65 protein-coding genes and 2 pseudogenes are annotated in these 54421 nt (G+C 64.0%); 52 read left to right on the top strand and 15 right to left on the bottom strand.

From position 1 onward, the window contains the following. Positions 1-321: 321 nt before the first annotated feature. Positions 322-606, bottom strand: a complete 285-nt coding sequence (locus tag H7C86_RS26935) for a hypothetical protein (protein WP_051055642.1) — start codon at positions 604-606, stop codon at positions 322-324. A gap of 150 nt (positions 607-756) precedes the next feature. Between H7C86_RS26935 and H7C86_RS37965 the strand changes: the two genes are divergently transcribed. The 3 genes from H7C86_RS37965 (at position 757) to H7C86_RS26920 (ending at position 2307) form a co-directional block, all read left to right on the top strand. Further along, entirely contained in the window at positions 757-894 is a 138-nt protein-coding gene (locus tag H7C86_RS37965; protein ID WP_005265125.1) for an alpha/beta fold hydrolase, read from the top strand. A 361-nt stretch (positions 895-1255) separates the two neighbouring features. Beyond that, complete coding sequence (locus H7C86_RS26925; RefSeq protein ID WP_310649165.1) at positions 1256-2017, top strand: NAD(P)-binding domain-containing protein; 762 nt, start codon at positions 1256-1258, stop codon at positions 2015-2017. A gap of 152 nt (positions 2018-2169) precedes the next feature. Continuing rightward, a complete protein-coding gene (locus H7C86_RS26920) occupies positions 2170-2307 on the top strand; it encodes a hypothetical protein (protein WP_182262572.1) in 138 nt (45 codons plus the stop codon). Positions 2308-2320: 13 nt separating this feature from the next. On the opposite strand, the gene H7C86_RS26915 is transcribed toward H7C86_RS26920, so the two are convergent. Beyond that, positions 2321-3076 carry a nucleotidyl transferase AbiEii/AbiGii toxin family protein gene (locus H7C86_RS26915; RefSeq protein WP_259349305.1) on the bottom strand — a complete coding sequence of 252 codons (756 nt, stop codon included), beginning with the start codon at positions 3074-3076 and terminating at the stop codon, positions 2321-2323. Then, positions 3066-4130 carry a hypothetical protein gene (locus H7C86_RS26910; RefSeq protein ID WP_005265122.1) on the bottom strand — a complete coding sequence of 355 codons (1065 nt, stop codon included), beginning with the start codon at positions 4128-4130 and terminating at the stop codon, positions 3066-3068. The genes H7C86_RS26915 and H7C86_RS26910 overlap by 11 nt, the downstream gene beginning before the upstream one ends. A gap of 473 nt (positions 4131-4603) precedes the next feature. Between H7C86_RS26910 and H7C86_RS26905 the strand changes: the two genes are divergently transcribed. The 3 genes from H7C86_RS26905 to H7C86_RS26895 all read left to right on the top strand — a co-directional run bounded on the left by H7C86_RS26905 (position 4604) and on the right by H7C86_RS26895 (position 6266). Continuing rightward, a complete protein-coding gene (locus tag H7C86_RS26905; protein WP_182262571.1) occupies positions 4604-4921 on the top strand; it encodes a hypothetical protein in 318 nt (105 codons plus the stop codon). Between the two features lie 762 nt (positions 4922-5683). Then, positions 5684-5974 carry a MerR family transcriptional regulator gene (locus H7C86_RS26900; RefSeq protein WP_182262570.1) on the top strand — a complete coding sequence of 97 codons (291 nt, stop codon included), beginning with the start codon at positions 5684-5686 and terminating at the stop codon, positions 5972-5974. A 34-nt stretch (positions 5975-6008) separates the two neighbouring features. Next, positions 6009-6266, top strand: coding sequence for a hypothetical protein (locus tag H7C86_RS26895; RefSeq protein WP_246860076.1), 258 nt, complete (start codon positions 6009-6011; stop codon positions 6264-6266). 44 nt (positions 6267-6310) lie between these two features. On the opposite strand, the gene H7C86_RS26890 is transcribed toward H7C86_RS26895, so the two are convergent. The 4 genes from H7C86_RS26890 to H7C86_RS26875 all read right to left on the bottom strand — a co-directional run bounded on the left by H7C86_RS26890 (position 6311) and on the right by H7C86_RS26875 (position 10035). Beyond that, entirely contained in the window at positions 6311-6838 is a 528-nt protein-coding gene (locus H7C86_RS26890; RefSeq protein ID WP_246860075.1) for a hypothetical protein, read from the bottom strand. A gap of 205 nt (positions 6839-7043) precedes the next feature. Beyond that, positions 7044-7994 carry a phospholipase D family protein gene (locus H7C86_RS26885; RefSeq protein WP_182262567.1) on the bottom strand — a complete coding sequence of 317 codons (951 nt, stop codon included), beginning with the start codon at positions 7992-7994 and terminating at the stop codon, positions 7044-7046. 170 nt (positions 7995-8164) lie between these two features. Beyond that, the gene (locus H7C86_RS37410) at positions 8165-9001 is read right to left on the bottom strand and encodes a hypothetical protein (RefSeq protein ID WP_246860074.1); all 837 of its coding nucleotides are present in this window, start codon (positions 8999-9001) and stop codon (positions 8165-8167) included. A gap of 533 nt (positions 9002-9534) precedes the next feature. Beyond that, the gene (locus H7C86_RS26875; RefSeq protein WP_182262566.1) at positions 9535-10035 is read right to left on the bottom strand and encodes an N-formylglutamate amidohydrolase; all 501 of its coding nucleotides are present in this window, start codon (positions 10033-10035) and stop codon (positions 9535-9537) included. A 129-nt stretch (positions 10036-10164) separates the two neighbouring features. On the opposite strand from H7C86_RS26875, the gene H7C86_RS26870 reads away from it, so the two are divergent. The 3 genes from H7C86_RS26870 (at position 10165) to H7C86_RS26860 (ending at position 11273) form a co-directional block, all read left to right on the top strand. Next, positions 10165-10329 (top strand): hypothetical protein, encoded by a 165-nt coding sequence (locus H7C86_RS26870; RefSeq protein WP_005254559.1) that lies wholly within the window; start codon positions 10165-10167, stop codon positions 10327-10329. A gap of 312 nt (positions 10330-10641) precedes the next feature. Next, positions 10642-10956, top strand: coding sequence for a hypothetical protein (locus tag H7C86_RS26865; protein WP_169695590.1), 315 nt, complete (start codon positions 10642-10644; stop codon positions 10954-10956). Beyond that, positions 10953-11273: a type II toxin-antitoxin system PemK/MazF family toxin gene (locus tag H7C86_RS26860; protein ID WP_005254557.1), complete on the top strand. Its 321-nt coding sequence runs from the start codon at positions 10953-10955 to the stop codon at positions 11271-11273. The genes H7C86_RS26865 and H7C86_RS26860 overlap by 4 nt, the downstream gene beginning before the upstream one ends. Before the next feature lie 211 nt (positions 11274-11484). On the opposite strand, the gene H7C86_RS26855 is transcribed toward H7C86_RS26860, so the two are convergent. From H7C86_RS26855 to H7C86_RS26845, 3 genes are all read right to left on the bottom strand, one after another. After that, on the bottom strand, positions 11485-12936 hold the full coding sequence (locus tag H7C86_RS26855) for an NF041680 family putative transposase (protein WP_241769500.1): 1452 nt from the start codon (positions 12934-12936) through the stop codon (positions 11485-11487). A gap of 162 nt (positions 12937-13098) precedes the next feature. Next, positions 13099-13953: an IS5 family transposase gene (locus H7C86_RS26850; protein ID WP_012687208.1), complete on the bottom strand. Its 855-nt coding sequence runs from the start codon at positions 13951-13953 to the stop codon at positions 13099-13101. Between the two features lie 225 nt (positions 13954-14178). Further along, entirely contained in the window at positions 14179-14397 is a 219-nt protein-coding gene (locus tag H7C86_RS26845) for a hypothetical protein (protein ID WP_005254554.1), read from the bottom strand. A gap of 26 nt (positions 14398-14423) precedes the next feature. On the opposite strand from H7C86_RS26845, the pseudogene H7C86_RS26840 reads away from it, so the two are divergent. The 8 genes and pseudogenes from H7C86_RS26840 to hcaB all read left to right on the top strand — a co-directional run. Beyond that, positions 14424-14528: pseudogene (locus tag H7C86_RS26840) on the top strand (tetratricopeptide repeat protein); the annotation flags it as partial. A 565-nt stretch (positions 14529-15093) separates the two neighbouring features. After that, positions 15094-16476 (top strand): biphenyl 2,3-dioxygenase subunit alpha, encoded by a 1383-nt coding sequence (gene bphA1 / locus H7C86_RS26835; protein ID WP_182262565.1) that lies wholly within the window; start codon positions 15094-15096, stop codon positions 16474-16476. 81 nt (positions 16477-16557) lie between these two features. Next, positions 16558-17121, top strand: coding sequence for a biphenyl 2,3-dioxygenase subunit beta (gene bphA2, locus H7C86_RS26830; RefSeq protein WP_005254552.1), 564 nt, complete (start codon positions 16558-16560; stop codon positions 17119-17121). Positions 17122-17129: 8 nt separating this feature from the next. Then, the gene (gene bphA3 / locus H7C86_RS26825) at positions 17130-17453 is read left to right on the top strand and encodes a biphenyl 2,3-dioxygenase ferredoxin component (RefSeq protein ID WP_005254551.1); all 324 of its coding nucleotides are present in this window, start codon (positions 17130-17132) and stop codon (positions 17451-17453) included. Next, positions 17450-18688: an NAD(P)/FAD-dependent oxidoreductase gene (locus H7C86_RS26820; RefSeq protein ID WP_005254550.1), complete on the top strand. Its 1239-nt coding sequence runs from the start codon at positions 17450-17452 to the stop codon at positions 18686-18688. The genes bphA3 and H7C86_RS26820 overlap by 4 nt, the downstream gene beginning before the upstream one ends. Before the next feature lie 325 nt (positions 18689-19013). Continuing rightward, positions 19014-19166 (top strand): hypothetical protein, encoded by a 153-nt coding sequence (locus tag H7C86_RS37960; protein ID WP_397517273.1) that lies wholly within the window; start codon positions 19014-19016, stop codon positions 19164-19166. Then, complete coding sequence (locus tag H7C86_RS26815) at positions 19166-19969, top strand: VOC family protein (protein ID WP_259349304.1); 804 nt, start codon at positions 19166-19168, stop codon at positions 19967-19969. The genes H7C86_RS37960 and H7C86_RS26815 overlap by 1 nt, the downstream gene beginning before the upstream one ends. A 37-nt stretch (positions 19970-20006) precedes the next feature. Then, positions 20007-20819 (top strand): 3-(cis-5,6-dihydroxycyclohexa-1,3-dien-1-yl)propanoate dehydrogenase, encoded by an 813-nt coding sequence (hcaB, locus tag H7C86_RS26810; protein ID WP_005254548.1) that lies wholly within the window; start codon positions 20007-20009, stop codon positions 20817-20819. 154 nt (positions 20820-20973) lie between these two features. Here the strand turns inward: hcaB and H7C86_RS37405 are convergent, their stop codons facing one another. Beyond that, complete coding sequence (locus tag H7C86_RS37405; RefSeq protein ID WP_257233726.1) at positions 20974-21102, bottom strand: hypothetical protein; 129 nt, start codon at positions 21100-21102, stop codon at positions 20974-20976. Here H7C86_RS37405 and H7C86_RS26805 point away from each other — a divergent pair. From H7C86_RS26805 to H7C86_RS26780, 6 genes are all read left to right on the top strand, one after another. Continuing rightward, positions 21101-21265: a hypothetical protein gene (locus tag H7C86_RS26805; protein WP_005254547.1), complete on the top strand. Its 165-nt coding sequence runs from the start codon at positions 21101-21103 to the stop codon at positions 21263-21265. The genes H7C86_RS37405 and H7C86_RS26805 overlap by 2 nt on opposite strands. Positions 21266-21445: 180 nt before the next feature. Beyond that, positions 21446-26224 carry an AAA family ATPase gene (locus H7C86_RS26800; protein ID WP_182262564.1) on the top strand — a complete coding sequence of 1593 codons (4779 nt, stop codon included), beginning with the start codon at positions 21446-21448 and terminating at the stop codon, positions 26222-26224. Then, positions 26221-26850: a response regulator gene (locus tag H7C86_RS26795; protein ID WP_005254545.1), complete on the top strand. Its 630-nt coding sequence runs from the start codon at positions 26221-26223 to the stop codon at positions 26848-26850. Before H7C86_RS26800 ends, H7C86_RS26795 begins: the two co-directional genes overlap by 4 nt. Positions 26851-26878: 28 nt before the next feature. Next, on the top strand, positions 26879-27274 hold the full coding sequence (locus H7C86_RS26790) for an IS5 family transposase (protein ID WP_182262563.1): 396 nt from the start codon (positions 26879-26881) through the stop codon (positions 27272-27274). Between the two features lie 51 nt (positions 27275-27325). Then, on the top strand, positions 27326-28000 hold the full coding sequence (locus H7C86_RS26785) for an alpha/beta fold hydrolase (protein ID WP_345890977.1): 675 nt from the start codon (positions 27326-27328) through the stop codon (positions 27998-28000). Positions 28001-28056: 56 nt separating this feature from the next. Beyond that, the gene (locus tag H7C86_RS26780) at positions 28057-28377 is read left to right on the top strand and encodes a hypothetical protein (protein ID WP_005573824.1); all 321 of its coding nucleotides are present in this window, start codon (positions 28057-28059) and stop codon (positions 28375-28377) included. Between the two features lie 459 nt (positions 28378-28836). Here the strand turns inward: H7C86_RS26780 and H7C86_RS26775 are convergent, their stop codons facing one another. After that, positions 28837-29190, bottom strand: a complete 354-nt coding sequence (locus H7C86_RS26775; protein WP_005573825.1) for a zinc ribbon domain-containing protein YjdM — start codon at positions 29188-29190, stop codon at positions 28837-28839. Positions 29191-29822: 632 nt separating this feature from the next. On the opposite strand from H7C86_RS26775, the gene H7C86_RS37400 reads away from it, so the two are divergent. The 4 genes and pseudogenes from H7C86_RS37400 (at position 29823) to H7C86_RS26760 (ending at position 31785) form a co-directional block, all read left to right on the top strand. After that, positions 29823-29957: a hypothetical protein gene (locus H7C86_RS37400; protein WP_259349303.1), complete on the top strand. Its 135-nt coding sequence runs from the start codon at positions 29823-29825 to the stop codon at positions 29955-29957. Continuing rightward, a pseudogene (locus H7C86_RS37880) lies at positions 29954-30313 on the top strand (hypothetical protein); the annotation flags it as partial. The gene H7C86_RS37400 and the pseudogene H7C86_RS37880, both read left to right, overlap by 4 nt. Positions 30314-30606: 293 nt before the next feature. Beyond that, positions 30607-31029, top strand: a complete 423-nt coding sequence (locus H7C86_RS26765) for a hypothetical protein (protein ID WP_182262561.1) — start codon at positions 30607-30609, stop codon at positions 31027-31029. Between the two features lie 72 nt (positions 31030-31101). Further along, complete coding sequence (locus tag H7C86_RS26760; RefSeq protein WP_397517272.1) at positions 31102-31785, top strand: MerR family transcriptional regulator; 684 nt, start codon at positions 31102-31104, stop codon at positions 31783-31785. A 33-nt stretch (positions 31786-31818) separates the two neighbouring features. Here H7C86_RS26760 and H7C86_RS26755 read toward each other — a convergent pair whose 3' ends face one another. Next, positions 31819-32094 carry a hypothetical protein gene (locus H7C86_RS26755; protein ID WP_182262560.1) on the bottom strand — a complete coding sequence of 92 codons (276 nt, stop codon included), beginning with the start codon at positions 32092-32094 and terminating at the stop codon, positions 31819-31821. A gap of 95 nt (positions 32095-32189) precedes the next feature. After that, positions 32190-32378, bottom strand: a complete 189-nt coding sequence (locus H7C86_RS26750) for an antitoxin VbhA family protein (RefSeq protein ID WP_182262559.1) — start codon at positions 32376-32378, stop codon at positions 32190-32192. Between the two features lie 96 nt (positions 32379-32474). Here H7C86_RS26750 and H7C86_RS26745 point away from each other — a divergent pair, with 96 nt between their 5' ends. The 23 genes from H7C86_RS26745 (at position 32475) to H7C86_RS26635 (ending at position 52207) form a co-directional block, all read left to right on the top strand. Continuing rightward, entirely contained in the window at positions 32475-33290 is an 816-nt protein-coding gene (locus H7C86_RS26745) for a CPBP family intramembrane glutamic endopeptidase (RefSeq protein ID WP_182262558.1), read from the top strand. Between the two features lie 492 nt (positions 33291-33782). After that, complete coding sequence (locus tag H7C86_RS26740; protein WP_182262557.1) at positions 33783-34373, top strand: TetR family transcriptional regulator; 591 nt, start codon at positions 33783-33785, stop codon at positions 34371-34373. A 93-nt stretch (positions 34374-34466) separates the two neighbouring features. Beyond that, positions 34467-34991 carry a hypothetical protein gene (locus H7C86_RS26735; RefSeq protein ID WP_182262556.1) on the top strand — a complete coding sequence of 175 codons (525 nt, stop codon included), beginning with the start codon at positions 34467-34469 and terminating at the stop codon, positions 34989-34991. Beyond that, positions 34988-35623: an RES domain-containing protein gene (locus tag H7C86_RS26730; RefSeq protein WP_182262555.1), complete on the top strand. Its 636-nt coding sequence runs from the start codon at positions 34988-34990 to the stop codon at positions 35621-35623. Before H7C86_RS26735 ends, H7C86_RS26730 begins: the two co-directional genes overlap by 4 nt. Positions 35624-35766: 143 nt before the next feature. After that, positions 35767-36057 carry a hypothetical protein gene (locus tag H7C86_RS26725; protein ID WP_182262554.1) on the top strand — a complete coding sequence of 97 codons (291 nt, stop codon included), beginning with the start codon at positions 35767-35769 and terminating at the stop codon, positions 36055-36057. Positions 36058-36101: 44 nt separating this feature from the next. Then, the gene (locus tag H7C86_RS26720) at positions 36102-36500 is read left to right on the top strand and encodes a hypothetical protein (RefSeq protein ID WP_182262553.1); all 399 of its coding nucleotides are present in this window, start codon (positions 36102-36104) and stop codon (positions 36498-36500) included. Next, positions 36493-36813, top strand: a complete 321-nt coding sequence (locus H7C86_RS26715) for a hypothetical protein (RefSeq protein WP_182262552.1) — start codon at positions 36493-36495, stop codon at positions 36811-36813. The genes H7C86_RS26720 and H7C86_RS26715 overlap by 8 nt, the downstream gene beginning before the upstream one ends. A gap of 132 nt (positions 36814-36945) precedes the next feature. Continuing rightward, on the top strand, positions 36946-37221 hold the full coding sequence (locus tag H7C86_RS26710; protein WP_182262551.1) for a hypothetical protein: 276 nt from the start codon (positions 36946-36948) through the stop codon (positions 37219-37221). Positions 37222-37392: 171 nt separating this feature from the next. Beyond that, the gene (locus H7C86_RS26705; protein WP_182262550.1) at positions 37393-37614 is read left to right on the top strand and encodes a hypothetical protein; all 222 of its coding nucleotides are present in this window, start codon (positions 37393-37395) and stop codon (positions 37612-37614) included. Between the two features lie 322 nt (positions 37615-37936). Beyond that, on the top strand, positions 37937-38923 hold the full coding sequence (locus tag H7C86_RS26700) for a DUF1524 domain-containing protein (protein ID WP_182262549.1): 987 nt from the start codon (positions 37937-37939) through the stop codon (positions 38921-38923). A 53-nt stretch (positions 38924-38976) separates the two neighbouring features. Continuing rightward, positions 38977-39687, top strand: coding sequence for a DUF2510 domain-containing protein (locus H7C86_RS26695; RefSeq protein WP_182262548.1), 711 nt, complete (start codon positions 38977-38979; stop codon positions 39685-39687). A gap of 210 nt (positions 39688-39897) precedes the next feature. Then, a complete protein-coding gene (locus H7C86_RS26690; RefSeq protein ID WP_182262547.1) occupies positions 39898-40263 on the top strand; it encodes a hypothetical protein in 366 nt (121 codons plus the stop codon). An 85-nt stretch (positions 40264-40348) separates the two neighbouring features. Next, positions 40349-40546, top strand: a complete 198-nt coding sequence (locus tag H7C86_RS26685; RefSeq protein ID WP_182262546.1) for a hypothetical protein — start codon at positions 40349-40351, stop codon at positions 40544-40546. Positions 40547-40548: 2 nt separating this feature from the next. Next, the gene (locus tag H7C86_RS26680) at positions 40549-40941 is read left to right on the top strand and encodes a type II toxin-antitoxin system death-on-curing family toxin (protein WP_220463476.1); all 393 of its coding nucleotides are present in this window, start codon (positions 40549-40551) and stop codon (positions 40939-40941) included. A gap of 3286 nt (positions 40942-44227) precedes the next feature. Further along, the gene (locus H7C86_RS26675; protein ID WP_182262544.1) at positions 44228-45268 is read left to right on the top strand and encodes a DUF3560 domain-containing protein; all 1041 of its coding nucleotides are present in this window, start codon (positions 44228-44230) and stop codon (positions 45266-45268) included. A 47-nt stretch (positions 45269-45315) separates the two neighbouring features. Then, positions 45316-45567 carry a hypothetical protein gene (locus H7C86_RS26670; RefSeq protein ID WP_182262543.1) on the top strand — a complete coding sequence of 84 codons (252 nt, stop codon included), beginning with the start codon at positions 45316-45318 and terminating at the stop codon, positions 45565-45567. Positions 45568-45650: 83 nt separating this feature from the next. Further along, positions 45651-45932, top strand: coding sequence for a hypothetical protein (locus H7C86_RS26665; RefSeq protein WP_182262542.1), 282 nt, complete (start codon positions 45651-45653; stop codon positions 45930-45932). After that, positions 45929-47233 (top strand): WGR domain-containing protein, encoded by a 1305-nt coding sequence (locus tag H7C86_RS26660; RefSeq protein WP_182262541.1) that lies wholly within the window; start codon positions 45929-45931, stop codon positions 47231-47233. Before H7C86_RS26665 ends, H7C86_RS26660 begins: the two co-directional genes overlap by 4 nt. Before the next feature lie 213 nt (positions 47234-47446). Continuing rightward, positions 47447-49483, top strand: coding sequence for a DHH family phosphoesterase (locus H7C86_RS26655; RefSeq protein ID WP_182262540.1), 2037 nt, complete (start codon positions 47447-47449; stop codon positions 49481-49483). A 68-nt stretch (positions 49484-49551) separates the two neighbouring features. Beyond that, complete coding sequence (locus tag H7C86_RS26650) at positions 49552-50259, top strand: CPBP family intramembrane glutamic endopeptidase (RefSeq protein WP_182262539.1); 708 nt, start codon at positions 49552-49554, stop codon at positions 50257-50259. Positions 50260-50370: 111 nt separating this feature from the next. Continuing rightward, a complete protein-coding gene (locus H7C86_RS26645; RefSeq protein ID WP_182262538.1) occupies positions 50371-50988 on the top strand; it encodes a hypothetical protein in 618 nt (205 codons plus the stop codon). Positions 50989-51106: 118 nt separating this feature from the next. Next, the gene (locus H7C86_RS26640) at positions 51107-51373 is read left to right on the top strand and encodes a hypothetical protein (protein ID WP_156394490.1); all 267 of its coding nucleotides are present in this window, start codon (positions 51107-51109) and stop codon (positions 51371-51373) included. Between the two features lie 228 nt (positions 51374-51601). Further along, on the top strand, positions 51602-52207 hold the full coding sequence (locus H7C86_RS26635) for a hypothetical protein (protein WP_182262537.1): 606 nt from the start codon (positions 51602-51604) through the stop codon (positions 52205-52207). A gap of 129 nt (positions 52208-52336) precedes the next feature. On the opposite strand, the gene H7C86_RS26630 is transcribed toward H7C86_RS26635, so the two are convergent. After that, positions 52337-52846, bottom strand: coding sequence for a hypothetical protein (locus tag H7C86_RS26630; RefSeq protein ID WP_182262536.1), 510 nt, complete (start codon positions 52844-52846; stop codon positions 52337-52339). 299 nt (positions 52847-53145) lie between these two features. Here H7C86_RS26630 and H7C86_RS26625 point away from each other — a divergent pair, with 299 nt between their 5' ends. After that, positions 53146-53658: a hypothetical protein gene (locus H7C86_RS26625; protein ID WP_182262535.1), complete on the top strand. Its 513-nt coding sequence runs from the start codon at positions 53146-53148 to the stop codon at positions 53656-53658. An 85-nt stretch (positions 53659-53743) separates the two neighbouring features. After that, complete coding sequence (locus H7C86_RS26620) at positions 53744-54160, top strand: hypothetical protein (RefSeq protein ID WP_182262534.1); 417 nt, start codon at positions 53744-53746, stop codon at positions 54158-54160. Positions 54161-54421 lie beyond the last annotated feature (261 nt).

Raw genomic sequence — 54421 nt, 5'->3', positions numbered from 1 at the left:
CTGCTGTTTGATCTCGTGCGGAAAGCTGACCTCGTCGGTAGTCTCAACACCCCACGTCGGCCCCCACAGGCGTGGATCGTCGTCACCGGGCTCGGCGACGGCGAACATGTCGTCGTCCTCGCGCCAGGACGCCTGAAAACCGGACCGCGGGAGCAGCAGAGAGTAAGTTGCCATGCCCGAAGCTCCTCTCGTTCCCCGACCGGACCGATCGTCTATCCAGTGTGGGGGTGTGCAGCTCGAGAAGTCACCTCCGGCGCGGCGGCAAGCTCGGAGATGGCTGACGCAGCTCGCCGATGCGCGCATGCACGGCCGCGCAGTCTCTCACCCACTGGCGACAGCCGCGCGGGCGGATTCGTGCCCGACGATACTTACCCGGTGGGTTACCGCACCCGCGTCTCGGTGCAGTCCGGGTGCGTGCGAGCCCAGCCAGTGATGGACAGGCTCGACGACTACCTCACGCGGCCCCCGTCCAGGAGGACCGACCGTCCGCTGCCGATCGACCGGCTCACCGGGTTGCAGGGTCTGCTGGAGACGGCGCACCGCCTCGTCGTCGAGGTCGAGATCGATGGCACCGGCCGCCCAGTCCCAGTCCGGTGTCGACCACACGTAATGCAACGGCCCCCACCGCGGTGTCCACCCGTCCTCGTGCTGCGGTCACCTTGGCGCGAGAAGCCGGCCGTTGTCGTCGTCATGAGTGACGGACGCAGGATTCCTTGCCCATCCCAGCCTCGGTTAAACGATCTCTCACCGAAAGACATGGCAGATGATCTCGCGGTCGTGCTCGACCGGCTCGGCGTCGCTAAGGTTTCCGTGGTCGCGCATGACTGGGGTGGTCCGATCGCGGCGTATCTGACGCTGCGACATCCGAAGAAGGTGGCCGGATTTTCGGACTGAACACCGTCGGGCCGTGGCTCAAGTTCGATCTGACGGCGGTTCGCCATCTGTGGCGGTTCTGGTATCAGATCCCGATTTCCTATCATCTCAGCTACACCATCACCGGACGCTGGGACACACGCGTGGGCGAACCGGTTGGGCCCGCGGCACATGGCGTCCGGCGCCGGGGTCCGCGATGCTGACGCTCGTTGCGCGGCGAGTAGGGCTCCCACCGCCAAAACGCGAGTTCCAAGAGCAGTTCACGATGTACAGCACGGTCCGTGCAGCAATCGGGGTACTCCACTCACCGCCACAGGACCGAGAACGCGGGACACTGTCCGGCTGAGTCGAACTGTCAAGCATTTGAATCAGGTCGAGCTGAATGTGCCCACGCGGAACTATCCGACGGTGCCCGTTGTTGACGCATGCAGCAGTCGCGAGGTATCGCGGCACTCGACGAAGGGGCCCAAGAGATATGCGCATCGGAATCATCGGAGCTGGTCAGATCGGTGGCACGCTGACACGCAGGCTGACTGCGCTCGGTCACGATGTGTGCGTGTCGAACTCTCGGACACCCGACACCCTCGCAGCCCTTGAGGCGGAGACCGGCGCAAAGGCGGTACTGAACACCGAAGCCGCCGAGGGTGCGGACCTGGTGATCGTGAGCATCCCGCAGAAGAACGTCGTGGACCTTCCCGCCGGTATTCTCGCAGGCGCTGCCGATGGTGCTCCGGTGATCGAGACCAACAACTACTATCCGCAGCAGCGAGACGGATTGATCGCCGCCATCGAAGACGGTCAGGTAGAAAGTGAATGGGTGCAAGAGCACCTCGGAGTGCCGGTGTTCAAGGCATTCAACGGAATCTGGTGGAAGCATCTTCTCGAGAAGGGCCTACCGGAGGGGTCGAGCGGCCGGATCGCGCTCCCCGTCGCCGGCGACGATGAACTGAAGAAGCAGGTGGTATTCGATCTGATCAATCAGCTCGGCTTTGACCCTGTCGACGCGGGCACAGTCGAAGATTCCTGGCGTCAGCAGCCGGGAACCCCGGTCTACGGCAAGAATTTTGATCGGGAATCTACGTTGAAGGCACTGGCGCAGGCAACGCCTGAGCGCACAGCCGAGTGGCGTGCTGTGGCGCAGTGAGCGATCGGTGTCGAACGGCGGTTCCCGAATACGAAGACGCCGCTCGGCCGGTGGGTTAGTCCTGGTGCGACGCGCGCGCCCAGGACGGCATCGGTATCGAGACGGCGGGCGCGCGGGCGCCCGATCCGGTGCACGGCCATCCGCTGGGCCGCGTGCGGGCGGTACTCATTTCGGTGGCGTTGTTGCGGGCGGTGGACCCGCATCGGGACCTGGTGGACGATTCGGTTCCGCTGGCGGCGGGGTGGCCTGCACAACACCACGGTGCGACCGGCGCCGACTTCGGAAACTGATGACATGGTTGCGCTAGCGTTGTGCTGCGTCGGTCAATAGTTCGGCGACGAGGTCGAGGTCGTCGGTGGTGATGTCGCGGCCGCCTACTGTATGGATCCGTTGAAGTGACTGCGGGCGTTTGCGGTTGAACCACAGATCGACGTGGATGGCGATGTCCTCCGCGGTGGCGGCTTCGACGGAGCGAATCTGGGCCAGCGCCGCTGGGCGTGTGGTCTCGTCGAGCACGAGGTGCACGATGTCGAGCAGGTCGGTGCCTTGTTTGTCCGCCGAGCGGTTCATCACCGCCTGGAGTTTCATCGCGATCAGCGGCCCGGGCTCGGCGACCGGCGTGGTGACTGCGACGCGCTCACCGCTGGTGCGGATCACCTCGATGGTCATCTCGGTTGCGGTGTCGTTGGCCCAGGCGTGCGCCGAGGCGTGGAGGCGGTCCCCGGGATCGTCGCTGGGTTGGTCGAGTTCGACCTGCCGGACTTCGAGCACGTCGACCTTGACTGATCCGTACCGGGTGGGCAGTAGGACGGCCGCCGGCTCGACCGGTTCGGCGCCGTCGGCGGCGCGAAGGACCTCGAGCTGGGGGAGGCGGCCGTGAAGTCGGTCGACGAGGTCGAGGTCGACGGTGGCGCGGTAGGGGTTCGACAACCGTGACAGCACGGCGAGGCCACCGACGATGACGGGCGCCTGGCCGATGAGTGCTCGAACTTCGATGACACCTTGGACGACGGCGGCCATGGCATCGCCGACGAACATGACGTGGCGGCTACCAGACACGGGTCCACCGATCGCCGGGTGTCCAGGCGTCGAGGATTTCCCGGCCTCGCCCGAGGTCTTGGGCGAGATCGAGCGCAACGAACACCGGATGCGCGAGCGGCCATTCGAGCGGATTGGTATCCAGGTCGATCCGGGCTTGGACGACCGCGGGAACCGGGGCGACCCGGACGGTGGCGTGCGCGTGCCGGGCGGACTCCGCGGTACCGAGCAGGGTGCTCGCGCGCCGGAGGATCGATGGGTCGGGAACGAAGAAGTCGACGGTTTGACCTTCCCGGAATGCGAGGGGTGCGCCGTACGCGGCGGCGGCAGCGGAGTCGGTCAGTGCCCACCCGGGCCCGTCGAGCGCGTCGAGACCGAGCCGGAGCGTTCGTTGCAGGCTGGTATCGCCGGGCGTCGGTGGCTGCGCCAGATGAACACGCGGGCTCGTCCAGCGGCCGGCGACCTGCCAGAACAGGTCGGTGCCGATCAGAGTGTTGTTCGCGTCGAGGAGGCCGTCTCGTCGTAGGGCGGCGAGAATCTCCGAGACAGTGCTGGGGGAGCGACCGAGTTCGCGCGCCAACCCGCGCACCGCGCCAGCTCGTTCGGGATGAAGCAGTATGGCGGTGGCGACCTCGAGGCCGGCCTTGCCGCCGAGTGCCTCGGACCGTGCGGCGCGTTCCTTGACCGGCTGCACGTCGGCGTCGATCACCAGGCGATCCGTGCGCAGCGCGAGTCGACCACGCAGGTCGAGGTAACCGCCATGGTGGCGGATGAGCACTGTGCGCGCATCCTCGGTCACCCGGTCCGCCACGACGAGCAACGGTGTGGACGCGGCCGAGGTCATCGAGGGCGGGACTTCGGTGAGCAGCCGCTCGGCGACGTCGCCGGTGACCAACGTGCGGAACTCCAGCCGGATCGGCACTCCCACGCCGTCCGGATCCACGACCACGTCGGCGCTGGCCCCTAAGGCGGTCACGGGCGGGCGGGCCTCAATGTCCAACTGCGCGAAGGCATCGACCACGAAGGCCTCGATGCCAGCACCCGCGCGCCCCTGCTGGATCCGCCGTCCGTTCACCGTTCCTATCCTTACAGATGTTCGGTGTTCGGTCAATACCGAACACCGAACAAAGCGCACGGAGTGGTGTCGGGGAGTGCAGGGGCGGTCACTGCTGGTGCCGCGGCCGCGGTGTCGGCGCCCGGTGGTGTGGAGTCATGAGCGCAGCGCCTGGGAGACCGCAGAGCACGAGATCGCCCGCGCAGAAGAAATCGATGAAACCGTGCTCGCATGACTGCGAGTGACGAGAGTCCAGCAAGGAGAGGGCAGTTCACGGCAATGGCTAGCGCAGGGAGGGGGTGATGTTGCACTGTTTCTGTCGCGCCACTGAGTGTGGGTTGCTCCACCTGGGTGGCCGCCGATGGCACCATGACGGCCGACCGCGTCGGCGGCGTTCCGATCGCCGATGGTGTCCGTCCAGGTCGGGTCGCGCACCGGGACGGGTGTTGCTTATGCTCGATTCCGTAATTTCGCCGAGTGGAAGGTGGCGCTGGATGGCTCGAAACAGCGGCAACCGGCCGATAAGTGGCCCGGAGTTGACGGTCGGTGTCCGGGTGCTGGTCCGCAGGAGCGCCGGGGCCGATCTCACCGGTGAGGTTGTCGAGGATTATGCGGCGGTGACCGATCCCGGCGGTGGTGGGCACGAGTGGGCGCCGGTGCATCGGTGGGCGGTCGCGCTCGACGACGGGCGGCTGGTCTTTGCTGGCACCGAAGACCTGACCATCGATCCGGGCGTCCACCGCTCCGCCCCGGACCGAAACCCGGAACCGGATTCGGCCGTGCGGACGCCCGGCCGACACCGGGGAGAGTGATCGGCGGCAGCCGCTTCGTGGACGGTTCTGGGCAGTATCAAACATCGTGCACCGAATTGCGCTAGCACCCGCCCCGCGCGTCTCGCCCGCACGCTCCGCCGGCTCGGCATCGACGGCAACACCGAGCACATGGCCACTGCCATCACCGCACTCGCGAACGACCCGGACTGGCCGCACCGCGCCCGCGAGATCACGTCCAGCGCATCGGACTGGTAAGCCGGATCGGCTCATTCACCTGGGGAGACGACACGTCCCCATCGCTACGGGCTGAGGAGGTGTTGTACCGATCCGCCTCCTCCTGGCGAGCCGATCCGCCGAGCGACCGCCCGGTGACGTCGACGGAACCCACTTGCCCCTGCCGCGGATGAAATCCCTGGTCAACCGACTCCAGAATTTCTGCAGTGGCGAGTGTAGACATTGAGGTATCGCCGTTGTAGAGTTCCTTTCGTCGCAAGGAAAGAGTTCACGAAGTGCGGGAGAGGATGAACTGCCCGCAGAGAAGTACCGCAAGAGACGGATGTGCCGGGCAAGGGTTGATGTGAGTGTGTAAGGCCCCGGCATTTCCGACCGGCGACCGGGCAGCAAGACGAGCCCGGCAGCCGGCAAAAGTGCAGTGAATAAGGAAGTGAAACCCGCTCCGGCCCCCGGTGCCTCACGGCGCCGGGGGCCCTGTCCGTTGAAAGGTGTCACCCGATTCAGCAAGACTCGCCCGATCACAACCCGGCCGGGAAGTTCGACGACGAGGGCTACCCGGCCTACAGCATGGGCCACGCCGCTGAGATCCTCGGCGTGACACAGGCATTCCTTCGCAGCCTCGACGCCGCGGAGCTGCTCACCCCCGGACGCTCGGAGGGCGGCCACCGCCGCTACTCCCGATACCAGCTCCGGCTCGCCGCCCGGGCCCGCGAACTGATCGACCAGGGCACCGCGCTCGATTCCGCGTGCCGCATCATCATCCTCGAAGACCAACTCGCCGAGGCCCGACGCATCAACACCGAACTCCAGCACACCCACCGCCCAAAGCCGGACAGGCCCGGCCCCGTATCCGGCTGAAACATCGCCGCCTGTTGCCGAACGGGAGATGAAGATGTCCAAGGACCAACCCGAGGGAGCGTTCGACAGCACGGTGTCGCATGCGGTCCCCGATGGTGATTCAGATTCGCGCATACCGCAGACTCCGGCCGAGTCCGCTACGCCGGCCGCGGGCGCTGCGAAACACCTGCAGTTCTCCGCGCGGGTGGACCCCGAACTGCTGCGGCAGGTGAAAATCGAAGTAGCCACCCGTGGAACGACTATGCAGGCAGCGACGGCCGAAGCGTTCCGGCTGTGGCTGTCCTCGAAGTAGGCCGTATACGGGCATGGGACACATCCAAGGTGAGTGCGAGTGTCTCACTTCATTTTGTTCGTCACTTCGCTCACTGCACTCTTGAGCCACCACCGGAGATTCCGACTTCCGACCAATCGCGCGCCATCTCCGAACCGGTTTGATGCCTGCGACGTGAACGGCACCGGATTGCCCTCGACCACAGGCTCTTGCGTCCAACGGTGCGGCGACCCGTAGATCGCCTTGAGGGCGTCGCGGTCATTTCCCAGCTCTACCAGCTCATCTTCGGAGATTTCATGATGATGGAGCGGATCGGGAGCACCCGCAGTTCCTGCTCCACGATTCAGCTCCTCGTAGAGCCTGACCAGCTCGCCAGCAGCCTCTCCCACCTCGGAATGTCCCCGCAGACGTTCGATAAGGAAGGGCAGTACAGGGATGAGGGCCCTTCCTTCTGCGCGGTCGATCCAATCATCTTCCCAACCGAGGGTTCCGTCGGGGCTTGTCTTTGGCTCCCCGAAGAGCTGACGTGCTCCATCGACCGTATATCCCTGGTCGTACAGATCTTGGGCAGCGATCCACGACTGCTCGGGCATTTCACTCCTGTTCACTCTTGTTACGAGCTTCTCAGTCGGACAGTTGTGCGGTGTGCTTGGCGCGAAGACAGTGAATCCGCTAGGTGACGGTTTCTCCAAGGACCCCCGCACGCGCTCGGGCGTGTCGCTCAGCCGGACAGTAGTCGCGCCAGCTGAAAGTCAGGTCCTCAATGGTCCGATCCGCCGCTGGGTCAGCGGATCCAGGTCAGAGGTTCCAGAGTCGGAGTAGCGCGGCACGCAGGCTGGCAGAGATGATCCGGTGATCTGTGGTCAGCCGGGGATTGGGGTGCCCGAGGTCGGCGAGCTGTTGTTCGGCGTCCGCCACTGACAGCGGTTGCAGGTTTGCACGGGTGCGCACGAGGTGGCCGAAGGCGCTGTGGGTGTGTGGGATCGCGATGGCGTCTGAGTCCACGACCGCCGGCGGGTAAATCCGGTCGTTGTCGTCGGTGACGAAGATGAGGACATCGCCACGTTTGAGTCGGGCACGTCGGTCGTCGAGGCGGAACCATTCGAGCTGATACGTCGTCGCTGGCCCGCCGGTGGTGACCGATGATCGGCCCGCTTGAGTGGCCCATGTTTGTTGCTCGGTTGCGCTGGGTTCGTATTCGACGATGTGCCGCAGGAACATCCGGGTAACCCGTACGGGCAGGAAGTCGCGGTTGGTGCGCATCCGGCCACCGACCCCGGGGATCGGCACCGCCCGACCGATCTGCCATGCGGTGGTGGCGTTGTCGAGGAATGCCTGGTCGACCTCGGTGATCTCCTCGATGTCGTCGATGAACCTGCGCACGGAGGTGACGATGTCGGGGTCGTCGGTGATGACCGCGGCTTCCTCGGCGAGGGTGGAGCTGTGGGAGGCGTTGGCGGAGCCGATGACCGCCCGCCGGTCGGTGGCGATGACGTTGGCGTGCAGGTTCGGCGACGACAGGACCCGGACACCGGCCTCGACGTAGTACGCAAGCGCAATCGGCGAGGTCACATGCGCGCGCACCGCCGCCCGGGAGGCGTTCACGACGAGGAGATCACCGGCCCGCAGCGGCAGCAGAGCGGGCGCGTCCTCGCCCAGGTACGCGACCGCCGCGTGGCGCGGCCCCCTCACTCGAATGGCGCGGGTGATGTGCGGCCAGGGACTCGGCCCGTGAAATGTCGTCCCCATACGTCGAACGGTAGCGCGGGCGTGATGCGCTGTACCCCGATTGGCTCGGGGCAGGGTCGCACGGGGCAGCCCGTGAGGTAAATTGCACCGCCGGTCTCTGCGAAAAGCGGTGATGAACTGCGAAGATGACACGTCCCCATCTCTTCTGGGCGACGATGCCGCGTGCCGCCCTACAGCGGTGGCGGCGGTTCCTCCCCGTGGACGAGCTTCCACCACAGGGTCGCGCGCTGACGAGGGATCGGGTCGACGATGATCACGTCGGCCCGATCGGCGGCGGCGAGCATGTAGGGTCGGCGGCGCTCGCGCCATTGCGAGGCGACATCCTCGAGGCCGTCGATGCTCATGGGACTGTCGAGGGTCTCGCACGCCAGTTTCAGCCACGGGACGAGGTGGCGTTCGGCTTCCCGGGTGATTCCGTTGCCCGCTATGGCGTTCTCGACGAGGAGACTTGTCAGATCGCGGCGGATCCGCCACCGCAGTTCAGCTTGATCGACAATGCAGGACCGCTCGGTGGCCCGATCGTGGTCGGCGTCGGCCGAGTCGGCGGGGGCGGTGCGAAGCCGTCGGGTGGCCCTGCGCGGTATGGCCCCGAACATCTCGGGCCGTTGGTGCTGATCGAGGGCGCGGGCATGGGTACAGACGTCACACAGTTCGGTGAGCGCGGGCAACGACGGCCGCCGGTGGGTGGCGAGTTGGGCGAGCATGTCGGCGCCGAGGTCTTCGGCGCGCGCAAAGACCTCCAGCCCGTACCGGTAGCGCATGACCGCGGCGTTCTCCCAGTGGCCGGCGAGTGTGCGCTCGCGGCGGGGGAGCCCGGCGACAGCTGCGAAGAATCGTTGCTCAGCTACGAGTGCTTTGTCCCGTAACTCGGTGGCTGCGGCATCGCAGCGGTCGGGGGTGATGCCCTGCAGCGGAATCAGCGCTTCCCGGAACTCGTACACAGCGTAGGCGAGGTTTTCGAGATCGACGGGGTGGGCGCGCGTGCGTAGCGTGAGTCCAAGCGCCATGCCGGGAAGCTTAACCGGACCGGTAGGGCGACGATTGTGACGCCAGGCCGGCCGCGACCGAGTTTGCCGGCCGGGTGAGAACTCGCACCGGCGGCACCGGCTCGACATCAGCGCTGGTGGTGTCGTATCGCCCCTTGATTGTTCTTTGACCAGCAGAAATGACACGTCCCCTGACCTGGGCATCGGTGCGCTGGTAGTCTTGTCGCCGCGCTCCCACCCGGGAGATTCCTGAGGTCTGTCGTGGTCGGCTTCAGAAGTGGCAATGAGCTTGTGGCACACGTGTATCCAAGTGCCGCGGCCCTCCCCGGGTGGATCAACTGTCTCGATTCCGCCCCAGGGCGTCGTCCTCGCGTGTGGGGCAGCGGCGACCAGGTGTCTTTGGCAGGGGATCGGATCGAGACGGATGGAGAAATTGCATGAGTGAGCAGCGTGGACGTGACTTCAAGGTCGCACCCTTCGGAGGGCGTGCAGATCGGACACCCAAGGAAGCGGCGCCCGCAGACCGTGGTCCAGCTTCCGGCCGGCCAGCCGGGTCAGGCCGTCGTGGGAATGGTGATCTCGGCTCTGCCGTCGATGGCCGATAGTTGGTAATGCGGGCAGGTGACCACCTGCCGAGGAACGGGAATCGCCTGACGGTCGGTGTCGAGGTAGAGGCGGTATGCGAGCTGCCCGCGTCGATGGCTGCCGGTGCCTGGGTCGACGGCGCCGAGGAAGTACCCGTGCGCGGAGTCGATGGTCGAGAAGATCGTCCGCGCCCACTCGGCGGGCTCGGCGGGCGGCAGATACCGCGGCACGCCCGTCTGCGCGTCGACGGTGTGCACGATGACCGTGACGGCGAACCCGGTCGCCGCGGGAAACCACTCCTCGGCCGCAACGTCGAACGGTGCGACGGACGTGTGAATCTGCAGCTCGATGTCCGTTCCGGTGCGCGCCGCCGCTGTGATGATGTGGGGATCCGCCGAAGCATCCTGTGCGGCCAGGTTCGGCAGCGCCTGGTGGCCGTCGGCGCGGATGCTGCCTGGATCAGCGGACATGGGGCAAGGGTACGGGCCCGCCGATACACCGCCCGCGGGGTGACGGCGATTAGTCCGACCGGCGCCCGATCCTGAATAATGGGGTTTGACCTGCAGTGATGACAGGTCCCTGACGGAAGGACTGGGCCGGTGAATGTGGGTGACCGCGTCAAGGTGCATGCCGACGCCACCTCGGAGTTCGTCATCGTGAGCATCGACGGCGAGGGCGCGGTCATCGAGTCGGTACGCGACGACGTCCCCGGTCAGTTCCCCTTCCACGCCCGCGTCGAGCGGTTGGTCCCGGTCGAGTCCTGATCTCGAAGAATGCCACCTGAACTGGCGGAGGTGGCACGCACCCAGGAGATTAGCGCGCCGACCCGGCGGGTCCCTGGCGGTCATCTGTCCGCTGCAGGGCAAGCCTTCTGCCATGGCCTCGTGGTGGCCTACATACTGGGCCTCTCCACGGTCTGCTTCTGTGCTTGCAGGTAGGACAATGACGGTCTCGGTGGCCTATTTGGCTGGAGCGACGGTTGAGATGTCGAACTGCAGCGCGTCATCACCGCAGGTCATAGCGTATTGAGTGACCCATTGTTGTAGTGATTCATATTATGAGTCATAATGTGAAACATGGATGTGAAGCGGCTACCAGTCACTTTGGATAGCGAGGATCAAGCGGAACTCGCTGTATTCGGCGATCCGGAACGCCTTGAATCCGACATCCTCAGGCAGTGGGCGCAGCAGCATCACATCACTGTCCGGGACAACTCCGAATCCGGCATCGCCCGTGCGTTGCTTCGAGCTGGGGCTGAATCCCTGAGAGAAAAGGCTCTCGAAGCCGGTTACGCGCGGCTTGCGGAGGAGCAGCGGTCTGAAAGCCGCGAAGAGCGGCTTGCCCATCGTGCGCGCTACGCGAATCGTGTCGACCGCTCTTACGCCGAATGACCACGGCGCTCCGTGGGCAGATCTACTGGTTCGATATGGGGCATGGAGAGAAGCCGTGGGTAGTCGTCTCGAATAACCTTCGAAACCGGAACCTGCATACGGTGCTGGCCGCTCGAATCACTACCACTCCGAAGCCGGGTATCCCGACTGCAGTCCCGCTCGGTCCCAACGATCCGCTGGTCGGATCCATCCTCGCCGATGACATCGTTCAACTTTTCGACGACGAGCTGGAAGCAAGCAGGTCGGGCGGCGCATTGTCGCCGTCGACGATTGTCGAGTTGAACAAAGCCCTGGCTATCGCGCTTGCCCTGCCGTGAGCTGCACGGCCCGAAATGGTGTGCCCTCGTAGGTGGTGCGGGCACAGTGTTGTGAATGGCGATCGGGCGACGTGAAAAGTTGCTGGAGGCTATCAGGTTAGAATGGCGTACTGGGTGAGCGGGACAACGATGGCCAGGTACCGGTCGTCGGCACACAGATCACGGTAGACGGTGAATTGGTCGTCGTGATCGTTGGCACTAAGCTTGATTTTTAACCTGGGCAGGCGGCCCCGACGGGGTTTCTAGCTTTGGTTTCGGCGCGTTTGCCCACGTGGTGATGCGGTGCGCGGTGGGTGTTTTTCGATCCGGGTGGGCGTCCGGGTCCGGGTCGACTGGGTTTCGGTGCACTGGCCGGAACAGGCATCGTCGCACGGGTGCGCGAAAACCCTCGACGAACCCGTGCCGGCGTCAATCGTGTTGGTGGGACAGGCCGTTCCCACGGGCGGCGTAGGTCCTCGGCCAGAGGACGGGCGAGCCGGAGTTGGGCGTAGGCCACCAGCACGATCCAGGTCCAGCGGTCGGCCGCCTCGGGACTGCGGAGCCGAGGTGCGTTCCACCCCAACGTCTGCTTGAAGAATCGGAAGGTGTGCTCGAGATCGAAGCGCCGCAGAAACAGCTGCCACAACCGGTCGAGATGGTCGGCACTGACGCCCGGGTCCGAGCACCACAGCCACACCGGGGTGGGATGCCGGTCCCCAGGAAGGTGGTCTACGGTCAACCGGATCACCGTGCCTTCCACGATCGGTGGCGGCCCCGGGTGCTGAGCCCACGAGCCACGATGAACGAGTCGCGGGTGCAACCGATTCCACGCCGAAGCGGAGGCTGTGCCGTATCGGTCCGTCTCGGTGCTCGAGGTGGTCTCGGGTGCAGGCCACGTAATCGGGTCGGCGAATCGAAACTCGGGGCCGTGCCGGGGTGGGCGCCCAGTACGGCCCGGTGGCGGCGCCGGGAAGCACAGCACCCGGTCCGAACGCATCCGACCCAACACCTGCACCGGGAGATCGGCGAGCACGAACGCCAACCGCGCCAACTCGTATCCGGCGTCGAACACCAGTAGAATGTCCGGGTCGCCGTCGCGGTGGTGCCCGGCCTCGCGCAACCGCGTGATCACTTCACGCACCTGGGTCGCCGTCACAGCGGTTTCGTCATCGTCGGGGCGCAAGCGGACCGCGTCGAGCACCGACGTCCACGAGGTACGCCCGGTCTCGAGTGCGGCGACGAACGAGTACGGCCACCCCGGGATCAGCTGCGCGTGATTCTTCCCGCGGCCGTAGACGTGGCAGAACCCGCGCTGCGGACTCGTCGGTGCATCCGGGCGCAACCAGGCACTGACATCGACGGCCAGAACGATCCGGCCGCCACGATCACACGGGATCGTCAGCCCGCCGAGGGCGCGACGCAGCCGAGTAAAATCTACTCTGCCGCAGTTGATTGCGTCGTACAAGGCGCCGTGACCGCGCCGATGCTCGACGGCCAGTGACAACTCGACCAGGGTGCGAACCGCGGTGCCGGAACACAGCAGCGCATCGGTCAACTCGAACAATGCATCACCTCGGGTCGGCAGACACCGGTAGAACTCTTCGCGGAACGACACCAGGTCGACACGCGGATCGGGGACCGATTCTTCCCCGACCGCCCACCGATCGGGCACACTGATACTCACGGCCACCGCCTGTTTTCGTCTCGAAAGTTCTCTGGAAGGAACCTCAAGATGATCAGGCGGTGGTCGCCTCATGCCGCGGCGACACGCCGAACAACACCAGCACCAACTGCCCCACGCGTTGGCCGAGGTTAAACGACAAGCTAAGAAAGTGTTCTGAAAGTGTCACGCCGCGCGGGTCGACTGCCAGGGGTGTCGTCCGCGTGCGGGGGCGAGTCGTCGGGTCATCAATCCGATCATTGCCCATTTGATCATCGCCTCCGAGTGCGCCGGGAGGCGTTCGTAGTCGTGGTCAAGTCGACGGCAACGCACGATCCACGCCAGGGTCCGTTCGATTAGCCAACGGTGCGGCAGAACACTGAATCCCAGCTTCCCCTTGGGTTTCCGCACGATATCGAGCGTCATCCGGCAATGCTCCGCGACCCACGCGACGAGACGTCCGGCGTAGCCGCCGTCTGCCCACACCATCGACGGCATCACTGTCTTCGCCCGAGACAACGCCAGGCGCCCGCCGTCGCGGTCTTGCACGCTCGCCGCGGTCACCAGCACGACCACCAACAGGCCCAGCGAGTCCGTGACCACGTGTCGCTTCCTGCCGTGGACCCGTTTCCCGCCGTCCCATCCGCGGGTTTCCGTGCCGACCGTGTCGGCGCCCTTGACCGCCTGCGCGTCGACCATCCCCGCCGACGCCATCGGATCCCGGCCGCTACGGTCACGGAGCTTCGCCCGCAGCGCGTCGTGGATGCGGTCGGTCACCCCGGACTCGTTCCATCGCTGGAAGTACCCGAAAACGGTCTGCCAGGGCGGGAAGTCATGCGGGAGCTGCCGCCACGAGCAACCGGTGCGGTTGACGTAGAGGATCGCTTCCACGATCCGCCGACGATCGTGGATCGCCGGGCGACCGCCCGGCAGCGCCGCGGGCACCATCGGTGCGATCAACTCCCATTGGGCATCGGTCAGATCGGACGGATACGGCGTCCGCTTGCGACGTTTCCTGCGAGCAACGACGGACCTAATCATGCCGCCACCGGGCCGGTCCGCCGCGCCCGAATCGAAAACTTTCAAAACACTCTCTGAGTATCGCGAGAGTCCTAGCCGTTGGTATCGAACCGACCTAATCATGGCCGCGAAGGGGCGTGCAAGGCTTGTTCGTATCCAGCAGCTGCTCAAGGGAGTCTCCAGAATCGGACTGTTCGGGCGACCATGACTTCGGCGCAGTTGGTGCCTGACAAGCTGCGGCGCTGATCATGAGTGGGCGCTTCTGACCTCAGGCGCGATCACGACCATATTGGTTGCCGTAAGGAATTCCAGCCGGGTGGGCAGGTCAACAGGCGAGCCCCCACAGATCGTCAAGAAGCGCAGAGAAGATTGGCCGGAGCTGACGCGATCGGCGAGCTCGCGGCTCATCTCGACGATGTGAACAGCGAAGGACACCATCGGCAAGGTCACCGACACGGTCGTCACCTAGGTCCGCCATCGGGTCCTGTGCAGCGGAGTCGGCGCTCCGGGCGCTCGCCCGCAAGGCACTCGAACGCCGACATCGGTACACGCTGGTGGATCTCGCAAACCTGATCCGCCCGACCACGTGGCTGTAGTACGAGCACCCGAACTCGTGTCACAGCACCCCGAATCCGATGTGCTCGCGGCCCCGCATTCCACGCCATCACCTGCATGCGGTGATCACGGCTGCGCACTGTTTCGGCCAGCTGGCTAATGAGTTCGATGATTCGGCGCCGGGCATCCTCCAGTTCCGTTGCCAAGCGCTCTTCCTCCATCGACCTTGCGGCGCGGTTTCTGCCCTACATGGTCGAGCTTCCCAGTCCCACAAGCATTCCGAGGCGTTCATGCGGTCCGCTGACAACTCCTACCGTACGGTCTCGACACCCCCGCCGCGGCAGTGTCCTCGCAGCGGAAACATGGAGCAGGTCCGTCGATCCATCGGACCGGCGGGTTCCGTAGTTTTCCCGGATGTTCGCCGATGAGATCTGGATCACTATGGATGCCAGCGAGTGAGCACGGCGAATGGATCGGAAGTTTTTCCGTCGGGCCGTGGTTCACCGTCGGCGACGTAGCCGAAGGCATTTACGACGCAGACCTGAGTTCCATTGAACGCACTAACGACCGTACAAGTGTGATTTGCCGACGAGAAAGGAAAGCCGCATGACTGACGTGCAATGTGAACCCGCGCTTGCGGGGAGAAAGCCCAAGTGGGCCGACGCGGACATCGCTGAACTCGTAGACGAAAGGACCGGCCGGCTAGACCCGCGGATCTACACCGACGAGGCGCTGTACGAACAGGAACTGGAGCGGATCTTCGGTCGCTCGTGGTTGCTGATGGGCCACGAGACGCAGATTCCGAAGGCCGGCGACTTCATGACGAACTACATGGGCGAGGATCCCGTGATGGTCGTTCGTCAGAAGAACGGGGAGATCCGCGTCTTCCTCAACCAGTGTCGCCACCGCGGAATGCGGATCTGCCGCGCGGACGGGGGCAATGCCAAGTCATTCACCTGCAGCTATCACGGCTGGGCCTACGATACGGGCGGCAACTTGGTGAGTGTGCCTTTCGAGGAGCAGGCCTTCCCCGGGCTGAGGAAAGAAGATTGGGGCCCGCTACAGGCTCGCGTCGAGACCTACAAGGGCCTGATTTTCGCAAACTGGGACGCTGACGCCCCGGACCTGGACACCTATCTGGGTGAGGCGAAGTTCTACATGGACCACATGTTGGATAGAACCGAAGCGGGCACCGAAGCGATCCCGGGGATTCAGAAGTGGGTCATTCCCTGCAACTGGAAGTTCGCAGCGGAGCAATTCTGCAGCGACATGTACCACGCGGGCACCACATCCCATCTTTCCGGCATTCTCGCGGGCCTGCCTGATGGCGTCGATCTGTCGGAGCTCGCGCCCCCCACGGAAGGCATCCAGTACCGCGCAACCTGGGGCGGGCACGGTAGCGGCTTCTACATCGGCGATCCCAACCTGTTGCTCGCCATCATGGGGCCGAAGGTCACCGAGTACTGGACTCAGGGCACTGCCGCAGAGAAGGCTTCCGAGCGCCTGGGAAGCACAGAGCGTGGCCAGCAACTATTGGTGCAGCACATGACCATCTTCCCAACCTGTTCGTTCCTGCCAGGCATCAACACCATCCGAGCGTGGCACCCTCGCGGGCCGAACGAGATCGAGGTCTGGGCCTTCACCGTCGTTGATGCCGACGCACCCGACGAGATGAAAGAGGAATACCGCCAGCAGACACTGCGAACCTTCTCGGCAGGTGGTGTCTTCGAGCAGGACGACGGCGAGAACTGGGTTGAGATCCAGCAGGTGCTGCGCGGACACAAGGCCCGCAGTCGGCCGTTCAACGCGGAGATGGGACTCGGCCAGACCGACACGGACAATCCCGATTACCCCGGCACGATCAGCTACGTCTACAGCGAAGAAGCGGCGCGTGGGCTGTATACGCAATGGGTCCGGATGATGACTTCGCCGGACTGGGCTGCACTGGACGCCACCCGACCCGCAGTGTCCGAGTCGACCCACACGTGACCGCGGCGGGGCGAGCGGACCGCGGTGGAACCATCGCCGGGTCTCCACCTGAACAGAACTCCCGACTGATTAGGAAGAATTATGATTGACGCCGAATCGCCAACCACGGCATTTCGAACAAAACCCGCACCAGTAGACCCCAGCCTGCAGCACGAGATCGAGCAGTTCTACTACTGGGAGGCGAAACTTCTCAATGACCGCCGCTTCCAAGAATGGTTCGATCTGTTGGCCGAAGATATTCATTACTTCATGCCAATCCGAACCACGCGTATCATGCGAGAAGCCGAACAGGAGTATTCCGGCGCCCATGAATACGCACATTTCGACGACAATGCGCAGATGATGCGAGGGCGCCTGCGCAAGATCACTTCCGATGTGAGCTGGTCAGAGAACCCGGCCTCGCGCACGCGGCACGTGATTTCCAACGTCATGATCGTCGACGGTGATAACCCTGGTGAATACCACGTCTCGAACGTCTTCATCGTGTACAGAAATCGGCTCGAGCGGCAGCTCGATATCTTCGCTGGGGAGCGGAAGGACATTCTGCGTCGAACTGGTAGCGAAGCGGGTTTCGAACTCGCGAAGCGAACGATCCTGATCGACCAGAGCACAATTCTCGCCAACAACCTCAGCTTCTTCTTCTAGGAGTGACGATGGCCCTCACAAAGATATGCAGCTCCGGCGATTTGGCGCCGGGTGAGATGCTTCGCTTCGAGGAAGGTCCAGAGCCGATTCTGGTCTGTAACGTGGGCGGAGAGTTCTTCGCGACTCAGGACACCTGCAGCCATGCCGATTGGGCACTCTCAGACGGGTATCTCGAGGACGACGTCGTGGAGTGCACACTCCACTGGGCCAAGTTTTGCGTGCGCACTGGCAAGGCGAAGGCGCTCCCGGCCTGTCTGCCGTTGCGGACCTTTGTGGTCAAACTCGAGGGAGACGACGTTCTCGTGGACCTCGAGGGCGGAGTGACGACATGACTTCCGACATCGTGGTCATCGGGGGCGGGGTCGCTGGCGTGAGTGCCGTGCAGTCGCTGCGTTCGGAAGGCTATGACGGGCGTCTGTTCCTGATCGGCAAGGAACGCGAACTCCCATATGACCGCACCTCGCTTTCCAAAGCGGTCTTGGCCGGGGATCTGGCCGATCCCCCGCCGCTGTCACCGGCTGACTGGTACGACGAGCTACAGGTAGAGACGGTGCTCGACAGGACGGTCCTGCAGGTGGATGTCACCCGCAAGGAGGTTCTGCTCGACGGCGGCCGCTCGCTCGAGGTCGATCGTGTTCTCTTGGCGACCGGGGCCAGCGCGCGCGTTCCCTCCTTTTCCGGCGCCGACCTTCCTGGCGTCACCACCCTGCGAACGGTGGACGACGCGCAGCGGCTGCGCCAAGACTGGGAGCCAGGACAACGGCTCGTCGTCGTCGGCGGAGGCTTGATCGGCTGTGAGGTTGCCACCACCGCTCGGAAGCTCGGGCTCGAGGTCAGCATCCTCGAGGCCTCAGACGAGTTGCTACAGCGCGTTCTGGGCCGCCGGATCGGTGGCTGGTGCCGGGCGCGCCTCGAGGAACTCGGGATTTCGGTCATGGTGAACACGGGAGTCGCCGAGTTCGACGGGGTGGACAGGATCACCGCCGTGATCGGCACCGACGGACGGCGTTTCCCGGCAGATAGTGCAATCGTGTGCGTCGGCGCGGAACCCGAGACGGCGATAGCCGAGCAGGCTGGGCTTGCGTGCAGCCGCGGCATCATCGTGAACGATTCCGGCGGCACCGCCGCTGAGGGGGTCTTCGCGGCCGGCGACGCGGCATCATGGCCGCTACGGACGGGCGGCCGGCGGTCGCTCGAGACCTACATCAACAGTCAGAAAGAGGCGACCGCAGTTGCGTCCGCGATGTTAGGGAAAGCCGTTCATGCGCCGCAACTACCGCTGTCGTGGACCGAGATAGCCGGACATCGCATACAGATGATCGGCGACATCGAAGGTTCAGGGGAGTACGTCATGCGAGGCGCTCCCGACGACGGCCCGGCACTGCTCTTCAGGCTCACCGACGGCAAACTGACTGCGGCCCTTTCGGTGGATGCTCCGCGAGAGTTCGCCATGGCGACCCGCCTTGTCGAGAGCGGTGCTCAGGTGGGCCGGGACGTTCTCGCCGACACAAGCGTGGAGTTGCGCGAACTGAATCGGGCGGCACGCGAGAGAACAACAGCGGCATGACAGAGAGCCCTGATCGCGGAGTGATCAGCGGTGCCGCTAGGGCCGATCACTCATCCGCTCCGCCGCGCCACTGGTTCGGCGACGATATGCACCAACGGTCGCCTGCTCTGCTGGATCGAGAACATGTCGAAGACTGGGTAGGACGCCAACGCAGGCACCGCGATCGAGTCGCATCTCCCAACCAGCGGTCAAGTCGGCTCGGGACGCCGGGTGGCCAATCTCCTTCGGCCATCACACACGGCAACAGGAAAGCCATACCCGAGGTCCCTGGGTGATTCACAGCCTGCGGCCGACGGCGCAAATCACACTCCAAGAAAGGTAAGAAATGAGCGTTCAGAGACTTGGTTACATGGGCTTCGAGGTTGCGGATGTGCCCGCATGGCGCGCCTTCATGACGGAAAAACTGGGGGCCATGGAGGCCTCGAGCAGCGAGAATTCGGCGCGGTTCAGGATTGACTCCCGCAGCGGGCGCGCCTGATGGTCGAAAAGGGACCGTCGGATGACATCTCGCTCTCGGGCTACGAGGTCGAGAGCGAGGACTCGCTACTCGCGATCAAAAAGCGTCTCGAAGCGCATGGAATCGAGGTGACAACAGAGAGCGGCGAGTTGGCGGACGATCGCGGTGTCCTCGGACTGATTTCGTGCACGGACACGGCAAACACCCGGGTCGAGATCTACTATGGCGCGACGGAGCTGTTCGAGAAGCCGTTCATCTCGCCGACCGGGGTCTCGGGCTTCACGACCGGCGACCAGGGGTTCGGCCACTACGTGCTGGCTGTGCCGGATATAGATGCTGCCCTGGATTTCTATGTCAAGGGCCTGGGCTTCCATCTCTCCGACATCATCGACTGGAAGCTCAACGATGAACTGACGGTCAAACTCCACTTCCTGCACTGCAACGGTCGACACCACACCCTGGCGCTCGCCGGTCTCCCGGGAGCAAAGAAGACTCACCACTTCATGCTCGAGACCAAGCATATGGATGACGTGGGCCTTGCCTACGACAAGTTCGATGCGGACGGGACAGTGGTCATGACGCTTGGCCGCCACACCAATGACCACATGCTCTCATTCTACGGCGCGACCCCCTCCGGATTTGCCGTCGAATACGGCTGGGGCGCTCGCCAGGTCGAACCAGGCTGGTCCGTCGTGCGCTACGACAAGATCAGCATCTGGGGTCACAAATTCGTTGCCGAGCGCGACAGGCAAGTGAGCAGCAACGCAATCGAGGATGAATTGATTGACATCGATGCCACGCTGAGCGCCCCGGCGCAAGCGTAAGACGAACCGAACTCACAAGACGAAGAAAGGGATTCAGATGGGTTGGCTGGAAGACAACGTCATGATCGTCACCGGCGGAGGGTCGGGCCTAGGCCGGGCGCTGGTCGAGCGATTCCTGGGAGAGGGAGCCCGGGTGGGTGTCCTGGAGAAGTCGGCGGAGAAGGCTGAGAAGCTTGCCAACGACTTCGGCGAGGATGTCCTCGTGGTCGAAGGCGACGTGCGCAAGTACGACGACAATGCGCGCGTCGTCCAGGAAACGGTTCGCCAGTTCGGTCGCCTCGACACGTTCGTCGCGAACGCCGCGATCTGGGACTTCTCGACGAAGATGGTCGATATCCCGGTGGACCGACTGGACGCCCTCTTCGACGAAATGTTCCACATCAACGTCAAGGGCTACTTGCACGGTGCACGTGCGGCGGTCGAGGAGCTCGCCGCCACCGGAGGCTCGATCATCTACACCGTGTCGAACGCCGGCTTCTACCCCGGCGGCGGCGGCCCGCTCTACACCGCGTCGAAGCACGCGGTAGTCGGGCTGATCAAGGAACTGGCCTTCGAACTCGGCCCCAAGATCCGCGTCAACGGGGTGGCTCCGGGCGCAATGCCCACCGATCTGAGAGGACCTGGTTCGCTCGGAATGGGCGAAACCACCATCACCTCAGTGCCGCTCGGCGATCTGGTCAAACAGTGCACCGTGCTGCAGGAGCTGCCCGAGGCGGCGGACTACACCGGGCACTACGTTCTGCTGGCTTCGAAGGCGAACTCGAGGACGGCAACCGGCGCGATTATCAACTGTGACGGCGGGATGGGGGTGCGCGGCTTGGCCGAGACGGCCGGCGGAAACGACCTGTAAAAAGCAGCCCTCGGAAAGGAAGAAACAACAGCGAACGACACCAGGCCCACTTTCGGTACCCGACGCCCTCGCCGAAACACTCAACAATGACCACGTTTGGCTGAAGAAGGCCGACAAGATGACCTTCGGGGTGACACATGTGTACACCGGGAAGCTAACCCTCGTCGTCCGCATGGACTTCGGCAGGGGCGTCATGTCCGACGTCGTCGAACATGCCAACGCGGACGACGCGCCACCCAGCGAATTCGTGCTCACCGGTGAACAGCGAGAACTGGCGGCGCATGCTGGTGACAGGCGAGCTCACCGTCAACATCGCGCTGGTCACCAAGCAGATCTCGGTGAAGGGGAAGATGGGACCCCTGCTGAAGGACATCCCACAGTTCAAGTACATCATCGTCAAGTTGAGCGAGCTCGGGCCCCGCGCATTGGATCAAGAGGCCACTTGACCTGGCTACCTTCCGAAGTCTCGGGTAGGTCCTTCCCGAACCTCCGGGATAGCAGTCGGTGACCACGGTGCCGGGATCCCCTCCGGGCCCACATTGTGGTTACCCAGCCGCTCATGGCGCGAGTCTGGTTTGTTGGGGAGACTGGACCGTGACAGCGAAGTCGCTGATCTAGGGAACAACATGGAAATCGACACCGTGAGGGTGCTGCGGCAGAGTCCGGGCATCACGACGACTCTGGCCCTGTCGGGCGAGACCCGTGAACGTGTGGTTGTCCGGCGGGTGGATCTATCCATGACGTTCCCATGGAGTTGGCACTGGCTCGAAGGTGAGCTGGAGGCCATGCGCAGGGCGAGGCTGCCACACGTCATCCCCACCCAGATTGCACACAAAGGACCCGACCACGTCGATCTCGTCCGCCCATTCATAGCTGGTCTCGACATTCGAGAATGGTCTGCGCAGGAGTCACCCCAATCGCTCGACGTCCAGCTCCAGCTGATGTGCAACCTGTTCTACGCACTGGCTCGTCTGCACCGAATGGGAATCGCTCACGGCGGGGTGAAGCCAGCGAATATCATGCTCGCGGAGGGCACCAATCAGCTCGTTCTCCTCGACGCCAGCGTGACGCGGACTCAATTGGCTGCCGTGACCCATCCCGTCGAGGGGCCGGAAGGTCGATATCTGCTTCCGGAAAGTCCCGGACTCGCACACCCGGCGGCGGGCTTCACGGCCGACATCTTCGCAGCGGGGTGGGTACTCCTCGAGTCGACCGCGGAGGGAAATCGGACGGCCAGCGCGTTGCGTAGGGCGAACCCTCGTATCGGTACCCACGCAGAGCTGTCACACCTGGTCGATATCGTCGGCCTCCCGGCTACGCTGCGCCCGATATTTCTCAAGCTGCTGAGCCCACGGGCAGCGATCCGCTACGAAAGCGCCGACGAGGTGCTCGCAGCGCTCGAGGCGGTGGTCGCGACCGGCGGTGGGGAGAGCGCTCTCGCGTCTGCTGTCGCGCCGCCCCGGCAGTGCGGATCGCTCGCCTACGTGGAGCCGCCGTTGGTAGGCAGGCATGACGAACTCGCCACCCTCACCGCATGTGCCGACGGCGCGAGCCGATCGTCCGGCGCGGTCACATGCCTGAGCGGTGAGTCAGGAGTCGGCAAGAGCCGCCTGCTCGACGCCGTCGCCACGCACGCCTCGACGGCCGGGGTGACCGTGATGCGTGCCGGCGCGTTCGACCACGCGGCGGCCCGTCCCCTCGGCCTGTTCGCCGGCCCTTTCCGCGACGTGGTCGCCTACTTGACCGCGCACCCGCGCGAGGCCGAGCGGGTGCGCGGAGAAATGGGTGAGCTGCTCCCGGCAGCACTCGAACAGATACCGGAGCTGACCGCTGCCTTCGGCGATCCACCCGCGGCGAAGAACTCCGACAGCGGATTCGGCGATCACGCGGTAGCCGCCGCCCCGACTGCCGTCGCTCGACTTCTTCGCTCCGTCTTCACCAAGGAACAACCTGGACTGATCGTGGTCGACGACTGTCAGTGGGCCGACGATCTCAGCTGGCAGGTGCTCGCCAAACTAGCTTCGACGATAGCGATGGAGGAAACGCGATCCCAGTCGAACGTGTCGTTGATATGTTCGTGCCGAACGGAAGCTGTTGCGCAAGTGAGGGCCTGGGAAATCAGTGATATCGAGTTTCTCGACCTTCAGCCGTTGTCCGCAGCCGATACGGAGGAATTGATCCGGTCGATCGGTGACCGTATCCCCGACGAGATCATCCCCTATGTCACGAAGTACTCCAAAGGCAATCCGCTCGAAACCATGCTGGTTTTCCAGGCGCTCGTCGACTCGTCGGCGTTGACGCGCGAGTCGGGTCGATGGGTGATGGACGAGAATGGGATGGCGTCACTCCCGCTGCCGTCGCAATCCCGCGATTCCGACGCCGCGTCGGGGAGGGACAGTGTGCTCGTCTCGTCACGGCTGAGTCTATTGTCGCCGGACACACAGCAGGCGATACGTCAGGGCGCGGTGCTGGGACGCCGGTTCTCGTCCAGGCTTCTGTACGCGGCACTGGCGGCGAGCCCCACGGACGTCGATCAGCTCCTCCTGGAGGCAACCCAGCACGGAATCGTGCGCGGCATCGCGGACGGCGGCCACGCCGAGTTCGAATTCACGCACGATCGGCTCCGCGAAGCCGTGCTGAGAACCTTGACCGACGACGCCCGGCGCGAGCTGCATCTGCGCGCCGCACAGGCACTCGAAGGCGTCCCTGCGGTTCGGGCCGACTACGACATCGCGTATCACTTCGACCGCTCCGGCCGAGCCGCATCTGCAGTGCCGTACGCCCTACGTGCGGGCGAGGCGGGACTGAGGCACAATGCGCTCGACGTCGCGGAAGGCAACTTCAAGATCGCTGAAACGGGACTGGCCCTGTGCGAGTCGGCCGACGACACCGCGAGATTCCGTGTTCACGAAGGACTCGGCACAGTCCACATGCTCCTTGGGAACTACGATCTGGCCGCGAAGGAACTGGCGTGGGCATACGAGCTGACCCGTGCGCGCTCGGGACTCGACTCTTCACGGGTTGCCACTCTGCTCGGCGAACTCGCGTTCAAGACAGGCCGATTCGATGATGCCGCGGAGTGGATGCGACAGAGCATGCACGACATCGGGCTTCGCTTGCCCCGGAGTTCCATACTCGCCGCCGTATTCGCGGTCGGCGAGGTGGGTCTGCTTACCCTTGGTTGGCTCTCTCGCCGAATCCGGCCGGGCCGAGCCGGAACAGAGCGTGACCGCCTGGCCGCCCGCATCCACAACCGGCTGCTATACGAATGGTGGTTCGTCAGGTCACCGATCTGGCTGGTATTGGCCATCCTCCGTGGCGTGCGTTTCGCGAATGCCGCAGGAAGCACGCGTGAGCGGGCACAGGCATACTCCACCGCTGCCGTGATTTCCGGTGTAGCCCCCGTCCTTGCGCCGCTGGCGTTGCGCCTCGCCGACCGCTCGCTGCGACTGCGCCAGACGGCGGGCGAAGGCTGGGGCATCGCCCAGTCGCACCATTTCCGGGGATTCGTTCTCTACGCTGCCAACCGGTACGACGAGGCGATCGCGGCGTTCGACACCGCAATCGCCGCCTTCGACACTGTCGGGGATCGTTGGGAACAGGTAGCCGCGATGTGGCAAAAGGCGCTGTGTCTGGCTCGACAAGGGAAACTTCACGATGCGGGAGTGCTTGCGCGTGACACCTACTGGGAGGGCAAGCGCAGAGGCGATCGGATCGGCGCGGGGACCGCCCTCGCGATCTGGGTCTGGTGCCTGCCGGGTGAGGTGAGCATGGAGACGATCTCTCGTGAACTGCGGCAGACGAATTCGGGCGACCGCCACACGATGGCGATGTTGCATGCGGCGCGGGCCTGGCGACTTTTCCACGCGGAGCAGGACGTGCAGGCTGTGGACGCGTTTCGGCAGGCAGACGAGCTGATCCGCGGTTCGGGCATCAGGAATCATTTCCTCGCACCGATCCTGACCGCGCACCTGCAGGTCCTTCGCCTCTCGCACGACGCCGCACCTGCCTGGTGGACGGAGGAACGCCGGCTCCAGGCCACGGCCGCACGACGGCAGCTCACTCGTGCCCGGTGGTCGGCCATCGTCTTCTGGGGCGAGCGGCCCGCGGTTCTGCGGGAATGGGCGTTGATGTCGTTTTCGCGGGGACACAAGTGGCGCGGCCGCATGATCTTGGCCGCAGCATCTCGCAGCGCATTCCGATACTCGGCGCAAGGCGAACTCGCCGCATGCGCTCTGGTCGCTACACTGGTGGGGCTCACACCCCGACGAGGGCCGCTCAGCGCGCTGGCGCCGGTGACCGAACTGTGCCGACCGCTGGGTATCCGGGTGGATCGCGGGATCGTCGAGTCGGCGCACTCGCGAGACGCCCTCGTCGGCAGGGGCTCAGCCCGGCACCAGGCCCTGCTCGACGCTGTGAGCAGCATCGTCGCCTCCGAAGACATCGACGAGGTTCTCGACAAGCTCCGAGACGCAACTTTCGCGACGACCACCGCGCGCCGAGTCGAGATCTCGCGCCATACACCGGTGAGCGTCGATGCGATCAGAGTTCCGAACGCGTCTCCAGCGTCGATGCTCGGGGATTCGGGGGCGGCCGGTGAGGCCCGCGAAATGAAGTTGACGGAGCGCATCATCAAGCCGGTCGTCGGGAACGATGTCACCGAAACCGCGGTCGTCGCGGCCTTTCCCCTCGGTGAGAGCGAGCACCACGGGCCGACCATGGAGGTGCTGGCCGCGCTGGCGGGCGCCGTCATCGAGCGGGAGGGCCTTCGGCCAGCGTCCATGGAACGGATAGTGGAAGTGCAGGAGGCCGAGCGCGGGAGAATCGCACGTGATCTGCACGACGAGTTCGGCCACCTCTTCGCGGGCGTGATGGACGGACTCAGTGCTCTACAGAACTCCGAAGACGCCACCACACGCCAGACTGCGACCGATGTCCGCACGATCGTCCGACAAGGGATACAGGTGGCCCGGACTGTCGCGTGGTCATTGCGGCCCTCGGGGCTCGACGATCTAGGGCTCACCGGCTGCATCGAGCAGTACGTGGAAGATTGCCGGCAGATGTACCCGATCCGGATCGAACTCACCGCAACGGGACAGCCGATATCCGTTCCGCCGGCGGTCACGACCGCAGTCTTTCGTATCGTGCAGGAAGCACTGACCAATATCGGCCGACACAGTCGCGCCGGGGAGGCGAGTGTCATGATCGTGTCCTCGGCAGACACCCTGCGGGCCGTGGTCGAGGACAACGGGACCGGATTCGACCTCGACCTGGTCGGACAGCGCAGGTCGCTGGGATTGATCGGAATGCGGGAACGGGCCCGGCTGGTAGGCGGACGGATGTCCGTCGAGTCCCGACCAGGACAAGGTACGACGATAATGGTGGAGGTGCCGATCAGACGATGATCAGCGTTGTGGTGTGTGACGACCATGGCATTATCCGGTCCGGGATCCAGAGGATCCTCGAGACCACGACGGACTTTCACCTGGTGGCGTCCGCACCGACCGGAGAACTTCTCCTGCAAGCAGTGCGAGACTTCGCGCCGGAACTGGTGGTGCTCGACATCCGACTGTCCGACTGCAACGGCCTCGACCTGTTGGAACAGATTTCAGCCATCTCGCCCGAGACCCGTGTCGTGATGCTCAGCATGTACGGCGCCAGGGGGTACGTCGAGAAGGCGAAGACGCGGGGTGCGCGAGGGTACATCACGAAGGAATGCCTCGACGAGGAGCTCGTGTCTGTCCTCTACGCCGTGATGAAGGATGAAGGATTTGTCTCGTTTCGAGCCGACACCACCGAACCCGGCGGCTCCGAAGGCCTGCTCGAGGCCAATATCGACTCTCTTTCTTCAAGGGAGCTCGAGGTAATGAAGCTGATCGCCTCCGGCCTCACCAACACCGAGATCGCGGAGGAACTGACGGTCTCCCCGCGCACCGTCGAGAGCCACCGAGCCAGCATTCAACGCAAGCTGCTGATCCGCACCCGCGCCGAACTGGCCCGAGTAGCCCGGGACGCAGGCCTTTTGGACTAGAGCGTGTCTGCTTAATGTTCGGGAATTGATGCGTGATGCTGGGTATGTGTTGCGCGCCGACGAGATCCCCGATGACCTGTGGGCTGTGATCGAGCCCGTCCTACCCGCACTGGCGGGCCGAAGGGGGCGTCCGTGGAACGACCACCGGTTGACCCTGGAAGGAATCGCCTGGCGGTTCCGAACCGGATCACCGTGGCGCGATCTGCCCGAATACTTCGGCCCGTGGCAGTCGATCTGGGAACGGCATCGCCGCTGGTCGGACGACGGCACCTACATTCGGATGTTCGCCGCGGTGCGGGCGGCAGCCCCCGAACGAGAGGAACAGCTCGAACGTCTGCTGTCGATCGACTCGACGATTGTCCGCGCACACCAACATTCGGCTGGCGCCCTGACCGATGCGCACACAGGGGGCTCGGTCGAATGACAAGAATCTGGCCAACGAACCCGCAGACCACGCACTCGGCCGCATCGCGGGATCTCACACTCCCACGGTATCGAGGGCATGAGCATCGACGACCTCGTCGCCGATGCTGCGGCACTGATCGAACACCTCGGGGGCCCAGCCCATGTCGTCGGCACCTCGATGGGCGCGCGAGTAGTGCAGGAACTGGCCGTGGCCCGACCCGAATTGGTCATCAGAGCCATCATGATCGGGGCGACCGGAAGACCGTACCCGGTCGAGAGCGCGCTGAACCGGGGCCAACAAGCCCTCCACGCGCAGGGTATCGAACTGCCCGCAACCTACGCAGCGGCAGTCACCGCGCTGCTGAACCTGTCTCCCCGGACCCTCGCGGACCCGCAGAAAGCGCAGGAATGGCTCGATATCTTCGAGTACTCGGCTCCCGCCACGACTTCACCGGGGGTGCGGGCACAGGTCGCGATGGATCGATCCCGCAATCGACTGGCCGATTACGCCCGCATCGTCGCACCCACCTTGGTCATCGGATTCGGTGACGACCGAATGACCCCACCGGAACAGGGCCGTGAAGTGGCCGCCGCCATCCCCGGGGCCCGATACCAGGAAATCCCACATTGCGGGCACTTCGGATACCTCGAGCAGCCTGACGCAGTGAACGCGCTGCTCATCGCCTTCCTGACAGGGAACCCCCTTCCCCCGCACCCAACCGCGATGAATCTGTACGGCCCGTGATGGCCCGATCCAGTCCTGGTCCGACGGCATCGGCGCAACCGACAAGTAGGGCAGCGATGAACTCGCGCAAGATCTTCCTGGTCCCCACGACCGATCACGAACAGATCCGCACCTGGATCCAGAAACATCATGGGGCCCCGGCGATGAACCCGAATATGGCGGCGGGGCGGCGCGAGACCACCCTTCTCCGGATCGACTTCGTCGGTTTCCGGCCCGGCCCGGACCTCGAACATATTACGTGGAGGGAGTGGTTCGCACTGTTCGACGAGTACCGCCTCGCTTTCCGCTTTCCCGCGACCGAGGGCAGCACGGATTTCCAACTGATCTCCCGCGCGGCGACGACGGGCCCACCCCGAACCGGTGAGCGGTCGGAGTGATGTGGAACCGGCAGACCCGCTTGCCCGTTCCACCACCGGGCGGCTCCACCACGGGGCAGCCGGACAGGATGAATGCGTTCACCACACAGCCGTGGCCCGATCTGGTCCGTCGGTAGGACGGGTTAGTCCACTCGGCCGGCGATGCCAGGTCCCGTACCGTTACGAGCGGTGCCGAGTCGAGGGGTCACCACCCGAACCGCCGCTGGCACAAGAGGCTTCACCAGCCGGAACACTCGAACCCGGAGCTGAGCGCTCCTCGGACACAGAGCGCAAACCGGGGCACGGCAACGCGGACCGCGCTTCGGGAAGACGAAGTTCGATTCGAACGTCGTACCGGTCATGCGCCGCCGCCAACCGCGGCTCCTCTGAGCCAGGCCTTCGCATCGCTCGGCGTCGGCCACCGTCGGCCGGGGAGTACGCATCCACCGGAGCCCCTCACTGCCTCGGTGGCATCCCGGGTCAGATCTTCTTGACGACGCTCGACTTCAGTTGCATGGGACCGATTCCGTCGACCTTGCAGTCGATATCGTGGTCGCCCACGCCGTTCACCAGGCGAATGTTGCGCACCGTGGTACCGGCCTTGATGCCGGTGGGGCTGCCCTTGACCTTGAGGGTTTTGATCACCGTGACAGTGTCGCCGTCGGCGAGCACGTTGCCGACCGCATCTTTGATCGCCGCGTCCTCTGCGGTGTCCGCGGGTGCGTCCGCCGTGGGAGCCCACTCGTGCGCACACATCGGGCAGACCAGAAGGGGACCCATCTCGTAGGTGTACGAGCTGGAGCATTCAGGGCACGGCGGCAGGGTCTCGTCCACCGGGATATTCTACCCGCGGCCTCGTTCGGAACGGTCAGCTCCTCGGAGCATGTGGACTCGGCACCGAGGACTACCCGCGTCCGGTGTGGATCTTTCGGCGCAGGCCAGTGCGAACAGCGTGCCGTCCATCGACCCGTTGATCGCCGGGGAATCCGGCAACGTGAGCGGTGTGGGTGTACTCGCCGTGGCGGATGGTCGGGGGATTCGTCATCGTCCCGCTGATCTCAGCGCCGGCGCGGTATGGCCATGACCACCACCTCGGCAGCGGTTCCCGCGAGAATTATCGCAGCTGCCACCAGTGCTACCAGTGCACGCGCCATCTGAACCATCCCTTCATTCGACCGGACGGCGGTTCCGTCCGGGTCCGTCGGTCGTTTCCATCCGGTGCACTCACTCGGTGAGGCATCCGCATGGACGCCCCCGGTTGGCGCCATCGACGGGGGTCTGAAGCCTTGTGACGGAGCCGTCCCTGGCACACCCTGCCACGCCGAGTCCAGAGACCCGAGCGGCGAACTCCTTCGACCGCCTCATGTTACTTAACAAATTACGCAACTGCTAATGTAATGGTGTTTCTGTGGAGTGTGCACCGGTCGGGGGTGCGCACTCCCCCCTGCCGTGTGGAGGAGCGATTGATGGCGACGCCGCTGCATCATCTGAAGTCAGGCCTTGCCGGCACCTCGGAGCACGGGATTCTGCTCGCAGACGCGCCCACCGAACCGGTCGAGGATTCACGGAGTCCGGCGGAGGTATCGGGGGCCGGGGCGTGAGTGCCTCGGCGGGTGGCGCCTCAAACGCGAGGGGGCGTGGACTTGTTCATCAGATCCGCCGGATCGGCCGAATCGCGGAGCCGGAACCGGTGCCACCCGCCGATCCCGGTGGACCCGGCACCGACGGCATGGTGGAGCCCTTTCTGCCGGTGACCGGATCGATCCAAGTTCGCCATGTCGACGCCGGCTCCTGCAACGGCTGCGAAGTCGAGATCGCGTCCGCGTTCGGTCCGGTGTATGACGCGGAACGATATGGCATCCGGTTGGTCGCGTCCCCGCGCCACGCGGATGTGCTCCTCGTGACGGGTCCGCCGGCCGACCCAATCCGCGCCTGGAGAAGCTCGTCGCCGATACCCTCGCTGCCAGGCCGACCCCACGCCCTCAGACCGGTAACTTCGACCTGAGTAGCAGCTCAGGGCACCAGCCCAGCACACATCGACACTGAGCACCTCCGCTCCCACGACTCTGGGCATTACGATCATCGACTGTGCAGCCAGGTGACAACAGAGGAGAGATCGCGACCACAGAGTCGGCAAAGGGCAGGCCTCGTTCAGCAAGGTAGGTACTGTTTCACGCGGTTGCGGACCCAGACTCTCCCGGATCTTCTCTGATCAGCCCGATCATCATCGACTCGTGAGGTGCAAGATCTGTGAACAGTGATCGCCCGATCAGGAGTGCAAAAGCAGAATTGCTCGATCTAGTCGGTGAACTACATACTCCCGAAGAGGCCGGCGCGATCCTTTTCCCTCACACCGCGGATGTTCTGTCGAAGATCGACCAGCTCCGCGAAGAATCAGTGATCCTCAGCCTTGAGGCCGATGGTCAACATCGGTACCCCGCATTCCAGTTGGACATCGCGGAGCGTCGAGTCCGGAACGCAGTGGAATACGCAAATCGAGTGCAGCATGCTGCTGCGCGTCCATGGTCGACGGCGGCCTGGTGGCTCACTGCGTCGCCGCTATTTGCCGACGACCGTGGTCGGGCTCTGACCCCGATGGAGCTCGCCGCAACGGGTGTTCTCACCCAGATTGCGGTCGACAACATTCTCGTCCACGGTAGCGCGAGGATGTGACCCGCGAGTCGACCGCGGCTGCAAGACGCTAAGCGAACCACTCTGTGGCCCGACGTGGGAGAGTTTGCTCTGATGAACACTCGCGAATCGCATCGCGACGACACACGCCCGGAGCGTGTGATGAAAGTGGGGGAGATCGTGACCGCAGAATTGACAGACGGACAGGCCTCGTTTGACGAGTGGATGCCCGAGGCGTTCACCGTCCCACCAACCGCCAACTATGCCGGCGTCGGCGCCGGTCTCGGATACCGTGCCCCGGCGGTGCAGCAGGCCGCCGGTGTGACATATCGCCAGCTCGACTACTGGGCGCGAACAGGACTGATAGAGCCGTCCATCCGCAGCGCAGCCGGTAGCGGATCCCAGCGCCTGTACTCGTTCGCCGACGTCGTGACGGTCCGAGTGATCAAACGGCTGCTCGACACAGGGGTGAGCCTGCAGAACGTGCGAATCGCGGTCGACCACCTACGCGCTCGCGGTCGAGCCGACCTCGCGACCCTCACGCTGGTCTGCGACGGAGTGTCCGTCTACGAATGCACGACCGACGAAGAAATCGTCGATCTCCTGCGCGGAGGGCAGGGTGTGTTCGGCATCGCGATTGGGCACACCGCCACCGATGTAGCGGCCGTCGTGCGCCACCTACCGTCTGTAAAGGCCGCTGACACCGTCGCTAACGACGCAACCCGCAGTGACAGCAACACTGTCACCGGGGACGTCAGCGATGATCTGAGCGCGCGCCGAGCGCGTCTCAGTGCATGACCGCATTCGTCTGCGCAGATCATCGCTACCTGTTCATGGTCTGAGCTCAGCCGGATCATGTAGCCCCCAACGATCCTCGACGTCCCATAGTCGTTGCCTTAACGCTTTCTCGGGCATGACCGAATGGGGCGGCTCGACCGCAGCCTTGATCGCGAACAGCTCGTCGAGATCGCTTTCGATTCGGTCGAGCTCACTGCGGGATGGCGGAGTCTCCTGTGCAGAATCCGGGCCGCCGGCCATTGCCATTCCCTCGTCCGGCTGGTCGCGTCGCTGCTCGAGGAATTCTATTGCCCTGCTGATCTTGTCCATGAATTGCATCACTCACCATAGGCCCTAATCGGCGGGGTCCGGAGGGGTCACTGTTCATCACGTGGATAGGTTCAGCTCGCCTGCTCCTCGCAGGTTCAGGCGAGTGAGATCAGACACTGCCTGAGCTCAGCGGAGGAGATACTCCCGGACACGTACTGCTCTGCGAGAGCCCTCTCCGAGGGTGTCGGGTTCTGCCCCTCCAGATGGAGTGACGCGTAGACCCGCTCCACGATCTTCTGCCGTCTCTCGACTGCTTCTCCGCGCTCATCTCTGAAATAGCCCATACCCCGGGATCGTATTACTCGCGCTGTCAGCGCGCCCGGTGCCGTCGAGACTCGAACCCCACACCGCCCGAATCTTGCTGATACAGAAAGGCAGTCATGCCCCCGCGCACGTTCACCCCGGAAACCTTCTATGCAAGCCTCTGCCTTTTCGTGGCGCTGCTCATCACGTTCGTGATCCCCAGCGTTCTGACTTCCGCTGTGACAAACGGCAAGTCGACCGTCGTCCAGGTCGTGGCTGTGTGTGGTCTGTTGGTAGCCGCTCTGACCTCGGCCGCCCTCGCGGCATTCCTGCTGTGGTCAAGTCGTTCTGCTCGCGATCGTCTCCGTCCACATTTGTCGATGCTCCGAGAGCCGCTTGCCTTGATTGGAGTTCGGTGGTGCGCCGGCACGTCCCGCCGCCGCTGGTGGTACCTGGCGGCCGCGCTCATCGTAGTTCTCGTCTACACCTTCGTCCGCGCAAGCGCTCCCGTGCTCCGCATGCTGGTGGAGTACTTCCCGACGTCCGAACCCGGTGCGCAACAACAAGCCTGGGAGGCCCGCGAAGCCGTGTACCAATTGCCCTTCCCCGGGCACATCACCGGAGTGACGATGACAGCCAACGTCATCGTCGAAGAGCTGATTTTCCGTGCGCCGGTCATCGCGGCGTCGACCATCGCGCTGCGACGACTACGTCGACCGGGAGTCGTCGTCCCCCGATGGGAGCGAGCCCCTCTCGTCGCGGCTGTCATCTGCGTATGGGCCGGAATCTCCGTCTATGGCTTCGCTTCCGGTCACGAGCAGTTCTCGGCACTGAACTTCGCCACTACGTTCCTCGACGGGATCGTGTGGGGTGCCCTCGCGATCTGGACGCGATCATTGCTACCCGGCGTCGTCGGGCACAGCGTCAACAACGTCCTCGCAGGCGGCTGGTGAAGCGTCGAAAACGAAGGGATCGAAACAAATGCGGTTCAGGTTGTTTACCCGGCGGTCGCGGATCGTCGAATGCGGCTGGCGCGGCGAATGTCACGGCCCAGTCACCGTCGGCGTAACCACTGCATGGCCGTGCGGGCACGCAGTGCATCCGACCGCGACACCAACCTGCTCAGCTCATCTACAAAGCCTGCTGGTGGACGGTGGAACAGCACCGAACCCCGTTCACTGCGCGATCTGCGGTGTTGTCGGCGCAGCCAAGGTTGCAGCGACCGAAGACCTATAACGGACCACGCGCAATTCGAGTGGAGGTTGCCCGACCAGTTGGCGGAGCCAACATCGGGACAACTCGAAGCAACCCGGGCCGCGCTACCGCGCGGTTGACCTACACCGGGATCAGCCGCCGAGCGAAAAGGAATCCACACCAATGAACAAAGCCGATATGCGCACCAGCACCGACGTCGATCACACACTTCTGATCGACGGTGCGGTCCGATGACCCAGCAGCGCGCGCTTCGGACCCGGGCAGCTCTGCTGACGGGAGCCGCGACAGAGTTCGCTCGCCACGGCTACGCGGCGTCGTCGGTCATCCGGATCCTGGAGAACACCGCGTCCACCAAAGGTGCAATGTATTTCCACTTCTCTTCCAAACGAGAAATGGCGGATGCAGTCCTCGATACGGCCGCCGCTGGCTACGGGGGAGTCGCAGAACGCTGGATGACCACAGACGGCACCCGCCCGCTCGATGCCCTCAGGGGGCTGGTCGACGACACCGCACGAGCCTTCATCGACGACGTGTCGCTACGTGCCGAGGCCCGTTTGGCTGTCGAACCGGAACTCAACACTGGTCGCACCCTCGCGGTCTGGAACGCAACTGCACTCCACCTGGCGAAAGAGGCAGTTGCCGCAGGCGACTTTCACGAGGGGTTCGCCACGGACAAATTCCTTCGCCTCCTCACCGCATCTCTCGCCGGTCACCGCCTCACTGCGCACTTGGCCGTCGATGTCGACATCCGAAGCGGATACGCCGAGGCGCTGGAAGCCATTCTCGCCGCAGCGACAATGAAGGACGTGTCGCAAATCTGACAGCGTCTGCCCTGGCCAACCCTATGCGGGTTGACAGCATTGACGCATATGATAACAATTGGGTTGACTTGGTTGACCGTGAAAGGACTTCTCATGAGCACTCTCGCCGAACAGGAACGCAAGCTGCTCGACCTGCTCACCCACTCGGTCCACCGGACATTCGCCGATGCCCGCGCCTCCGGTGTCCCCGCTGATGTCTTCGCCGACGTCGAGTCCATTGTCCGCTCCATGACCTCGGCACTACCGACAAGCCACATCTACGACCAGCTCGTCGGCCCGTTCTACGACACCTCGGGCCTGACCCAGTGGTGGGGGGTGAGCCGGCAGGCCGTCGCGAAGGCATCGTCCACCGGCACGCTGATCGCCTGCCGGCTCGACGGCGGCGGATGGGTCTATCCGACCTGGCAGTTCACCGACTCAGGCACGGTGTACCCGGACCTGCTCACCTTATGGTCGACGTTGCGTGCTGCAGCCGATGCTTGGACCTGCGCAACCTGGCTGCGCAGTCCCCTCACCGACATCGACGACCGCAGCGCAGCACAGTGGGTCGCCGAAGGGCGCCCCATCGAGCCAGTGCTCGAGCTCGCACGCGCCGACGCCCGACGGTGGGCGGCGTGAGCGGCCGCGACCACGTCGCACTCGGTCCGCCGTCGAGGCCACTCGACGGATTCCCCATCCGTGAGCTCACCGCAACCCAGCCACTGCACCGCGGGCACAGCATCGGGAACGGTCCATGGTGGTTCTCATCCTCGGGTGGCGGCCGCTTCGACCTCACCCCGCCACGTGGAACCTGCTATCTCGCTTACGACGAGCTAACCGCGATCCGGGAGACCGTCGGCGCGCCACTGGCCGCGACCGGAGTGATCAGCGCCGAGTTCGCCGGGAAACGCCAGCTGTCCGCGCTGGCGGTGCCGCACGATCACCACCTGGCCGACACCTCCTCGGAGTATGCCGCGGAGTACGGCCTGACCAGGGAACTCGTGTCCATGACCCCGTACGCAGTACCGCACGAGTGGGCCTCGAGCTTCGATGCCACCTTCGACGGAATTCAGTACCAGACACGGTTCACCACCGGGCCAAACCCAAACGCCGCAGCGCTGTTCGCCGACGCCGGGGAGCAGTCATGGCCGGCCGACCCGGCTCCGGAGCCGCTCACCACTGCGGCGCGTCGACACGGCTTCACCGTGGCGACCCCGCCGCGATCGGTTCGCATCGTGCCGACACCCGGCGGTGCCACGAAACCGTCGTGACATTGCGATCCCCGACCTGATCGCCCTCGATCCCCGCCAGCTCTGCTGGCGGGGATCTTTTCGTTGGCGAAGCCAACGTCGAAGGTTCGGGGATCGGCTACCTCGCACGCCGGCCGTGAGGACCTACACAACAAGGAGTACCCGTGAGCTCACAACCCGAGGGCGAAGGCCTGATCCAGGCCACCTTTCGCCTGGCCATGCACAGCAAATCATGCCCCGATCTCAAGCGAGCCGAGGCCCAGGCTCGGTTGAGACTGGCGAGCGCGATCATCGCTCTCGACGACGCGCACCTGTCCGACGAACGGCACACGTTCATGGAACAGGCCGCCGTCGAGAACGCTCTCGGTGAGTACGGAAACGCCCTGGCATCGCTTCTCCGCAAAGAGCACTCCGAGCGCGAGACCGATGACTACCGAGAGGCCCGGCAATCGTGAACCCGTCGAACTCGTTTCCATCGGCGACTCGGGGAGAGGGATCCGTGTCCGATACGGCGGCCCTGATCGCCACCGTACGAACCAACGCCGAACTTGCCGGCAGCGCAACAGACATCAACGACTACGGGATGTACGCCAGCCGTGCGCTCGATGCTGCCGAGAAGCTGGCTCGACACGTCGAAACGCTCCCGCTCGGAGCTTCGCAGGATGCTGACCACGCCGGCGACATCTGGGTCTTGGTTGTCGACGACCGAACCTCCCCGACCACATCCAGTCTCCATACGGGCGAGCAATCGGCCATCGACTGCCTGGTCTTGAACTTCGACCCCGTCGACCGGGACGATCCCGTCCAATCACTCCGGAATGACGGCTACACGATCTACCTGGACTCCCACCCGATTCCGCATTCCGCGGCGTCGACGGAGCAGAACGCCAATGTCTAAGCGGGCACGAATCGAATCGGTCGTAGCCCAAGCGCTGCGCGACACATCGGCGGTTCGGAACCACGACGTCGTAGCCAATATCGTCGTGGGCCGACTGGTGCATCTCGGCTACCGCATCGTCGAACTGCCGACACCGGCCGAACCCGGCGTGTGGCCCGCGCCGCCTGGTTTCCGTAACCCGGTCGAGCTGACCGACATGGAGCGTTACCCGATCCGGCACAGCGGCGAAGTCGTCACGAACGCCGAAGGGGCGCTCTCTCTCGCAGGACGGCTACTCGCCGCCACAGCGGTCGTCGAGGGCAGGCCATCGTGAGCGATACAGCGAAGCGATGCCGCCCCGAGAACAGTTGAAAACTGTAGGAATACAACAGTGTTCAACTGTGTAATGCTTGCCCCGTTCATCGTCAGGGCCACCCGATCGGATGGCCGAATAGCAGGGGGAAATGTGAAGAACAGAACCATCAAGCGGACCATCGCGTCGGTGCTGACCGCGGGGGCGATCATCAGCGGGATTTCACTGGTGTCGGCAGGAACTGCTTCCGCCGACACGAGGTACGTCTTCTCGTCGCAGTCGTCGTGCAACTCCAATCGCGACGCTGCAGTAAGACGCGCCGCTGCTACCGCCAAGCCGCGTGGTCAGTTCCAGGGCAGCGGCACGACGGTTACCCCGTGCAAGTTCCAGTACGGGAAATGGACCTTCAGCACCATTCGGTGGATGTGACGCTGTAGGAACAGCGGACACGGACCCGCTGAGCTTTCGATCTCGGTCCATCACAGAACCCGCACCTGCCACGGCAGGTGCGGGTTCTCCCGTCCGTGGGACACCTCTTCTGCACTGCCAACGACGTGTGGCGGCACTGACAGAACCTCCGCATCGTGATAAGCAAAGGTAATGACTGATCTACTTCGTTCCCTCGACACGCGGACACGCGCATTCTTCGGTGGGCCCGGTCTCGGGATGGTGGCCCTCGTCGCGCTCATTGCGTTCGTGTTGCCGGTTGTCGGTCGCGGGATGGACCTGAGGGGCGAGCTGATCGCAGCGCTGGCGATCCTCGCGGCCGCGGTTATCTACGCGGTCGGTCGCGTGCGGCGCAGGCTCGCGTCGGAAGACTGACGCCGACAAGAACCGCTGGCGTCCTCGCCGCTCTTGATCACGCCGGATCAGTCGCAGTACCTGTGGACGTGGGGCCCGCTCCACTCCAGAACCCGCACCCACCTCCCTGGTAGGCGCGGGTTCCTCGCTGCCAGCTCGAAACTCCGAAACAGTAAGCAACACAGGCCATTCCACTGAGCCGGTTCCTGAACAACTGCCCAACTACGATGTCGACCGACTCGTCGATTCACGATCTTGGAGATTCACTGTGTCTGATTCCGGCGACCTGCCGCTTGCACCACCCGTATCGAGGAGTCGTCACCGGTGGCCATGGATCACCTGGATGGCCCTGTCCGGTCTGCTCATCGTCGGTTGCGTGGACCCCACGACGGCCAGCGACGCCACGTCTGCCGCCGAGAGTGCTTCCTCCGCAACCGACACAGCGACCAGCGCCTCACCTCCTGCGTCCAATACCGATGCTGTATCTGTGGCCCCCGCGCCCACCCCCGCGTCTGCAGCCGAAAGCGGGCCCGATGCTCAAGCCGCTCTCGGCATGCTTGCAACCCTGCCGATCAAGGGGCGTGCGCCGAAAACCGGCTATGACCGTGATTTGTTCGGCCAATCCTGGACCGACGATGTCGACGTCGAATTTGGGAGGAATGGCTGTGACCAGCGAAACGATCTGCTTCGTCGTGACCTCACGGACATCACCCTCAAGCCAGGATCCAATGGATGCGTGGTGCTGACCGGCACCCTGGCCGACACCTACACCGGCACCATCATCGACTTCGTTCGAGGAGCTGATACCTCGATGGCTGTTCAGCTGGATCATGTTGTGTCGCTGAGTAATTCGTGGCAAACCGGTGCGCAGCAACTCGATTCTGCCACACGACAGAACTTCGCGAATGATCCTCGTAATCTGCAGGCCGTCGACGGCCCTGCGAATCAACAGAAGAGTGACGGCGACGCCGCAACCTGGCTGCCGAGCAACAAGTCGTACCGGTGTACCTACGTCTCCCGGCAAGTCGAGGTCAAAGCCGCCTACGGGCTCTGGGTCACCCCGCCGGAACACGACGCCATCTCCCGCGTGCTGGGGGAATGCGGCGCCAGCACACCGATCGCGGAACCCGTCCCGTCCATTGAGCCTGCACCGGCGGCGCCGGAACCGGTGGCTCCCGCGCCAGGTCCGGTCGATGACGCACCGCCTGCGAGCGTGACCTATGCGAACTGCGCCGCAGTTCGCGCCGCCGGAGCAGCACCCGTCCGAGTCGGACAACCCGGATTCAGCACCAAGTTCGACGGCGACGGAGACGGCGTCGGCTGCGAATAGCCGCCAAGTCAGGAAGGTGGGGTTCGGTGACGCCGAGCTGAGACACTTCTCCGATGACGACACCGAACCCCGGCTGGTATCCCGACCCCGACCCGTCCAACGCTGGCGGTCAACGATTCTGGGACGGCCGCCAGTGGACCGATCGCTCCGCCCCGGGTGTACCTCGCCCAACAACAGAGCCGACGACCCCTTCGCCTGGGTCGTCACCGGGGCCAGGCGGCAACCGCGCACTCAAAATCGGTCTGTCGATCGCGGCAGTGCTGATTCTGGCGGTCGGCATCGGATCGGCATTCGGCTCGGACGAGGACAATGGCGAAGCTGATCAGGCTTCGGCGACATCGACGGAGGTACCGGCTGCCACGACAACACCCGCACCGGCTGTTGTCCCCTCTGTTGCACCGCGCACACCGGTGCGCCCCACTCCGACGACCGCTGCGGGGCCGCCGTCGGCCGGCTGCCTCGACGCGCCGGGCGACGTCCTCGCGGCAATCAACGCATCGCTCGAATCGAGCGGGTACGAACTCGGATCGCCCGCGGCATACGACGACGGCGACACCCTCTATATCGCCGGTGAGGTCGTCGAGCTGCAGGACGGCGGGATCCGCTCACGCGACGACGTGTTCGCCCAACAAGGACCCATCTTGACTCCGGTGACGGTCACAGCGCGCAACGAATCCACTCTGCTCGACCTGCACGACGAGTTGGACCTCGACTTTTCGGACCCGGGATCGCAGGCTGCAGCAGACTGCGCTCGGACCTACTGACTGCGGTCCTCAGTGCACTGGCGGTACTGAACCAGAACACTCGACCCGAGAACCCGCACTCTGCCTCCCCGGGCAGAGTGCGGGTTCTCGCTTTCTTCGGCGCGCGGTCACACCCGCTTTACAAGCGTCGGCGGAGCCGACCTCGAAGCGACATCGACGCGATCAGGCACCCCCGCCGTCGTCACAGAGCCGTCGAGCAGGAGAAACGCCATGACTGTCACCCTCACCACGATCGACCGCGCAGCACTGACCTTGCTGGTCCTGCCTGCACGAACACTTCCAGCCGACAACCTGTGGCAGGCCTACCCCATCGATCTCGGAGAATCCGCTGCAGAGATCAGCGACGCACTCCATGCCGTGGCCTGGCTCAACGACATCACGCGAAACGAGCTCGCCATCGCGGGAGTCGAGTTCGCGGATCCGGAGCAGCACAACACCACCGTCACGTTGAGCGGCACCGACCTGGACGCCATGTCCTGGGCGCTCGGCGACGGCGGCATGGAGCTCGTGAGCACCGACGGCGTGCTCGCACACCTCGACCATCTCGTGTCGGTTGCCGTACCGGTGTACGCCTGAATTCACATCCGCATCATCCTGACCTGGGCAGGTACCATAATTGGTACCTGCCTCTACTGTCGTCCACGTCGGAAGGACATCGACCATGCCATCACTGAACATCACCTTCACCGACGAAGAACAGCAGGAACTGCGTAATGCTGCAGAGCGCGAAAATGTCTCCTTGAAGACCTTCGCGCACGACGCAGTGACCGCTGCGGCCAGTTCGACGAAACGCCAGGTCGCTGAGGCATCCAAGCGAGTCGCTGCCGTATCGGCCGACCTCAACCGTCGGCTGGCGTGAGCATCTACTACCTGGACCGCGACGACATTCTCACCGTCGCAGGCGACGCCTTCGGTTCCGTCCCCGTGGTGCGCGAGTACGGGCTTCTCGATGCCGCGATCGCGCGGCCGCAATCGACGGTGTTCGGCGTCGACGCCTACCCAGAGCTGTTCGAGAAAGCAGCAGCGCTTCTCCACTCACTCGCCCGAAACCACGCTCTCGTCGACGGCAACAAGCGGACCGCCTGGGCTGCCGCGTCGGTGTTCCTCGCGGTCAACGGCTTCCCCATCGATGACCGCATCGACGACGAGCGAGCCGAGAAGTTCATGAACGACACCGCCATGGGTTTGATCGAACTCGACGAGATCGCACGCGAGCTCGCGCACTATCACCACAGCTCACGCCTCCCGCACTGACGGTCACGGGCCACGACAAGCCCGATCGAGAGAGCACCTCCCGTCGAAGAACCCGCACTCTGCCCCCGGCAGAGTGCGGGTTCTCTTTTTCGCAGACAGAGTCACTGATCTGCCGAAAAATGTGGCCGCAGTGGTGACAGCTGGGCCAGGACTGCCATGTCCAAGGAAAACTCAATCGCGCCACTGTGTAGCCGTCGCGAAGCCCCTTGACGGATATATACCGGAACTACAGCGGCTTACGCCGTAGTGCGGATGGGGAACGGCGATGCCGCGGATGAAACGCGGATGCGAAACGGAAAGACAGCGGCTACCGCGCGGACTACCAACACGTAGGCGGCCACTACTTCGTGGATACCGCCGCACTGGGGCCCAGCACAACGGCGGTATGGCCGGCACCAATGCCACAGCCCTCTGACCTGGCCGTTCGTGGCGACCAGAATTCGCTACATCGCTCCCTCGCGGGGCCTGAAAATACTGTCGTGAATAGTCAGTGCCCTCTTTCAGCCCGTGAAACGCTCTATATCAGACCGATTATTCTGCACAGATAAACCCGTGCGCGTCTTTATCTTCGATGTCATTGATCAGACGCCGAAAGACACCGTTCTAATAAGACGATTCGGACCCTAAAAGGTAATTATCCGGCCATCCTTCAACACGCAGGATAAACGGGATCGGAACGGCCAGAGAAATACTCCGCCACACCGAAGAAACAGACTTCTCCGGCGCACGTGGGCACCAGATATTCGATGCGAGACCGGTGATCTGGCCGGCGGCCCGGGGGCCGCCGTCGTCCGCAGAAAAGCGCTGCGGCCGCCACCCACGTGCGCCGGAGAAGCCCGCCTGTGACCGTTCCGTCCGCGGCCTGTGGCCGCAGCCGACCCCCGCAGCCCGATGGCTGCGACAGCCCCGAGAAGCGAGACCGACCCAACCTTGCTGCCGTGCGGCCGGCCGGTGAAGCTGGCAGGCCGCACGGGGTCTCGACGAGTCTGTGGAGCGGCCCTGCCGGGCCGTCAGATCCCACTCGCAGCGACCGTTCGCAGCCCTGATCGCCACCCGCTGAGGCGGGCGGCCGAACCGTGGACGGCCGCCGACGCTGTGACGTCACCGGGCGGCCGGATCACCCCTCGAAGCCGCCTGCGGCGACGCTTCGGAGCCCGTCGAGCGGGCAGTGACACGTCTGGGAGATGCCTGCGGCCGGGCGGCTGCGCGCCCGTGACGGTCTGCCGCGAAGAGCTGCGGCAGGCCTGTGCCCGAGGCGGTTGCCGAGGGCGGCACCGCCGGCGCTCACGCGCGGTGAAGACTCTCCGCCACACCGGGGGAACGACAGGGACTTCACCGACCCGGCGAGGGTCGAAGTGGCCTTCGGCCACCGAGGCCTGTTCGTGCCGGGACCTCTCCGGTTCCGTGTTCTCGTGGGGCCCTCACCGATGCCATCTACTCTCTCTTGCGCGCTGACGCGCGGGCATCGGACCCACGAGACCACTGCACCTGCGCGGACGGTGGGGACGGCGGCCGAGGCCGCCTGCTGCTCTGAGACAGAGACCCACCGGGGGACCGCGGCTGACGCCGCGGGCACGGCGTCACCGTGCTGAGACGGACCGCTGGCGCGGCCCGTGTGACCCTGACGCCACCATGGGTGCAGCCCCGCCAGTCGCTGCGCTCCCAGCGGCTCTGAGACCGCCACAAACCCAAAAACGGGGTTTGCGCCGTCTGCGTCAGGCTCCTGGCTCACAGGGCGCAAGGCGTCACCGCTCCATGCTGGGGAAACACGACATCGATACCGTCCTTGCGACCACCCGTTCCGGGCGGCTGTCGCCGGTCTGCGACCGGTCGCAAGGCCGGAGATTCTGCTATGTTTCCCCAGATCGCCACGGCCGCAACCTCCCGCCGCTAACGCTCTGGGTCGGTCGCTGTGGCTCCACACTAAAAAGGGCATAAGGAGTCGTGACGCACGGCGGGTTCCGTTCGCTTCGCTCACTACACCCTTGTTTGCCCGGCAGAGCCGGGACGACCTCCTCGGCTGGCGCCTCGTCGCCACTCGCTGCGCTCGGGTCCTCATCGCCTACGGCTCTCTCCTCCGGCCGCTGGCGCGCCCTCCCTCGTTCACCTACGTCGACCCCTGCGGGGTGCCCTGGGGACGCTGCTGCTTCCGTACCGGCGGTGCTCGGCGCTGGCGCGCCTGCGGCCCGTTCCGGGGACGGTCACTCGCTCGCTCGTGTCCTGTGGCTGTTGCTGCGTCCTGCCGGCCCGTATCGCGCCCCTGGCGCGCGTTGCTGTGACGGGTGGGGCCGGAAATCGAGAACTCTGCTGCCGCCCGCGGCACCCCGCGGAGTGACCAGTTCGTGTCGGCCGGACCGTCCTTAGCGTCGGATGTTCCGACACCTCGCAGACCGTGATTGCGGAATCCGAGATTGCAAAGATGCCGCCGCCGAGGGGCATCGTGTCCGATTCGGCTCGCGGCCCACACCGGACTCGGAGCCGTCCTGCACCACCTCTTGCACCGCGCGGCTGGGGACAGCTCGAATCGGAGAATGAGGTCTGTCTGTGACCTGTAGATGTGACGTCACGGGCTCCGCTCGCGCTTCATTGGGCGGCAGTCAGAGAGTGGGATTTCCACCTCCTTGTGTCAGGTCGCAAGAAACCTCGCTGGGGTGGGAAGCGCACGACCGCGGCGCCCGGTGGCCGGCACCCGAAGGGTGCTGCGGGAAGCCCGCCGACACCACGTATCCCTCCCGTTGCATGGCCCGGCCGTGGCCGAAATCCGAGCGAGCGTGTCGACCTTCCGCTTCATGGCATTGAGTCGGCCAGCCGCATCTGGCGGTCCCGGGCCCCGGCCGTGACCGGTGCCCGAGGATCGAGTCGAGACGGGCGCGGGATGGTCGCTCACGCCCGGCACGGGGGACCCGTCGGTACCTGGTCGTCGGACGACGAGGTACCGACTTCGGGCGGAGCCACATCAGGCCCCGAAGTTATTCCCGAACATTTATAGCGGTGCTCTATATGTGGGTTTTTCGATTAATAGTGGCGTCGTTCAACGAGCCGTTGCCGGAGGGTCGATGGTTTAGTCACCGATGTGACGCAAACCTCGTGTTTAACGACATGAGAACGGCGAACTAGGCCCTGAAAAAGGCGTCGTAGAAGTCCACTAAGAGATAGCCGTCGCGATTATCGGGTTTTTATTCTCCACAAACTGACATCACCTAATCGGCCGCTAGTACGCGGCCCGGATGGAGTGCTGCTCTCGCGCTCGCTCGCTGGACCCCCACTCACCGAAAGGAACGTTCACGTGACTTCACTGACCATCACCCACACCCATGCCGAAGGCACCCTCATCGAGGGCACAGTTCGAGGCGACGGCTCTTCGGACATCTTGAAAGCGCAGCGCTGGCGCTGGTCCAGGAATCTCGGCTCCTGGTACATCCCACATTCGCGAGACCGCCTGGCCAAACTTCCTCAGATCAACGCGACGGCTTCGGCGCTGCGCAGCGCCGAGTTCGACGTAGAGATCACGATCGACGACACGTACCGGCCAACGGCCGAGGTCGAGTCGGACAAGATCACCCGCCAGGAAGGTCGTGTCGAGGCGCTCGGTGCGAAGGCTGAGCGCAAGGCAGGCGTAGCCGAGGCTGCTTGGGAAGCCGAGCGGGCTGCGCATGCCGCACTGCCGGAGGGTGGCGAACCGATCAAAATCGGCCACCACAGCGAGAGTCGGCACCGCAACGCTGTCGACAAGGCCTGGAACAAGCTCGGCAAGGCCGTGCTCTCCGAGCGTGAGGCCGCCCGGGCGCGTGGCCGAGCCGACGCCGCGGCCGGGACCACGGATTCCCGCTACGCCCCGGTGTCGGTAGCTCGCCGAATCGCGAAGCTCGCCGCTGAACTTCGCGGTCACGAGCGTGCCCGCGACGGCCACACCCGCACCTTGTTCACCAACAGTCAAACCGGAGAGAAGTACCTCGAGTCTCACGCTCCGGCAGAGGGCACCCACCGCGACCGCGTTCTTGCAGAAATCGAGCGCACCACCGACGACCTCGCCTACTGGGAGGGTGTCCGAGCTCAGCACATCGCAGACGGCAAGGTCACCGCCTTCAATCCAGACGTCGTGACCAAGGGTGACCACGTCTACTACATCGGCAAGTGGAACGAGGTCGTACGCGTCAACGCGAAGACCGTCGCCATCCGCTCCATCGTCGGCGGCAGCTGGACCGACCGGATCCCGTACACGGAGATTCGGGCTCTGCGGACCGCTGAGGCCGTCCCCGTCCGCGTCGTCGACGGGGCACGCGTCATCGGTGACGAAGCCGCCGACGAGCCCGCTGTGACGCCCTGACCGACGGCGACCTTCCCCCACCGCACCCGAACTGAAAGAGCCCACCCATGCAGATCACCATCACAATCGAGGACACCTACGCCAACGGCGATGAGTTCGCGCCCCGTACTGAGACCGTCACCGTCAACCCTCCGCTTCCTGGTACCGACGACCTCGAGGACTGGGCAGCCGATGAGCTGTCCCCGTTCACCGGTCAAGGCGACGCCATCTACGCCAACATCGACGGCATTCACGAGGTCACAGTCGTCGACTGCGCCGACCACGCTCATCTCGTCGGTGAGATCTTCTCCTTCGGCTGAGCTCGCCTCCGATTCGTGCCACCCACAGCCTTTACCCCCCGCTCAAAGCCCTCGAACATCCTGAAATATGAATTGAGACTCCGATGACAGACTTGCTCATCATCGACAACGGTACGCGTATTGCGTTCCGTAGCCGACTGGACCACGAGTCCAGTTATGGCACTGTCGCCCGATTCGCTGGGTACAGCAACGGCGTGCGCAAGTACGTCGTCGAATGGGATCAACCCGCCAACTCAGCCGAACGCACCTCTGTGCTCGCCGAGAACGAATTCGACATCGTTCCCGTCACACCGCCCTCGTTGCACCACATCGCCGGACTCAGCAACGCCGACTTCGAGCAGCACATGCGGGACGGACTGTTATGAGCACCACAATTCACATCACCGAAGCCCAGTACATCGACCCGCGAGCGGGCAACGACAAGTTCTACCGGACGTACGTCCTGGGATCGACCTGGGTGACGCAGTACGGACGCAACGGCACCATCGGTACGTTCACCAAGCTGATCGAAGTCGCATCCGAGGACGCTGCCGCGAAAGCTGCTGCCGCCAAGTTCACCTCGAAGGTCAAGAAGGGCTACGTCCCCTACAAGGCCGGTTCGCTGACGCTTGATCGACCTGTGGGTCCAGATGATCTCGGGGTTCTCGACGAGCTGGCGCAGCAGCTACCCGTTTCGAAGGACAAGGCTGCGGCCGGCGTGTCCCAAGAACCCGCCGCGACTGTCGATCTGGGCCCCGAAACGCTGCCAGATCTGACTGTGGCCGTGGATTCCGCTCTCGCCGCCGTCTTCACTGGGTCGGCCGCCGACCCAGTAGCTGGAGTGGGCTTACCTCTGCGGCCCATGCTGGCCGCGACGTTGTCTCCCGATCATCTCGACGAGGTGATGGACTCCGATACCTGGGTCACTCAGTTCAAGTACGACGGAGACCGTGTCCTCATCGAGGTCACCGATGGCCGGATCAATGTGCTAAATCGGCAGGGCGAAAACAAGATTCGTAACGTAGGTCGTGCTCAGTTGTTGCCGTTCACGGCGCTACGTCGGGGTCGGTGGGTGTTCGACGGAGAAGTCGTAGGCCGCACTCTCGTGCTGTTCGACCTCGCATTCGCATCCGGGTTGCGGACCTGGGTCACCGAGAGTGACCCCTTCATCGCTCGCAATCAGGCGCTGCAGGTCATCGCCGACCTTCTCGTGATCCCGGTGCCGGACCGAATCGCAGGATCGCCCGTGGTGCTGGCACCGGTCGCCTCAAGTCCCGAGGCGAAGACTCTGATGCTCGCCGACGCGGTACTGCAGCAGCGAGAAGGTCTCATCGCACGTCGAGGGGCCGGAACTTACGAGCAGGGACGTCGTTCGACGGGCTTACTCAAGCACAAGCTGGTCAAGGACGTCGACGTCGTCATCTCCGGCCTTCATGCCACCAAGGAGTCCGCCACCCTCTCGGTTCACGACGAGCACGGAACTCTTGTCGAGGTCGGTTCCGCGTCGACGATCGGTAAGGGGAGTCTGTCCCTTGGCGAGGTGTGGGTGGTGACATTCCTGTACGTCACCGACCCCAGCCATCCCCGCCTGGTGCAACCGCGGCTCGTTCGTCAGCGCACGGACAAACCCGCTGCCCAGTGTCAACTCGACCAATTCGTTGCAGCCGGCACCAGTCGGATCGTCTGACCCATCGCTCATGCGACGAGGACCCGGAACGCATGATCGCGTCCCGGGTCCTCGTTCCCGAGACAAATATATCGACTATTTTTCTAGCCAGCAGATCAGCAGGTCAAATGCTAATTACAATAACTTTCGGACAATGCTAAACTCGTGTCACGACCATCAAATCTCTTCCGTGCGTGACGTGTACCGCCGGATCGAACGAACGGATCATCTGCCATGACCACTCCGGCCGAACACGTGCTCGACAGCGTCATCTCCGTGGCACGCAATTTCTCCAAGCGCCGCCCCTTCGACATCATTCGTGAGCGCCGGGGCTGGGACACTGCGGCGATCGAGCAGCTCGAGCTCGGCACCCACGAGCCTCTGCCCGACCTGGAACTCAGCGTGGCACTCATTCATGCCGCTATCACCCAAGGTCGGACCATCACTGTGCTCACCGACTACGACATGGACGGGGTTGCTGCCGGCATCCTTACCTACGCTGGCCTGGCCGAGCTCGGCGCGCAGGTCGAGCTCGTCGTCCCGCACTACGAGGGCCCGCGCGAGATAACCGCGGAGAAGGTCGACCAGGCGGTCGCCCAGTACCCCACCACCTCGCTGATCATCACCTGCGACGTCGGCATCAACTCCAACGACGGGATCGACCGGGCCCACCAGCGCGGGATCGAGGTCATCGTGACCGACCACCACATCCAGACCGTCGATGAGTGTCGGGCCGACGCTGTGGTCGACCCGAACAGGACAGGATGCACATATCCCGAGCCGGACATCTGCGGCTCGCAGGTCGCGCTCCATATCCTCGACGCTTACGCCCGCGCCCACTATCCGACGAAGTCACCAGCGATCGCGATGCTCTCGGTATTCGGTGGCATCGGAGGTCTCGCCGATGTGATGCCGTTGCGCGGACAGACCCGTGCGCTGGTGCGCCGGGCGCTCGGCCTGTTGGTACTGGCCCTGCCCGAGGTGCCGGTCTACACCAAGCAGGATTCTCTTCGTGAGGACAATCCGATCAAGCGCTACAAGATCGGCGAGTGGAACCTCGAAGAGCCGGATCGCATCGATCCCGACACCTCCACTCTCATGCGGATCGTCAACGGTCAGGATCACGACCGGCGATACCGCCAGGCTCTACGAGGTCTTTCGCTGCTACTGGCTCGACTGATTGCTGCCGGCAAGGTCAGCTCTGTCGACAGTCTCGACGTCTCGTTCCTCGGCTTCACACTGACACCGATGTTCAACGCCACCCGCCGCGTCGACGCTGACATGGCCGACTCGTTCATGGTGTTCGTCCCGGAGGCTGTCCGGGCCTCCCGGCCCGAATACATGCCCCATGTATTTGCCTCAGACTCCGAGATCGAGAAGGCCCGCCGCATCGCGGCAGACACGTTGCTCCTCAACAACGAGAACCGCAAGGAATTGACCAAGGCCGCTATGGAGGACATTCACCTCGCCGACCAGCCCTACGCGCCCTACCTGTGGTTCTCCGAGGCGAAGCCTGGTGTGCTCGGACTGCTCGCATCCAACCTGCTCACAGAGACGGGGATGCCGACGATGGTCGTCAACCCGCACACGCTCTCCGGATCCGCGCGGGCTCCAGAATGGTTCGACGTGCTCGGATTCGTCGCCGACATGAACGACTCTCGCCTCCATGCTCTCGGACACCATCAAGCGTGTGGTGTCGGAGCGACCGAGCTCGACGCGTTGGAAGGTCTGATCTCGGCCATCGACGGCTACGTTCGTTCACTCCCCGAGCCGGACCCGGCGGATCTGCGGGCAGACCTGCACATGATGGACATCGAGTCCCTTGCGAGGCTGGATGTGGCGTCAGCCGACACTCTCCTACGGCTGCAGCCCGACATCCCGGTACCCATGGCCACCGAGCTCGTCGATCTGGCGAAGTGCCTGAGCGAGCTCGCGCCCTTCGGTCAGGGCTTTCCCGCTGCAGACATTCGGGTCACGTTCCAGCCGGTCAACGCGGCCGTGAAGCTGATGAGCCGGAAAGAAGAGGCCGGCGAACTGGAAAAGGGTGTCGAGCCTGACCCAGCGGACTACAAGCACGTGAAGATCACGACCGGGCACGGCCTCGACCTGCTGTGGTGGAACAAGGCTGACCAGTATCAAACGCTCATGGACGCTGCGCTGGTGACTGCGACAATCACCCTGTCGACGAACCAATTCATGGGAAATATTCGACCTCAGGCGATCGTCTCGTCCCTGGAGATTCACTCCGGTCCGTCCGTGCAGAACAGCTAGTGAGCGTTCACCGTGACAGCAACCCTCGACGGACTTCGGTCCGTCGGGGGTTGTCTGCGTGGAGCCTGGTGGTTGTCGCCGTCGTCGGCGTCGGCGTGTCCTTGACGGTTCCCCAGCTGCTGCTACGCGGCGTCGGTGTGAGTCCGGTGATCGCCACTTCTGCCTGCATGATTGCTCTCTCCCTCGCCATTGGGCACTACGCGCCTGCACTCCGGATTTATCCGGCTCGACAGTCCGGCTCTGCGCACAAACCCTCGGGAATCCTCGTGGCCGCCGTTGTGCTCGCCGGTGTCTGTCTCTGGTCGATCGGTGCCATAGTCGCCCGACTCCTCATCACCGATGAAGAGAACTCCACTCAACGGCTCGGAGTCGAGCCGTACCTGCTCACACTGCTGTTCGTGCTCGCCATAGCCCCGGCTACCGAGGAGATCCTCTACCGCGGCCTTCTGCAGGGTGCGCTGAACCGTGTCTCCCCCGTTGCTCTCTCGGTATCCCTGACCACGGCGGTCTTCGCTCTCGTGCATCCGCACCCGCGAGATGTCGTGATGGCCTGCGCCATCGGCTTGCTCGCCGGCATCACCAGGGAGGTGTTCGAGACGATGACGGCACCGATTCTGGTGCACGTCGCCATGAACACAGCTTCGATGCTCGTACCGTCGGCCGCAGTATCTGCTCTGGCTCACGGCTCAGCCGCCGTCCCTGTACTCGTCCTATTCGCCGTCTTCCTCCTGCTGATCAGCGCGGCCGCTCGATCTGCAGCTCTTAGGAGCCTTTGAAAAGACTCTCATCGAACCGAGCTTCGCATTGGGAATTGCATCTACCCAGTGCGCAATCCCCGGAGCTGTCCATAGCCCTACCACCGCAACCGACAAGGAGACCTATCCGCCATGAACGACAAACGGTTCTATCCCACAGACGGAGCGCGTGAACGTTCCCCGAATCACCCTCGCGACCTACGTTACGAACCCAACACGGTAGGTATCGACTCCGGAGACTATCGCCTGGACGAACGTGGCGGCTTCGCCGAAGACTGGGTCAGCGCGGCCACGATGGCCGATCTACCTGCTCTCGCACAGTCCCCCGACTGGGAAGATCGCCTCCGCGCCGAAATTCTCCGTCAGCGGACGAAAATCACTCTGCCCGAGGCGTTTCCCTGCATCTACGAGGTAGCCGAGTCGCCCACAAAAGCGAAGGCTCTGCACCCACGCCCGCAACCCTGGGTGGTCTCCCCGGACGAGGGGATGCTGGCCGAACTGCTACCGCTCTACCAAGAGTTATGGGACCACCAGACGCGGCAGTGGGGACCAGGATCCCGCCGTCTCTTCGCCCTCGGGCATCTCGATGGTCTCTCGCCTCGCCGGGTCTACCGCCGCGGAACAACGGTGGCTCAGGTCATCGGCGGCACCATGCTTGTACACACTGACCTGTATCGGACTGCGCCCGAACATCTTCGCGCACTTCACCCCATGCACGAGGTATGGGCGGGTCGCAGTCGGCCCGCCTGAGGGCGCAGTTCAGAATACGTTCCGGTGCCGGCATCACGGATCCGTCAGTAAGTGCGTCGACACGAACTGACGCCCGCTCGATACGCTATGAAGCTCAACCCCACCAGAGGACAAACCGTTGACATTGAACATGATTCGCACCCAGATCACCGTAACCCCCGTCGCTCCCCCGCCTCTCGTAGAACGCTTCAAACACATCGTCGGCAATCTCGATCCCGTCTGGTGGGTCCTTCTGGTTGCAGCCATCGCCGCCGCAGCTCTCGGTCTGGCGGCCAAGTCGCAGGATCTCAGGTTCGGTGACACTCGCCTGTCCGCAGCCGTGCTCGGCACCGCCGCGGTGCTACTGGGTGGGCTGTCGGTCTTTCTGCTGATCTGGGGTGTCTGAACTCGGTCTCGGATTCGATCCGCCGACCTACGCATGCGGTACGCTTTACCCAGAGCCGCATCGCATGGCTGACCCCGAGTTGTATCAGGTGCCCGCATCACCGCACAGACACAACGCCGGAGGGCAAGGTCCTCAGAAGTTCGGATCTGCGAAGCAGGAAATGTTCGTGCACTGAGTCCGTGTGCGATGGATGCGGGACGTCGCCACCACCAGTGGATGGATCCTGTAATGACACGAAACAACAACCGTAAGAAGCCTGCTCGCGCGTACAAGAGCGCGAACCCCGGTATCACCTACCCCGCGGCTCTGCGACGCACCGCCGTCCCGAGCACAGGCAGTACGGTCACCGCCCCGTCGGCGGGAACTGGTAGCCCGTATCCCCTCCCCCTCACTGTGTACGAAGTGCTGAAGGCCGCTGTCGAGGGTGACAAACAATTGCTCAGTCACGAGCTCGAGATCAGTCTCGACACCGGCCCCAGCGATTTCTATGTCGACCTCGGGCCTGAAATCGAGGAAGGGCCCATTGTCGTCGATGATGTCGACATCGACGCATCCACAATGGATTACGACGAAGCGGAAAAGTACGAAGACGGCACGTCCATCGGTGAAGTGCGTGTGTCAGCTGTCGTCCAATGGAGTGGACCAGTGTACAAACCGACCTATTACGGCGCGCCTGACGACGTTCAGTGGACCGTGATCGATCCGGACTTGAACGAGCACTACGTGGAGGTAGCCGGCGAGTTCGAAACCGAATTGGTCTTCGACTACACCGTGATCCCCGGCGAAGACTCGCCAGACACCTTCACATTGACCCGGATCAACGACAGGACCTGATCGTCACGCCGCGTCGGACGAGTTCACCTCTGCCGAGCATGGATTCGGCACAGGTACCGCGCGTTTCAAAAGCAATGACCCCGCGCAACTCAGTGCGCGGGGTCATTGCTGAAGGCAATCCACGACCAGTCAGTCGACCACTCGTACCGGATCGACTCCGATCAACGATCCGTCGGCAACTGCTGCCGGATGCACCAGGTACAGACCTTCTCCATGCTTCCGCCGCAACTCGCCCAACCAGCTCGAGGTCAGGTCGTCGACTCCCAGCGCCAGAGACATGCCGCAGAGGTCCGGAAGTAGTCGGTAGCCCACGGCTGGGTCACCCGCGACCGCGTGGCGCTGATCGTGCGCCATGTACTCCCGGCCCTCTGCCGGCAGCTCGGACAGGCCGTCTCTACACAATTCGCACGCTGTCACCACCGCGCACGGACGCAACGCAGTCCCCACACCCAGAGTGCCTTCCCTGTCTTCGGCGCTGAGCCAGAAGCACTGCACCTTCCACTCCGAACTCTCTCCGCGGACATCGACCAGGTGCGCGGTGGCCACGTTCAGTTCCTCGGGCAGGACTCCGCGACTGCTCTCAGCGCTCCATTGCTCTACTGCCCCACTCGTCGACGTTCCGAGACTGCCTGTGGTCATATGCTCCCCTGATCGATCCTGGCACGTTCGAGAAAAGTTATTCGACGGTAGCTCAACAAGGCCGTAACCAGTAGAAACAGTAGCAAAAGATCGAATAACTAATTCCAAGATATATACTACGGGCGCACTGCCCGAAGGCGAGTGCGCCTGACGTGTTCCCTGGCCCCACGGTCCTGGGAACAACGCCTTCCCTGGCACCGGCGGAGCCTGTACCCGGGTGTTTTTCTGAAGGATGTCGCAGCCTGGCCTCCCCCAGACGCCGTCTCGCCCCGCAGACCTGAACCAGAAGGAACGCAATCATGAAAGTCGCAACCGCGTTCTACGACGAGAACAATCTCCTCGTTCCGCCCACCAAGTTGTGGCCCGGTACCCATCCCACGATGAACAAGCTCACGCTGCAGGGCGGGTACTGGCACATCTGCACGAAGTTCTTCGACACGACCACTATCCGCGACGTTATTGCCGCGGCTGCGCTCCAGGCCATCATCGATCACAACGGAACGGTCATCTACGACCAGATCGACGAACACCCCGTCGTTGACGAAACAACTCGTGAATTCATCGGTTGGCGCTACTACGTCCAGTACGTGATCGAGGAGCCCGATCATCAACCATTTCCGAGCTACGCAGCAACGGCTGACCGAATCGGGATCTCGCCCGACTACGTCCAGCCGTATGACGGTGTCGCCGAACATGGCCCTGACTATCAGACGCCTCGGCCGCAACGGCTTTCGGCTCTGCAGGCTCACCGTGAGGCGCAACAGCACCGGGCTCCGCAGAACATCGGTCTGTCCCACGAGCCGACCTACTGAGGGCTCGATTCACCGGGTCTCGACCTGCCCACCCCGCACGCTGACATCCCTGCAGCGCGCGCCAACTGATCACACCTGGAGAGATATGAACAAACCATTCACCCGTACAGCAGGGCTCGGCGTAACGCTGGCTGCCGTTGCAGTCCTGGGAGCTGGCGTTGCCGCCGCAGATACTGTGCCCGATGGGGTCTACCTCGGAACGGTGAACGGTGCCCAGGTGCCGGTTTGGGAGGGCAAGACGATCTCCGGCGGTGGCACCTCTGTGATCAACCGCCTCAACGGGTTGGATCGCTTCCCCGCCGACGTCTATGCCGGCCCGTCTATCTATGACGGCTCGCCGGTGACGCACATCGACTACCGCGTGCTTTCGCCCGAGCTCGGCATGTTCGTGCACGACGAAGTGACTCCGGACGCGAACGACCCGAACCGTTTGAACGGCCGGATGTACTTCACGGCGTTCGACAGCCCGATCCCGGTGCTGTCGTTCACCCTGACGAAATAGCTTCGACACGCACCTTCAGGGACCCACCAAGGCCCTGATTACTTACTTCTGACGTTTCCCACTACTCGCCGCAGATCCTGGTGCACACCAGGACTGCGGCATCTGTGTTTCTGGGAGACTATCCACGCTGACACACATGGCAGGTCCGACTGGGACCTCTCCATTCGACACTCAGAAAGGTCCCAGTCAATGAACGATCATCAAAGAGGCTCATCCCAATCGGGGGTGTAGGAGTTGGGGTCTGAAGCCGCCGGTCTCGAG

The organism is Rhodococcus sp. UFZ-B548 (assembly GCF_903819475.1).
GTDB classification, from domain to species: Bacteria; Actinomycetota; Actinomycetes; order Mycobacteriales; family Mycobacteriaceae; genus Rhodococcus_F; species Rhodococcus_F erythropolis.
Note: the sequence above shows the minus strand (reverse complement) of the source record. Positions and strands in the feature narration are given on the sequence as shown.

Excerpts from the sequence above, each read along its gene's own strand:
- H7C86_RS37965 (WP_005265125.1), top strand. The coding sequence starts at position 757 with ATGGCAGATGATCTCGCGGTCGTGCTCGACCGGCTCGGCGTCGCTAAG.
- H7C86_RS26925 (WP_310649165.1), top strand. The coding sequence starts at position 1,256 with ATGTGCCCACGCGGAACTATCCGACGGTGCCCGTTGTTGACGCATGCA.
- H7C86_RS26905 (WP_182262571.1), top strand. The coding sequence starts at position 4,604 with ATGGCTCGAAACAGCGGCAACCGGCCGATAAGTGGCCCGGAGTTGACG.
- H7C86_RS26900 (WP_182262570.1), top strand. The coding sequence starts at position 5,684 with ATGGGCCACGCCGCTGAGATCCTCGGCGTGACACAGGCATTCCTTCGC.
- H7C86_RS26895 (WP_246860076.1), top strand. The coding sequence starts at position 6,009 with ATGTCCAAGGACCAACCCGAGGGAGCGTTCGACAGCACGGTGTCGCAT.
- H7C86_RS26890 (WP_246860075.1), bottom strand. The coding sequence starts at position 6,838 with ATGCCCGAGCAGTCGTGGATCGCTGCCCAAGATCTGTACGACCAGGGA.
- H7C86_RS26885 (WP_182262567.1), bottom strand. The coding sequence starts at position 7,994 with ATGGGGACGACATTTCACGGGCCGAGTCCCTGGCCGCACATCACCCGC.
- H7C86_RS37410 (WP_246860074.1), bottom strand. The coding sequence starts at position 9,001 with ATGGCGCTTGGACTCACGCTACGCACGCGCGCCCACCCCGTCGATCTC.
- H7C86_RS26875 (WP_182262566.1), bottom strand. The coding sequence starts at position 10,035 with ATGTCCGCTGATCCAGGCAGCATCCGCGCCGACGGCCACCAGGCGCTG.
- H7C86_RS26865 (WP_169695590.1), top strand. The coding sequence starts at position 10,642 with ATGGATGTGAAGCGGCTACCAGTCACTTTGGATAGCGAGGATCAAGCG.
- H7C86_RS26860 (WP_005254557.1), top strand. The coding sequence starts at position 10,953 with ATGACCACGGCGCTCCGTGGGCAGATCTACTGGTTCGATATGGGGCAT.
- H7C86_RS26850 (WP_012687208.1), bottom strand. The coding sequence starts at position 13,953 with ATGATTAGGTCCGTCGTTGCTCGCAGGAAACGTCGCAAGCGGACGCCG.
- bphA1 (WP_182262565.1), top strand. The coding sequence starts at position 15,094 with ATGACTGACGTGCAATGTGAACCCGCGCTTGCGGGGAGAAAGCCCAAG.
- bphA2 (WP_005254552.1), top strand. The coding sequence starts at position 16,558 with ATGATTGACGCCGAATCGCCAACCACGGCATTTCGAACAAAACCCGCA.
- bphA3 (WP_005254551.1), top strand. The coding sequence starts at position 17,130 with ATGGCCCTCACAAAGATATGCAGCTCCGGCGATTTGGCGCCGGGTGAG.
- H7C86_RS26820 (WP_005254550.1), top strand. The coding sequence starts at position 17,450 with ATGACTTCCGACATCGTGGTCATCGGGGGCGGGGTCGCTGGCGTGAGT.
- H7C86_RS37960 (WP_397517273.1), top strand. The coding sequence starts at position 19,014 with ATGAGCGTTCAGAGACTTGGTTACATGGGCTTCGAGGTTGCGGATGTG.
- H7C86_RS26815 (WP_259349304.1), top strand. The coding sequence starts at position 19,166 with ATGGTCGAAAAGGGACCGTCGGATGACATCTCGCTCTCGGGCTACGAG.
- hcaB (WP_005254548.1), top strand. The coding sequence starts at position 20,007 with ATGGGTTGGCTGGAAGACAACGTCATGATCGTCACCGGCGGAGGGTCG.
- H7C86_RS26805 (WP_005254547.1), top strand. The coding sequence starts at position 21,101 with ATGCTGGTGACAGGCGAGCTCACCGTCAACATCGCGCTGGTCACCAAG.
- H7C86_RS37405 (WP_257233726.1), bottom strand. The coding sequence starts at position 21,102 with ATGCGCCGCCAGTTCTCGCTGTTCACCGGTGAGCACGAATTCGCTGGG.
- H7C86_RS26800 (WP_182262564.1), top strand. The coding sequence starts at position 21,446 with ATGGAAATCGACACCGTGAGGGTGCTGCGGCAGAGTCCGGGCATCACG.
- H7C86_RS26795 (WP_005254545.1), top strand. The coding sequence starts at position 26,221 with ATGATCAGCGTTGTGGTGTGTGACGACCATGGCATTATCCGGTCCGGG.
- H7C86_RS26790 (WP_182262563.1), top strand. The coding sequence starts at position 26,879 with ATGCGTGATGCTGGGTATGTGTTGCGCGCCGACGAGATCCCCGATGAC.
- H7C86_RS26780 (WP_005573824.1), top strand. The coding sequence starts at position 28,057 with ATGAACTCGCGCAAGATCTTCCTGGTCCCCACGACCGATCACGAACAG.
- H7C86_RS37400 (WP_259349303.1), top strand. The coding sequence starts at position 29,823 with ATGGCGACGCCGCTGCATCATCTGAAGTCAGGCCTTGCCGGCACCTCG.
- H7C86_RS26760 (WP_397517272.1), top strand. The coding sequence starts at position 31,102 with ATGAACACTCGCGAATCGCATCGCGACGACACACGCCCGGAGCGTGTG.
- H7C86_RS26755 (WP_182262560.1), bottom strand. The coding sequence starts at position 32,094 with ATGGACAAGATCAGCAGGGCAATAGAATTCCTCGAGCAGCGACGCGAC.
- H7C86_RS26750 (WP_182262559.1), bottom strand. The coding sequence starts at position 32,378 with ATGGGCTATTTCAGAGATGAGCGCGGAGAAGCAGTCGAGAGACGGCAG.
- H7C86_RS26745 (WP_182262558.1), top strand. The coding sequence starts at position 32,475 with ATGCCCCCGCGCACGTTCACCCCGGAAACCTTCTATGCAAGCCTCTGC.
- H7C86_RS26740 (WP_182262557.1), top strand. The coding sequence starts at position 33,783 with ATGACCCAGCAGCGCGCGCTTCGGACCCGGGCAGCTCTGCTGACGGGA.
- H7C86_RS26735 (WP_182262556.1), top strand. The coding sequence starts at position 34,467 with ATGAGCACTCTCGCCGAACAGGAACGCAAGCTGCTCGACCTGCTCACC.
- H7C86_RS26715 (WP_182262552.1), top strand. The coding sequence starts at position 36,493 with ATGTCTAAGCGGGCACGAATCGAATCGGTCGTAGCCCAAGCGCTGCGC.
- H7C86_RS26705 (WP_182262550.1), top strand. The coding sequence starts at position 37,393 with ATGACTGATCTACTTCGTTCCCTCGACACGCGGACACGCGCATTCTTC.
- H7C86_RS26700 (WP_182262549.1), top strand. The coding sequence starts at position 37,937 with ATGGCCCTGTCCGGTCTGCTCATCGTCGGTTGCGTGGACCCCACGACG.
- H7C86_RS26695 (WP_182262548.1), top strand. The coding sequence starts at position 38,977 with ATGACGACACCGAACCCCGGCTGGTATCCCGACCCCGACCCGTCCAAC.
- H7C86_RS26690 (WP_182262547.1), top strand. The coding sequence starts at position 39,898 with ATGACTGTCACCCTCACCACGATCGACCGCGCAGCACTGACCTTGCTG.
- H7C86_RS26685 (WP_182262546.1), top strand. The coding sequence starts at position 40,349 with ATGCCATCACTGAACATCACCTTCACCGACGAAGAACAGCAGGAACTG.
- H7C86_RS26670 (WP_182262543.1), top strand. The coding sequence starts at position 45,316 with ATGCAGATCACCATCACAATCGAGGACACCTACGCCAACGGCGATGAG.
- H7C86_RS26665 (WP_182262542.1), top strand. The coding sequence starts at position 45,651 with ATGACAGACTTGCTCATCATCGACAACGGTACGCGTATTGCGTTCCGT.
- H7C86_RS26660 (WP_182262541.1), top strand. The coding sequence starts at position 45,929 with ATGAGCACCACAATTCACATCACCGAAGCCCAGTACATCGACCCGCGA.
- H7C86_RS26655 (WP_182262540.1), top strand. The coding sequence starts at position 47,447 with ATGACCACTCCGGCCGAACACGTGCTCGACAGCGTCATCTCCGTGGCA.
- H7C86_RS26645 (WP_182262538.1), top strand. The coding sequence starts at position 50,371 with ATGAACGACAAACGGTTCTATCCCACAGACGGAGCGCGTGAACGTTCC.
- H7C86_RS26635 (WP_182262537.1), top strand. The coding sequence starts at position 51,602 with ATGACACGAAACAACAACCGTAAGAAGCCTGCTCGCGCGTACAAGAGC.
- H7C86_RS26630 (WP_182262536.1), bottom strand. The coding sequence starts at position 52,846 with ATGACCACAGGCAGTCTCGGAACGTCGACGAGTGGGGCAGTAGAGCAA.
- H7C86_RS26625 (WP_182262535.1), top strand. The coding sequence starts at position 53,146 with ATGAAAGTCGCAACCGCGTTCTACGACGAGAACAATCTCCTCGTTCCG.
- H7C86_RS26620 (WP_182262534.1), top strand. The coding sequence starts at position 53,744 with ATGAACAAACCATTCACCCGTACAGCAGGGCTCGGCGTAACGCTGGCT.